At 71.4% G+C, this 43,965-nt stretch carries 49 protein-coding genes, 1 tRNA gene and 2 rRNA genes (1 of these 52 running past the window's edge); 26 read left to right on the forward strand and 26 right to left on the reverse strand.

From position 1 onward, the window contains the following. From ACGF0D_RS10780 to ACGF0D_RS10810, 7 genes are all read left to right on the forward strand, one after another. Window positions 1-106, forward strand: partial view of a phage tail tape measure protein gene (locus tag ACGF0D_RS10780; protein WP_392914732.1) — the final stretch only. The gene continues 2,702 nt to the left of window position 1, outside the view; 106 of the gene's 2,808 nt are visible here — the last part of the coding sequence; its start codon lies beyond the left edge, outside the window; it ends in the stop codon at window positions 104-106. A gap of 3 nt (window positions 107-109) precedes the next feature. Next, on the forward strand, window positions 110-616 hold the full coding sequence (locus ACGF0D_RS10785) for a hypothetical protein (RefSeq protein ID WP_392914733.1): 507 nt from the start codon (window positions 110-112) through the stop codon (window positions 614-616). A 3-nt stretch (window positions 617-619) separates the two neighbouring features. Beyond that, entirely contained in the window at window positions 620-2,830 is a 2,211-nt protein-coding gene (locus ACGF0D_RS10790; protein WP_392914734.1) for a hypothetical protein, read from the forward strand. An 8-nt stretch (window positions 2,831-2,838) separates the two neighbouring features. Then, the gene (locus tag ACGF0D_RS10795; RefSeq protein ID WP_392914735.1) at window positions 2,839-3,372 is read left to right on the forward strand and encodes a hypothetical protein; all 534 of its coding nucleotides are present in this window, start codon (window positions 2,839-2,841) and stop codon (window positions 3,370-3,372) included. Between the two features lie 482 nt (window positions 3,373-3,854). Then, on the forward strand, window positions 3,855-4,832 hold the full coding sequence (locus ACGF0D_RS10800) for an endolysin (protein WP_392914737.1): 978 nt from the start codon (window positions 3,855-3,857) through the stop codon (window positions 4,830-4,832). 2 nt (window positions 4,833-4,834) lie between these two features. Further along, on the forward strand, window positions 4,835-5,059 hold the full coding sequence (locus ACGF0D_RS10805; RefSeq protein ID WP_392914738.1) for a holin: 225 nt from the start codon (window positions 4,835-4,837) through the stop codon (window positions 5,057-5,059). Then, on the forward strand, window positions 5,056-5,316 hold the full coding sequence (locus ACGF0D_RS10810) for a hypothetical protein (protein WP_392914740.1): 261 nt from the start codon (window positions 5,056-5,058) through the stop codon (window positions 5,314-5,316). The genes ACGF0D_RS10805 and ACGF0D_RS10810 overlap by 4 nt, the downstream gene beginning before the upstream one ends. Before the next feature lie 83 nt (window positions 5,317-5,399). Here the strand turns inward: ACGF0D_RS10810 and ACGF0D_RS10815 are convergent, their stop codons facing one another. The 6 genes from ACGF0D_RS10815 to ACGF0D_RS10840 form a co-directional block, all read right to left on the reverse strand. Beyond that, entirely contained in the window at window positions 5,400-5,900 is a 501-nt protein-coding gene (locus ACGF0D_RS10815) for a hypothetical protein (RefSeq protein WP_392914742.1), read from the reverse strand. A gap of 188 nt (window positions 5,901-6,088) precedes the next feature. Continuing rightward, window positions 6,089-6,751 (reverse strand): hypothetical protein, encoded by a 663-nt coding sequence (locus tag ACGF0D_RS10820; RefSeq protein WP_392914744.1) that lies wholly within the window; start codon window positions 6,749-6,751, stop codon window positions 6,089-6,091. A gap of 389 nt (window positions 6,752-7,140) precedes the next feature. Further along, a complete protein-coding gene (locus tag ACGF0D_RS10825) occupies window positions 7,141-7,905 on the reverse strand; it encodes a hypothetical protein (RefSeq protein ID WP_392914746.1) in 765 nt (254 codons plus the stop codon). A 31-nt stretch (window positions 7,906-7,936) separates the two neighbouring features. Then, complete coding sequence (locus tag ACGF0D_RS10830; RefSeq protein ID WP_392914747.1) at window positions 7,937-8,476, reverse strand: hypothetical protein; 540 nt, start codon at window positions 8,474-8,476, stop codon at window positions 7,937-7,939. Between the two features lie 139 nt (window positions 8,477-8,615). Continuing rightward, entirely contained in the window at window positions 8,616-8,867 is a 252-nt protein-coding gene (locus ACGF0D_RS10835) for a hypothetical protein (protein WP_392914749.1), read from the reverse strand. 35 nt (window positions 8,868-8,902) lie between these two features. After that, entirely contained in the window at window positions 8,903-10,258 is a 1,356-nt protein-coding gene (locus tag ACGF0D_RS10840) for a transcriptional regulator (RefSeq protein ID WP_392914751.1), read from the reverse strand. Between the two features lie 133 nt (window positions 10,259-10,391). On the opposite strand from ACGF0D_RS10840, the gene ACGF0D_RS10845 reads away from it, so the two are divergent. Both ACGF0D_RS10845 and ACGF0D_RS10850 read left to right on the forward strand, forming a co-directional pair. Then, a complete protein-coding gene (locus ACGF0D_RS10845) occupies window positions 10,392-10,973 on the forward strand; it encodes a hypothetical protein (protein ID WP_392914752.1) in 582 nt (193 codons plus the stop codon). Further along, a complete protein-coding gene (locus ACGF0D_RS10850) occupies window positions 10,973-11,140 on the forward strand; it encodes a hypothetical protein (RefSeq protein ID WP_392914753.1) in 168 nt (55 codons plus the stop codon). The genes ACGF0D_RS10845 and ACGF0D_RS10850 overlap by 1 nt, the downstream gene beginning before the upstream one ends. Window positions 11,141-11,413: 273 nt before the next feature. Here ACGF0D_RS10850 and ACGF0D_RS10855 read toward each other — a convergent pair whose 3' ends face one another. Next, window positions 11,414-11,659: a helix-turn-helix domain-containing protein gene (locus ACGF0D_RS10855; protein WP_392914755.1), complete on the reverse strand. Its 246-nt coding sequence runs from the start codon at window positions 11,657-11,659 to the stop codon at window positions 11,414-11,416. Window positions 11,660-11,679: 20 nt separating this feature from the next. Here ACGF0D_RS10855 and ACGF0D_RS10860 point away from each other — a divergent pair, with 20 nt between their 5' ends. Beyond that, window positions 11,680-12,027, forward strand: coding sequence for a hypothetical protein (locus ACGF0D_RS10860; RefSeq protein ID WP_392914757.1), 348 nt, complete (start codon window positions 11,680-11,682; stop codon window positions 12,025-12,027). Here the strand turns inward: ACGF0D_RS10860 and ACGF0D_RS10865 are convergent. Together ACGF0D_RS10865 and ACGF0D_RS10870 are read right to left on the reverse strand one after the other, a co-directional pair. Continuing rightward, on the reverse strand, window positions 12,008-13,003 hold the full coding sequence (locus tag ACGF0D_RS10865; RefSeq protein WP_392914758.1) for a hypothetical protein: 996 nt from the start codon (window positions 13,001-13,003) through the stop codon (window positions 12,008-12,010). The two genes, ACGF0D_RS10860 and ACGF0D_RS10865, sit on opposite strands and share 20 nt — an antisense overlap. Window positions 13,004-13,800: 797 nt before the next feature. Beyond that, window positions 13,801-13,873, reverse strand: a tRNA-Arg gene (locus ACGF0D_RS10870). Between the two features lie 165 nt (window positions 13,874-14,038). Here ACGF0D_RS10870 and ACGF0D_RS10875 point away from each other — a divergent pair. Further along, complete coding sequence (locus tag ACGF0D_RS10875; protein WP_392914760.1) at window positions 14,039-15,577, forward strand: glycosyltransferase family 39 protein; 1,539 nt, start codon at window positions 14,039-14,041, stop codon at window positions 15,575-15,577. 110 nt (window positions 15,578-15,687) lie between these two features. On the opposite strand, the gene ACGF0D_RS10880 is transcribed toward ACGF0D_RS10875, so the two are convergent. After that, window positions 15,688-18,090: a D-alanyl-D-alanine carboxypeptidase gene (locus ACGF0D_RS10880; protein ID WP_392914761.1), complete on the reverse strand. Its 2,403-nt coding sequence runs from the start codon at window positions 18,088-18,090 to the stop codon at window positions 15,688-15,690. 298 nt (window positions 18,091-18,388) lie between these two features. Here ACGF0D_RS10880 and ACGF0D_RS10885 point away from each other — a divergent pair, with 298 nt between their 5' ends. The 3 genes from ACGF0D_RS10885 (at window position 18,389) to ACGF0D_RS10895 (ending at window position 20,859) form a co-directional block, all read left to right on the forward strand. Beyond that, entirely contained in the window at window positions 18,389-19,129 is a 741-nt protein-coding gene (locus ACGF0D_RS10885; protein WP_392914763.1) for a GPP34 family phosphoprotein, read from the forward strand. Window positions 19,130-19,783: 654 nt separating this feature from the next. After that, window positions 19,784-20,647: a helix-turn-helix domain-containing protein gene (locus ACGF0D_RS10890; protein WP_392874115.1), complete on the forward strand. Its 864-nt coding sequence runs from the start codon at window positions 19,784-19,786 to the stop codon at window positions 20,645-20,647. Beyond that, window positions 20,644-20,859: a DUF397 domain-containing protein gene (locus ACGF0D_RS10895; RefSeq protein ID WP_392874118.1), complete on the forward strand. Its 216-nt coding sequence runs from the start codon at window positions 20,644-20,646 to the stop codon at window positions 20,857-20,859. The genes ACGF0D_RS10890 and ACGF0D_RS10895 overlap by 4 nt, the downstream gene beginning before the upstream one ends. A gap of 118 nt (window positions 20,860-20,977) precedes the next feature. Here the strand turns inward: ACGF0D_RS10895 and ACGF0D_RS10900 are convergent, their stop codons facing one another. Together ACGF0D_RS10900 and ACGF0D_RS10905 are read right to left on the reverse strand one after the other, a co-directional pair. Then, a complete protein-coding gene (locus ACGF0D_RS10900; RefSeq protein WP_392874121.1) occupies window positions 20,978-22,093 on the reverse strand; it encodes an ADP-ribosylglycohydrolase family protein in 1,116 nt (371 codons plus the stop codon). A gap of 159 nt (window positions 22,094-22,252) precedes the next feature. Beyond that, a complete protein-coding gene (locus tag ACGF0D_RS10905) occupies window positions 22,253-24,841 on the reverse strand; it encodes a bifunctional FO biosynthesis protein CofGH (protein WP_392874124.1) in 2,589 nt (862 codons plus the stop codon). A 182-nt stretch (window positions 24,842-25,023) separates the two neighbouring features. Here ACGF0D_RS10905 and ACGF0D_RS10910 point away from each other — a divergent pair, with 182 nt between their 5' ends. Genes ACGF0D_RS10910 through ACGF0D_RS10920 form a run of 3 tightly spaced genes read left to right on the forward strand, consistent with a single transcriptional unit; the run spans window position 25,024 to window position 28,264 of the window. Beyond that, complete coding sequence (locus ACGF0D_RS10910; RefSeq protein WP_392914765.1) at window positions 25,024-26,286, forward strand: outer membrane lipoprotein carrier protein LolA; 1,263 nt, start codon at window positions 25,024-25,026, stop codon at window positions 26,284-26,286. A gap of 3 nt (window positions 26,287-26,289) precedes the next feature. Continuing rightward, window positions 26,290-27,369: an ABC transporter ATP-binding protein gene (locus tag ACGF0D_RS10915; protein ID WP_392914767.1), complete on the forward strand. Its 1,080-nt coding sequence runs from the start codon at window positions 26,290-26,292 to the stop codon at window positions 27,367-27,369. Continuing rightward, window positions 27,356-28,264: an ABC transporter permease gene (locus ACGF0D_RS10920; RefSeq protein WP_392874132.1), complete on the forward strand. Its 909-nt coding sequence runs from the start codon at window positions 27,356-27,358 to the stop codon at window positions 28,262-28,264. The genes ACGF0D_RS10915 and ACGF0D_RS10920 overlap by 14 nt, the downstream gene beginning before the upstream one ends. Here ACGF0D_RS10920 and rarD read toward each other — a convergent pair. Both rarD and ACGF0D_RS10930 read right to left on the reverse strand, forming a co-directional pair. Then, a complete protein-coding gene (gene rarD, locus ACGF0D_RS10925; protein ID WP_392914769.1) occupies window positions 28,254-29,246 on the reverse strand; it encodes an EamA family transporter RarD in 993 nt (330 codons plus the stop codon). The genes ACGF0D_RS10920 and rarD overlap by 11 nt on opposite strands. Before the next feature lie 144 nt (window positions 29,247-29,390). Then, window positions 29,391-30,239: an SDR family oxidoreductase gene (locus tag ACGF0D_RS10930; protein ID WP_392914771.1), complete on the reverse strand. Its 849-nt coding sequence runs from the start codon at window positions 30,237-30,239 to the stop codon at window positions 29,391-29,393. Window positions 30,240-30,365: 126 nt separating this feature from the next. Here ACGF0D_RS10930 and ACGF0D_RS10935 point away from each other — a divergent pair, with 126 nt between their 5' ends. After that, the gene (locus ACGF0D_RS10935) at window positions 30,366-30,764 is read left to right on the forward strand and encodes a winged helix-turn-helix transcriptional regulator (protein WP_392874141.1); all 399 of its coding nucleotides are present in this window, start codon (window positions 30,366-30,368) and stop codon (window positions 30,762-30,764) included. Between the two features lie 39 nt (window positions 30,765-30,803). On the opposite strand, the gene ACGF0D_RS10940 is transcribed toward ACGF0D_RS10935, so the two are convergent. Continuing rightward, entirely contained in the window at window positions 30,804-31,571 is a 768-nt protein-coding gene (locus ACGF0D_RS10940) for a TetR/AcrR family transcriptional regulator (RefSeq protein WP_392914772.1), read from the reverse strand. Window positions 31,572-31,631: 60 nt separating this feature from the next. On the opposite strand from ACGF0D_RS10940, the gene ACGF0D_RS10945 reads away from it, so the two are divergent. Next, window positions 31,632-31,868 (forward strand): DUF6011 domain-containing protein, encoded by a 237-nt coding sequence (locus ACGF0D_RS10945; protein ID WP_392914774.1) that lies wholly within the window; start codon window positions 31,632-31,634, stop codon window positions 31,866-31,868. A gap of 19 nt (window positions 31,869-31,887) precedes the next feature. Here the strand turns inward: ACGF0D_RS10945 and ACGF0D_RS10950 are convergent, their stop codons facing one another. Further along, window positions 31,888-33,837 carry a hypothetical protein gene (locus tag ACGF0D_RS10950; protein WP_392914776.1) on the reverse strand — a complete coding sequence of 650 codons (1,950 nt, stop codon included), beginning with the start codon at window positions 33,835-33,837 and terminating at the stop codon, window positions 31,888-31,890. Between the two features lie 239 nt (window positions 33,838-34,076). Here ACGF0D_RS10950 and ACGF0D_RS10955 point away from each other — a divergent pair, with 239 nt between their 5' ends. Both ACGF0D_RS10955 and ACGF0D_RS10960 read left to right on the forward strand, forming a co-directional pair. Then, on the forward strand, window positions 34,077-34,793 hold the full coding sequence (locus ACGF0D_RS10955) for a chitinase (RefSeq protein ID WP_392914778.1): 717 nt from the start codon (window positions 34,077-34,079) through the stop codon (window positions 34,791-34,793). A 111-nt stretch (window positions 34,794-34,904) separates the two neighbouring features. Continuing rightward, the gene (locus tag ACGF0D_RS10960) at window positions 34,905-35,399 is read left to right on the forward strand and encodes a hypothetical protein (protein ID WP_392914780.1); all 495 of its coding nucleotides are present in this window, start codon (window positions 34,905-34,907) and stop codon (window positions 35,397-35,399) included. 9 nt (window positions 35,400-35,408) lie between these two features. On the opposite strand, the gene ACGF0D_RS10965 is transcribed toward ACGF0D_RS10960, so the two are convergent. Then, window positions 35,409-36,404, reverse strand: a complete 996-nt coding sequence (locus ACGF0D_RS10965) for an oxidoreductase (protein ID WP_392914782.1) — start codon at window positions 36,402-36,404, stop codon at window positions 35,409-35,411. A gap of 74 nt (window positions 36,405-36,478) precedes the next feature. Between ACGF0D_RS10965 and ACGF0D_RS10970 the strand changes: the two genes are divergently transcribed. Next, complete coding sequence (locus ACGF0D_RS10970; protein WP_392914784.1) at window positions 36,479-36,901, forward strand: MerR family transcriptional regulator; 423 nt, start codon at window positions 36,479-36,481, stop codon at window positions 36,899-36,901. 84 nt (window positions 36,902-36,985) lie between these two features. Here ACGF0D_RS10970 and ACGF0D_RS10975 read toward each other — a convergent pair whose 3' ends face one another. Then, window positions 36,986-37,846 (reverse strand): hypothetical protein, encoded by an 861-nt coding sequence (locus tag ACGF0D_RS10975; protein WP_392914785.1) that lies wholly within the window; start codon window positions 37,844-37,846, stop codon window positions 36,986-36,988. 51 nt (window positions 37,847-37,897) lie between these two features. Between ACGF0D_RS10975 and ACGF0D_RS10980 the strand changes: the two genes are divergently transcribed. Both ACGF0D_RS10980 and ACGF0D_RS10985 read left to right on the forward strand, forming a co-directional pair. Further along, entirely contained in the window at window positions 37,898-39,244 is a 1,347-nt protein-coding gene (locus tag ACGF0D_RS10980; protein WP_392914787.1) for a hypothetical protein, read from the forward strand. A 122-nt stretch (window positions 39,245-39,366) separates the two neighbouring features. Then, complete coding sequence (locus ACGF0D_RS10985; RefSeq protein ID WP_392914789.1) at window positions 39,367-40,038, forward strand: DsbA family oxidoreductase; 672 nt, start codon at window positions 39,367-39,369, stop codon at window positions 40,036-40,038. Between the two features lie 85 nt (window positions 40,039-40,123). Here ACGF0D_RS10985 and ACGF0D_RS10990 read toward each other — a convergent pair whose 3' ends face one another. From ACGF0D_RS10990 to ACGF0D_RS11015, 6 genes are all read right to left on the reverse strand, one after another. Beyond that, window positions 40,124-40,417, reverse strand: coding sequence for a hypothetical protein (locus ACGF0D_RS10990; protein WP_392874165.1), 294 nt, complete (start codon window positions 40,415-40,417; stop codon window positions 40,124-40,126). A 128-nt stretch (window positions 40,418-40,545) separates the two neighbouring features. Beyond that, complete coding sequence (locus ACGF0D_RS10995; protein ID WP_392914791.1) at window positions 40,546-40,956, reverse strand: SRPBCC domain-containing protein; 411 nt, start codon at window positions 40,954-40,956, stop codon at window positions 40,546-40,548. Beyond that, window positions 40,953-41,267, reverse strand: a complete 315-nt coding sequence (locus ACGF0D_RS11000) for an ArsR/SmtB family transcription factor (protein ID WP_392874171.1) — start codon at window positions 41,265-41,267, stop codon at window positions 40,953-40,955. Before ACGF0D_RS11000 ends, ACGF0D_RS10995 begins: the two co-directional genes overlap by 4 nt. 58 nt (window positions 41,268-41,325) lie before the next feature. Then, window positions 41,326-41,634, reverse strand: coding sequence for a hypothetical protein (locus ACGF0D_RS11005; RefSeq protein WP_392914793.1), 309 nt, complete (start codon window positions 41,632-41,634; stop codon window positions 41,326-41,328). 46 nt (window positions 41,635-41,680) lie between these two features. Further along, window positions 41,681-41,935 carry a hypothetical protein gene (locus tag ACGF0D_RS11010; RefSeq protein ID WP_392914794.1) on the reverse strand — a complete coding sequence of 85 codons (255 nt, stop codon included), beginning with the start codon at window positions 41,933-41,935 and terminating at the stop codon, window positions 41,681-41,683. Next, the gene (locus tag ACGF0D_RS11015; protein WP_392874180.1) at window positions 41,932-42,303 is read right to left on the reverse strand and encodes an ATP-binding protein; all 372 of its coding nucleotides are present in this window, start codon (window positions 42,301-42,303) and stop codon (window positions 41,932-41,934) included. The genes ACGF0D_RS11010 and ACGF0D_RS11015 overlap by 4 nt, the downstream gene beginning before the upstream one ends. A 176-nt stretch (window positions 42,304-42,479) precedes the next feature. Here ACGF0D_RS11015 and ACGF0D_RS11020 point away from each other — a divergent pair, with 176 nt between their 5' ends. Both ACGF0D_RS11020 and ACGF0D_RS11025 read left to right on the forward strand, forming a co-directional pair. Then, on the forward strand, window positions 42,480-43,367 hold the full coding sequence (locus ACGF0D_RS11020) for a helix-turn-helix domain-containing protein (protein WP_392874183.1): 888 nt from the start codon (window positions 42,480-42,482) through the stop codon (window positions 43,365-43,367). A gap of 10 nt (window positions 43,368-43,377) precedes the next feature. After that, window positions 43,378-43,578 (forward strand): DUF397 domain-containing protein, encoded by a 201-nt coding sequence (locus tag ACGF0D_RS11025; protein WP_392874186.1) that lies wholly within the window; start codon window positions 43,378-43,380, stop codon window positions 43,576-43,578. A gap of 99 nt (window positions 43,579-43,677) precedes the next feature. On the opposite strand, the gene rrf is transcribed toward ACGF0D_RS11025, so the two are convergent. Continuing rightward, window positions 43,678-43,794: ribosomal RNA gene (rrf, locus tag ACGF0D_RS11030) — 5S ribosomal RNA — on the reverse strand. 78 nt (window positions 43,795-43,872) lie between these two features. Then, window positions 43,873-43,965: ribosomal RNA gene (locus ACGF0D_RS11035) — 23S ribosomal RNA — on the reverse strand; the annotation flags it as partial.

The following is a 43,965-nucleotide window of genomic DNA, read 5'->3' on the forward strand; positions in this document are numbered from 1 at the left end:
GCTCGAGTGGGTCGGCTCCAACGCCGGCGACGAGTTCATGTCCTGGCTGCGGAACAACATTCGGATCCGGGGCGGCGACGTCCAACGAGTCCTAGGGAGGGCATGACAGATGCACCGGTACAAGGTGTGGAACGGGCCGATGCCGACCACGGCCGCACAGGCCTCGGTCTCCACCGGCACATCCATTAAAACGATGCTGCAGCTGGCCACGCCCAGCTCGCGGCAGATCCAGCTGATCGCGTGGGGGTTCTCCCTCGACGACCCGCCGGGCGCCGACGGAGTGGTCGAGCTGCTGCAGACCGACGTTGCCGCGACCGTCACCGCCCACGCCGCGTCCGGTGTTCAGCCTCTCGACCCCAACGCACCGGCATCCCTAATGAGTCTGGGCACCACGGGGACCGGCTACTCGGCGACGGCCGAGGGGAGCATCACCTCGACCCGGGTGTTCGACGCGGTGGCGCTCTCATCAACGACCGGCGAGTCGTCGCTCACCTACGTGTACCAGTGGATGCCGGACGAGCGGCCGATCGTGGCCGTCGGCCGCTTCCTGCGGGTACGGGCCACCACGCCGACCACGGCAGTGGACCTGCGGTGCTGGCTGGTCTGGGACGAGTAGCCGATGCCGTCGATCGCACCACTCATTTCGGCCTGGCAGCGTCGGCTGGGCAGCCAGGCCGGACCGCTCGGCCCGGCGCCGTCGGCCGGGTCGGGTGACACGCCGAACGGGCTGCCTGTCCAGGTCGAGCTGCTTGTCGACGGCACGTGGACGGACATCACCGAGTACGTGATGGTCCGCAATGGGTCGGGGGCGATTCGCATCACGCGCGGCCAGCCGAATGAAGGTGCGCACACGGAACCTGGCATGTGCTCGTTCCAGCTCAACAACCGCGACGGCCGGTTCTCGCCGCGTAATCCGCTCTCGCCCCTGTACGGCAAGATCGGCAGGAACACTCGGCTGCGGGTGTCAGTGCCTCTTGGCGACAGAAAGGTGATTCGCAGCGCCGGTGTTGAGGTCGTGGCGTGGCCTCAGAGCTGGGACAGTACGGGCGCGGACGTGTGGGTCGACATGCAGGCCGCCGGCCCGTTGCGGCGTCTCGGCCAAGGGCAGACGCCGCTCAGATCGGTCCTGTATAGGGCCATGACATCTGCGACTGTGCCGGTTCCGCCGGTCGCCTACTGGCCGTGCGAGGACCAACGCGAGGCGACGACCATTGCGTCGGGTCTCAATGCTGGTATTCCGATGGTTGTAACCGGGCGCCCCAACCTGGCGGCATCCTCGATGTTCGTCGCATCGGACTCGCTGCCCACCATGACCGCTGGCGCCTCGCTCACCGGCGCCATCCCGGCCTACACGGATTCAGGGGCCGCACAGGTACGGTTCCTGCTGGGGGTTCCGTCTGCGGGATTTGCCAGCGGAGCCGTTGTCTGCCGGTTCACCACCACCGGTACGGCAGCGGCATGGGAGCTCTACGCCGATACAACATCCGGCAGTATAGGGCTACGAGCATTTGACTCGCCGGGCAATCTGATCCACGACACCGGGTTGATCATTTTTGCAATTAACAGTGCGCCGTTTCTGTGTTCCATTCAGCTGAGCCAGAACGGCAACAATATTGACACCAGTATCGTACTTTGGAAGCTTGGCGCGCCTGCCGCGGATTTCTGGAATTCCACGCTGGCGTCGCGCACAGTTGGTGTCGTTCAGACCGTCACTATCTCGCCGACGGGTGCTCTTACCGACGGCGCTGTTGGCCACATATCAGTGCAGCCTCAGCTCACGAGCATCTTCGACATGGGTGCCCAGCTGTCAGCGTATGCAGGTGAGAGTGCGGGGGCACGAATTACCCGGCTGGGCGCCGAGGAGGGGATCTTTACCAGCTCGGCTGGTGCTACCCCGGCGATGGGTCCGCAACGTCCAGCCTCATTTTTGGCGCTGATCCAGGAGTGCGTCGATGCGGACATGGGCACGCTGTACGAGACCGGCGGGGGTGTTTCTTACCGGTCAACGTCCTTCAACGGCAACCAGCCGCCGAACGTTGTGCTCTCCTATACGGCGTGCAACCTGTCTGAGGTTCCCAAGCCGGTCGATGACGACACCTACACCCGCAACGACATCACTGTCTCGCGGGTGAACGGGTCATCTGCGCGCGCAACCTTGGACACCGGGGCCTTGTCGACGAAGTCACCGCCTATGGGTGCTGGCCGGTACACGGAATCAGTGCAGGTGAACGTGCAGTCTGACGCCCAGCTGGCCGACCAGGCTGGCTGGCGGCTACACCTCGGCACGGTGGATGAGCCGCGGTACCCGGTGATCGCTGTAAACCTCGCCCACCCGTCGATCACGCCATCGCTGCGGGCGCAGATCCTTGCCCTCGACATCGGCTGGCGCATGACCATGACCGACCTACCACCGTGGCTCCCGCCGGGCGCCGCCTCGCAGATCATCCTGGGCATATCCGAGACGATCACCGGATTTGAGCACCGCATCACGTTCAACTGTGCGCCGGAGTCGCCCTACCAGGTGGCATTGCTGGATGACCCGGTGCGATGCGGCTTGGACACTGGCGGCAGCACGCTGGCAATGGACGTCGGCAACACCGACACCACGTTCCAGGTCGCGACCACCACCGGACCGTTGTGGAGTACGAGCGTCTCCGACGTCCCGTTCGACGCGGACATCGGCGGCGAGGTCGTCACCGTCACCAACATCTCCGGCGCCGTTTCCCCGCAGACCTTCGCCGTCCTGCGCTCCGTCAACGGCATCGTCAAGGGCCAGCCAACTGGCGCGTTGATCCGCATGCACCAGCCCGCCACCATCGCGTTCCTGTAGGAGCTTCCGTGACCGTTCCCATTCCCCCGCTCACAGACCGGCCGGCGGGCACGCGGCTGACCTCCGACATGTACCGGCAGGACGTCACCACCACGGCGACGTTCCTGACGAAGCCGCCGGTGTTCTTGTCGGTGCAGACTGCCGCCCAGTCGATCGGGAACACGACGGTGACGTCGATTGCCATGAACAGTACGGTGGTCGACTCGTACAACGGGCACTCGGATACGGTCAACAACACCCGGTACGCGCCGCCCATAGCTGGCTGGTATCTGTTGATCGGGTCGGTGTCGTTCGCGGTTAACGCAACCGGCAACCGGCTGTGTGAGTTCCGCAAGAACGGGTCCGGCGCGACCCTGGCACTCGGACAGGGGGCGATGCCGACTACGGACATCGGCAACAATCCGACGCCGCGGACTATGACGATTGCCCAGTTCAACGGGACCTCGGACTACGTCGAGCTCGTGGCGTTCCAGTCGTCTGGCGGTGCGCTCAACACGGTGCCGTCACAGTCCGGGTTCGCGGCGATCTGGATGCACGCGTGAGGAGCGACATGAACGGTGTGGAGGCGGTGAACCTGGATGTTGCCAGCGTGGTGGGGGCCCGGTGTTCGGCCCCGGGTTGTGGCCAGGGGGCAGTGGTCCAGTGGCAGCGGCGGCTGACGGCCGAGGAGGTGACCGCGGAGGGCCTGTCTGCAGTGGAGGCTGCTGCTGCGGTTCGGGCGGTGTTGGCGTGCGGTGCACACGCGCTGCGGCTGGATCTGGCGGCGCATGTCCACGAGGCGTCGTGCACGGCGCCGGATCCGGCGGTGCTTCCGAGGTGTGGGTGTGTGCCGGAGCCGTTGCCTGGGCCGCCTCCGGGTGAGGGGCCGACGGTGACGTTGCCGACTGGCTGGACGGTGCCGGCGTCTGGCTGATTCCGGCGGCGGGGTTGGGCAGTTGAGGGTGACTGGTGGGGTGCCGAGTGCCGTCACGGCCCCTGTGTTCACTGTCATCCGTGCCTCCACGTAGCTCTGAGAGGAGACCGGATGCCTGACCTCTGGATGCCTGGCGCCGAGGTCCACGACCTCGGCGACCACGCGCCGACCGATCAGCAGTACCCGCCGAAGGCGATCGCGCACATCACGTGGGACCGCAACGCCACTGCGGCCGCGCCGCAGGACTGGTGCGACTTCGACGACTTGGTGTCCTACTTCACCGGCAGCGGCAGCTCAGCGGCCCCGCACATCATCTGGGATCCGTTCACCGGTCGGATCGCCCAGCTCTTCCCCGCCAACTCCCGTTCCAAGAGCGTGCTGGACGGGCCTGGCGGGACGAGGACCAACCGGGCTGGCCGGGTGGTGATCCAGGTCGAGGCGGTGTTCTTCCCGTACTGCCGCTACCAGGGCCGGGTGTACCCGCGCCTGGTGGACACGCCGTGTGCGGGCTGGGACCGGCTGCACGCCTGGATCAGCAGCTGGGGCGTCCCGGACACATGGCCGATGGGCCGACCGACCGACTTCACCGCCCGCCGGGACGAGCGTACGTGGGAGGCCGCCGGCGGCTGGTATGCGCACGCGCACGTACCGGAGAACGACCACACCGACCCCGGCTCGTGGCCGGCCTTCACCACCACTACCAGCCCGGCGCCGAGCGCCGAGGAGGACGACATGACCCCTGAGCAGATGCTTGCGGCCCGGCTTGGGCCCCAGTACGCCGACGGCGGCTACGACATGAGCGTCGCGGACGCCCTGCACGGTGCCCAGCGGGCCGAGCAGGTGCTCGCTGTGGTGCAGCAGTTCCGCGCCGATCTGCCGGAGATCATCAAGACGGAGCTGAACACGGCGCTGAGCGCGCCAATCGACTGGGCAGCCTTGGCCAACGGGTACAAGCCCAGCCTGCGCGAGATGGCCAACGGTGCCAAGGAGTCGGACGACAAGCTCGACCAGCTCACCACCATGGTGCAGGCGTTGGCCGCCGCCGTCGACCAGCTCAAGTCCCAGTTCACCGCCTCGAAGGAGTCCTGATCATGCGGAAGTTCATCCTCGACCTGGTCGAGCGGACCGTCGCCACGTACGCGGTGGCGTTCCTCGGTCTGCTGCTGGCGGACCAGTTCGACCTGACGTCGATCGGTTCGCTCAAGGCGGCGGCGGTGGCCGCGTTGCCGGCCGCGTTGACCGTGCTGAAGTCGGCGGTCGGCACGCTGGTCGGTGACCCGACGACCGCGGCCCTGCTGCCGCGGAGCCGCCAGTGACCAGCCCCGTACCCGGCGCCGGGGTGTACATCAGTCCGGCCCAGACGCTGGAGGAGGTACGACGGATCGCTGACGGTCAGATCCGGATGGAGGGCAAGATCGACCGGATCATCGACGACCGGGCAGAGGACAGGGCGGCGACTGCCGATCACGAGCAGCGCATCCGCAGTCTGGAAGTTCGGGTATGGATGGCTGTGGGTGCAGCCGTGGTGCTTGGCACCGGCGGCGGCGCCCTGGCCCAAATACTTGCCCGGTAGTCACACACGAAGCCCCCGCTCGGTTCTCCCTCGGGAGGGCCGGGCGGGGGCGTCTTCGCGTCATTCACCTTGCGGTTGGCGCCTCAGGCCGTTTCCCTGCCCGGCCTCAGCTTCCTAAACTGCTGCGCGAATTCGCCGTCGTTTGCAAGGCGGTAATAGACGTTCTCTCGGGTGAGGCCCGCATTGCGAGCTGCCTCGATGATGCTTACCTTGGGGTCCTCAAGAAAGCCCAGAAGACGGTCATACTGGCCGGGGGTGGTCCGGCCGTGTGCTCGCCTTCGGATAGGCATGGCAGGGCGATGAGCGAGCCAGACCTTGAGCGCCTTCTCCGCAGCCTTGAACTGCCCGTTGCGGCGCCAGGCCGTGAGAACGCCTTCCGTCATCCCTGCAGCCTGAAGAGCATCTCTCACAACACCGTTGTGGTCGATCAGCGCCTTGAGGAAGTCGGCTTGACGGGCCTCTTTGGATGCGGGGAGGCCATCGGGGCGTTCCTCATTTCGGGCCATGGCCGCAGCAATTCGAGGGTGATCCTTTGCTAGCGCGAGGGCCGTCTTCGGGTGCATCCCGAGCTCGCGGGCTGCCACCGACGGATCTTCGCCGCGCTCAAGACGCCGCGCATAGGTATCGATGACTTCGGGGCTTGGAGCCTTCTGCGCCCTACGTCGAGCTGCGGTGTCCTCATTGTGGGCGGTGCGACAGTTTCGGCACCGGCCGCCAGCGCGCCAACCCCAGGTACTGCCGCATCCTCGACCTTCGGCCGCACACCGCTCGCTCATTCGTTGTCACCCTTGAGGTCGGGGCGGGTGTTCATGGCAGCGACGACGTCTTCGGCGCGGGAGAGGCACCGGGATCGCCGTTCAGTGATCAGAGCAGCCTTCCGGTTTCTGGGAAGGCCTAGCTTCGCGGCTCGATTCCGAACCTGCGCGTCGCTCAATCCCACGGCGTCTGCAATCTCTTTCGTCGTCATGTAGGCATCCTCGCTGGGCCTGAGCAGCCAAACGTTTTTGAGCCATTGCTCGTTGATCGCTTTCGGTTCATACCCGCCTCGACGCAGCTTCCCTGCAGCTCGCAGGCTTTCGACCAGGTTGGTCAGCTCCCTGTCCGACCTGACGAGGTGCTTGGCTACGCTATTCGTGACGCCGATCTGTTCAGCGGCCTGCCTGATCGATGCGCCTTGCTCGATCGCAAGTCTCAGTAGGGATTGGTGCTGTGTGGTGGTGCTGCGAGGATGTTGGCGTTGCCCGGCTTCGCCGACCGGCCTGAGCGCGTCCAGCTTCTCTCGGAAGGCAGCATCCTGGGTTGCCCGGTACTCAACCTGTTCCCGACTGAGGCCTGCCTCTCTGGCCGCGTTCTCGATGCCTACCCACGGGTCCTGGAGGATCTCAAGGACCAGTTGCAGCTGGAACCTTGACGCTTGTCCGTAGGTCGGGATCACTGGCCTACCGGAGATCCAGGTCCGGAGCGAGGACTCTGCGGCCGAGAAGTCCGGATTGTTCCTCCAATTGTCGAGCGTTGCAGAGTGTAGGTCTACCGCTTCGCAAGCCGCCGACACCATGCCGTCGTAGTCGACCAGCGCCTTTAGGTAGGCGCCTTGCCGGACGGCCCTTGTCGCTGGATCAACACCAACGTGTTCGCAGACTCGGGGGCCAACGCCGGCTAGCGGTGCTGTGCCGACAGGCTCGGCGCTGGCCGCGCTGTGGGCGGATTCGTTGACGACTTCCCTCCCTGGGGCGTCGCAAGCCGTGCGACACCTGGTGCAACGGCCGCCCTGGAGCCATCCGGTTGGGCTCCCGCAGGACTTCTCCGTCGCCTGGCAGTTTCGCGTCATTCGGCATCGTGGAGGTCGGTACGGGCGCCGCGGCCGGGGCGGGTGGCGTGGGCGTACATGACCTCGGCGGTGCTGTAGATGGACTGGCCGGCGCGGCCGGGTGCGCGGCTGGCGGCCTCGACGCCGAGGCGGGACAGCGTCTTGCGGGCGGATCCGGTGCTTCCAGCGCCGATGTGCGTGGTGACCTCGTCGATCGTCCAGGTCTCGTCGGGGTCGGCGCGTTCGACGGTGACGACGTAGCCGGTGTCGACGGCCTCCCAGAATCCGTCGGTGGACCAGCCGGCCTCGGCGAGGAGCTCCTCGGCGCGGTCGATGGCCTCCTCGTCGTCGCCGTCGCTGGCGGTGATGCCGGTGAGCGCGTGGAACAGCGGGTTGCCGGTGGAACTCCAGTCGGGCTTGCCCTTCTTCCAGCCCGCGACCTGGTCGGCGAGGACCGCGATGTCGCAGTCGTCGCCGTCCAGGCAGCTGCGGTCGTTGACGAGCCAGGCGGTGAAGTGCGGGGCGGGAGCGGGGGCGATGCCGTCGGCGGTCTCCTGCAGCTTGGGCAGGTACTCGGTGATGTCGTCGTCGGTCCAGTCGTCGCCGAGCCAGTCCTCGAGGGCGGCGCGGGTGATCACGACGTGGTCGTTGTCGACGTAGGCGCCGGCCCACACGTCCAGCTCGGGTTCCTCGTCGACGTCGAAGTTGACGTACAGGACGGGGTCTTCGGCGCCGCTGTCGAGGAGGTTGCGCAGGTCATTGGGGGTGACGGTGACGGGCATGGTGGTACTCCTGTGGCTGGGGGTGGGTGGGTCAGAGGGTGGCGGCGGCGGTCTTGATGCCAGCGAAGGTGCGGGCGAGGAGGTTGATGGTGTCGCGCACGCCGTCGAGGTAGCGGACCTCCAGAGCATCGGCGTCGTAGTGGCGGGCGTGGAGCTTACTGTCGGCGGTGTCGAACCAGACCTTGTCGATGGCGTTGAGGAGGCGGGCGGCGCGGCTGTTGGCGATGGCTCGTCCGCCGAGGGTGACGCCGCTGACGTTGCCAGTGCCGTAGTAGGCGACGTCGAGGCCGGCGAACTGGGCCCAGTCGTTCAGGTAGATCCGGTCCATGCCGTTCTTCTGCCAGCGGCGGCCGCCGAGCGCGACGATCATCTCGGCGGTGAGCTTGACCGGCTTGGGGGTCTTGCGGAGGAGGGTGGGGAGCTTGACGCGGTAGGCGAGGGAGGCCGCGTCGATGGCCCAGCGGCCGGCCTGCTTGACGGCGGCGACGGCGCCGGTGCGGCACCAGGTGCGGATGGTGTCGACCGTAACTCCGGCCTGGATGGCGGCGTTGGTGGTGGTGACGGTGGTCATGTCGGCCTCCTTGGCTACATCGCAAACAATGCCTCACGGTGAGGCAAAGTTCAAGCGGTTTCACCCAACTGGCCTAAGAGGAAAGCAAAACGCCCCCGCCCTCCCGAAAAGGAGCGGGGGCGATTCGTCGTGTGCGGGCTCAGGCAGCGGCGCTGTCGAGTGCGGCCTTCGCGGCGTCGAAGCTGGCCTGCCAGAAGGCATGGCGGTCCCCGGCGCGACGCCGCTCCTCCCAGAAGGAGTGAGCCTCGAGGGCCGCGGCAGCCGCAAGGTACTCCTCGCGCGCCGCCTCGACGTCGCCGCCGGCCTCCCGCGCCGTCGTCATCGCCCGGTCAGCGCGCACGGCAGCGACGTGGAGGGGCAGCAGGTCAGCAGGGAGTTCAACATCGGCCATGCCGACATCGTACGACCGGCATTGGATGCCGCAGGTCAGGCGGCAGTCAGGGTGCGCGCCCGCTCAGCAAAGTCGGCCACCAACCGGTTCTTCCCGAACGGCTCCATCCGCCGCTGCAGGTCGGCAACTGCTTCGACGGCGCGGGACGACTTGACCTTGCCGGCGAGGGAGAGCGTCCGCAGGCCGGCAGCGTGAGCCTGTTCAAGGTCGCGGCGTTGGAGGTGGGTGGTGGCGAGTGCGGCTTGGGAAAGGGCACCGCGGCGGGCGCGGTTTTGCTGGCGGGCGTGGTCGATGGAGCGCTTGGCGTGCTCGGCCGCTCCGGCGTGGTCGCCAACGTCCCGCAGGGTCATGGCGTGCTCGCCATGCAGGTAGGCCGGGTCGATGAACAGGGCCCACTCGGGCTCGCCATCGTGACGGATGTGCTCGGCGGCGGCCTCGGACTGGGCGACGGCGCGGGTTGCGGCCGTCTTGTCGCCCATGGCGGCAAGTGCGCGGCCTTCGAGGGCCCACAGGTCGGCGAGGGCGGCGGCGGAGGCCCCGCGGAGACCGTGGCGGCCGGACTGGGCGAGTCGCAGCCCCTCGTCGGGGTGCCCGAGGAGGGTGGCCTGGTCGGCCATCCCGGCCAGGACGTGCGCGCCGAGCGCGACGTGCTCAGACTCCTGGGCAAGCCGAAGGGACTGGATGAGGTAGCGCTGGGCGGTGCCGTGCTCGCCGTTGTCGTAGGCCATCCACCCGAGCAGGTAGGTCTGCTCGGCTGCGGCCTCGCACAGGGCCCGCCGGACATCGTCAGCCTGCGGTCGTCGCAGGAGCGGGTAGACGTGGACGTTCATGTACGCCGCCAGGATCAGCCGGCCGCTGCCTCCGCCCTGGAAAATGTCGATCTTCTGGAACTCCGAGAACATGTTCTTGACGGCCGTGACGTCCTCGAGGCGGACGCGCGGGCCGGGTTCGGGCTGCTGGTCGAGGGTGGCGAGGAGCCAGTCTCGGCTCGGTCCGGTGGCGGCGACGGCGGTGAACGGTGCGGCGGCAAGGAATCGGCGACGATCCACGTCTGCTCTCCCCAGGTCAGAGACGGTTTCCACCGTAACCTCGTAGCTGCGGGAGTAAAGGAGCGAGCGGTCCTCGGCGGGGCTTTCTCCGAGCCCGAGTTCATGCGATGTGACCCGGTATCCGAGTGCGTCGGAGATGACGTCCGCAATGATTCCCGGGAGCGGCCGGCGCGGCTGGTTGCCCTCGCGCCAGCGCCGCACGGCAGTTGCGTCAGGCGCGATCTGCTGATGTCCGGCGTGCTGAGCTGCGGATTTGACGCGGCGGGCCAGGTCGGCATTGCTCAGACCCGCACGAGCCTGCCACTCAACCAGCTTGCCGTTCGGCGTCTTTGTCGTCGTCATGTCCTCGTCCTACCCCTAGCTGCCACCCCGTGCAGAAGTGCCACCCTGTGCCACCCCCTCAGCCCTTACGGTCAGGTGATCACGGGTCGACTCTTGGTGGTGATGGTAGTCCCAGCACTTAAGGAGGGGGCCCGTGTTGACGGCCACTGAACGCCCGCCGTTGTCGTTAGCGGCCTGGACGTGGATCGATTCGACGCCCGACGGGCTGGTCAGTTTCATGCTGATCGCCCCGGCGCGTGCCAACGCCCCGGGGCTGCAGCCCATCGCCTCGCGCGCCGGCCTGGCTACGCCGGACCTGCCGCTGCCGTCGCCCGGGATCCGCATCGTCCTCGCCGGCCCGGACGCACTCGTGCTCCTGCCACGGATGGAGGGTGCCCTCCGGGTCGGCGCTGACGAGGGGTGGGCCGACTTCGCCCGCCGCGGCGGAACCATCGTCCTCCTCATGGGACAGCGCTACCTCACCCCTGCCGCCCGCAGGATGGACGTTGAGGAGTACCTGAAGGACTCGACGTTGTCCCGTCAGCTCTGGCTCGGGAAGACCACCCTCGGGGCTGACTACACCGACCAGCAGCGTCAGGGCGAGGCCTGCGTCGTGTGCAGCCGGAGCGAGCCGCCGCTGAACTTCTCCGGCCACGCGTACACCGCGACCTCCGGCGCCCCGCTTGGCTGGGCCGTGGTTGCGCACCCCGACTGTATCTCCAAGGAGAGCGCCTGATGGATCCCACCGACGCCGACGCTGGCATTCCGGTCTACGAGACGATTGACCCGCAGCGGTTGGAGGCCATCGAGGCCAGTTTCGCCGAGCTCGGTGCCCACGCCCACGGCCGACCCCTCCAGAAGAGCACCAGGTCGGCAGCGGCGGAGCCGGAGGCGGAGCGGTGAGCGCCGCTCGTCTCGACCCCGTATCCGCCCTGTTCCCTCGGCATGCTCTGCGGACACCTCACGCCGGCTGCCCCGTGTGTGCCGAGTTGGCCGCAAAGCATGCCCGGGCCGAGCGGACGTTCGACCGGTCGGCTGCGGTCGACGTTCGTGTCCGGATGCGCCGGCACCAGGCCGCCGCGCACCGGTGACCGGCAGACGTTGCCCGCCATGCCCAGCCCACGGGCCCGCACGTACAACGGCCGACCAGGCCGGTCGCACCTCAGCGCGGCCGGCCTACCCGTAGAACAGCCTCCACGTCTCGATGCCGAGCACACGGGCCATGGCGACGAGGTCGTCGAGGCCGGGGGGCGTGCGGCCGATCTCGTAGTTGCTGATCGTCTGCCGGTCGCGGCCGATCATCTGGCCGAGGCGCTCTTGGCTGATGCCTTGCTGGCGCCGCAGGAAGCGCACTCGGTCGCCGACCTCGCGACGTTCCCGCAGTTGGCGGGCATCGGGTGAGCGCTGGGACGGGGTCGGCACCCCTTGACGCTCGCCCGACCATGATCAAAAGTCTGCATACCAAAGTCCCCACTTGTTCGATTTTGCGTTCGCCTATGATTGGTGCATGCAACCGGGGGGACCTGAACCGGGAGCACACACTGAGCACCGCCTGCATCCTCACCATCGAGGGGCGCCGCACTGAGCACACCGACCTGCAATCGGCTATCGCCGAGTTGTGCAGGAACCTGTGCGAAATGGCACTCGACCCCGCTCAGCGCGATGCGTACCTCTGGTTTCTGGAGGACACCGCAAGGGTTCAAGACTTCATTCTGGCGGACGGCGAGTACCGGCTGACCGTTGTCGCTGACCGGCGCGAGTGCGTGGCGGTCATCCGCCAGTCGGGGTGATCCCCGCGTAGTGCGCCTCGTGGCGGCCGTACCAGTACGTCAGCTGCGGCAGCGATTCAACCCCCGCCGCCTCGCGGAGGGGGTCGAGGTGCGTCGAGACCGTACGGCGGCTCACCCCGAGGGACCGGCCGATGACTTCCAGGCCATCGCCGCGAACCAGGCCTTCGAGGATGGCCTTCTGCATGGGCGTGATCTCAACGAAGGCACCCCCGCTCCACGGCATCGCGCTGCCCCAGAGCAGATCCATCGTGGTAGCCAGCCACTGCACCACAGCCGCGTCAGTGATGAGGAGCGCGCGTTCGTCCGGCGGCGGCCCCTGTCCTTCCCATGGGGTCAGTACGGCCGTGACCGCCACTCGCCGGTCGATGATCACGGTTCGAGGGAACCGCTGCGTCACGGTTCGTACCTGGGCGCCGTGCAGCGAAACGGTCCCCGCCCAACGCGCCGTTGGCTCGTCGGCTCGCGCCGTGTAGTGGTAGATCGTCCTCATTTTCACGCCCCGGCTCAGCGCGTCTATGTCGCGCTGGTAGCTGAGGGCAAGCTGGGCCGCGGGGCGGGGTCCATTCGGCTGGGCAGTAAACAGCTCCTTCTCGCAGCCAGCCAGAAGAGGGGTAAGTCGGTCCTGGATGACGCCCAGGCCTGCTAGGTACTCAATGGCACCGCCGGTGGCCGGCTGGGCCAGCTGGTAGGCGCCGACTAGATCGTTCATCTCCTCGGTCACGGAGGCGGCCCTGGACAGGAAGCGGTCGGCGAGGTTCTGAAAGTGGGTCTGCCAGTGCAGTGCTGAGCTTGTCGCGTTGAGGGCTATGTAGTGTCCGGGGCGGTGCGGGTCCGGTGCTGCCAGCCGCAGGACGAGGAGTTCGTCGAGTGGGTTGCCCGGCCGCGGGGCGGTTGAGCCACCCAGCAGTTCGCGGTACAGCTCCCTGGCTTCACAACTGAGAAGGTTTTGACCAACCTCGACGTCCGAAGTGTCCACTTTCACCCCAACGTTGGACTTCCACTGTGGGAAGTTTATCTGCCTGGCCGCCGTGGACGCTTGAACTGACAACTACCCCTGGAACACTGGTCGTGCGCGATCGCCGCGCACTTCCCCGAGCACTGAAAGGGGTGTTCCATGCCCTCTAGCCGAATCGCTTGCCGCGCTGCCGCAGCGCTGGCAGGAGCCGCCCTCATCGCTGGCGCAGTCCTGGTTGGTGGCGCCGCATCCGGCGGTACGCGGCCGGCCGTGGCGGACTCCAGCTGGGGCGGCATCATCGCCCCCGACCCGTCGCCCACCCCGACGGTGTCGGCGTCGGCCATGACCGTCAACGACTCCTCGTGGGGCGGCTGAGCATCATCTAGGCCCGGCCGGCGGCTGCTCTCCGACCGGCCGGGCCCCTGAACCCCCACCTCGGAGTGCCCGACGGAAACGGGCGCTACGAGAGGGGAACCGCGAGGTCGGGGAAATCCTACTGACCTCGCTGCTGCCGGGGATCCGCCACATGGCGGGGGCTGGCAGCTGTGTGCCGGGGCAGGACGAACTGACCCCCCTCCTCCCCGGCACGAAAGCGCCCCCAGCCGTCGAGTGCGGCGTGGGGGCGCTTCTTTGCGTATGGCTGTCTGACCTGCTGGTTCCCCATGATCGTTTGGGGGAAATTTAGGAGGACAACCCATGTGCCGAGACTGTAGTGAGACCGTCTGAGACTGTGCCGAGATTGCAGGAATGACCGCGGCCCAGGTCGGGATCACGCTCCCGACCTGGGCCGCAGCCCGCATTCCACCTGTTCAGCGTTGTGCCCCAGGCAGGATTCGAACCTGCGACACCGGCTTTAGGAGAGCCGTGCTCTATCCCCTGAGCTACTGAGGCGCGGCCCGGATGCCACCAGGCCGCTCACAGCGTACCGGATCAGGGGTCGGTCGCGGGTTGACGGAGGGGGTACGGGGGGCCGACGGGGCGTCAGGGCTGGTCCAGTAGCCTGCCCGGCATGGTGGGACGCGCCCGCGCACCACGTTGAAGGAGACGAACGACTCGATGAGACCTGCTGTGCACCCGGTCGGTCGGCTGTTGGGGCAGGTGTGGGTGTGGCCCGCGCTCGTCATGCTGGCGGTGGGCGGGTACCGGCTGGGGACGCCGGACCTGTGGCGGGACGAGATCGCGACCTGGACGGTGGCCACCCGCTCGCCGGGCGACCTGTTCCGGCTGCTGCAGCACATCGACGCCAGCAACGGCGCGTACTACGTGCTGATGCACGGCTGGACGGCGGTGTTCGGCGACTCGACGATCGCGCTGCGAACACCCTCCGTGCTGGCGATGGCCGGGGCGGCGGCCCTGGTGTCGCTCACCGCCCAGCGGCTGTTCGGCAACCGGGTGGCGGCGGTCGGTGCCGGGCTGCTGCTCGCGGTGCCCTCGGAGATCTCCCGGTACGCCCAGGAGGCGCGCTCCTACGCCCTGGTGACCTGCGCGATCGCGGCGGCCTCGCTCTTCCTGCTGCGGGCGCTGGACCGGCCGTCCTGGCGGCGCTGGGCGCCGTACTGCCTGGCCATGGCGCTGGGCGGCGCCGGGCACCTGATCTCCTTCAGCACGGTCGCCGGGCAGGTGGCGCTGGTGGCGCTGCACCTGTGGCGGACCCGTTCGGCGGTGGAGTGGCGGCTGCTGTGGCAGTACCCGCTGGCGGTCGTGGTGGCGGCGCTGCCGGTGCTGCCGGTGGTACTGCTGGGAAGCCGGCAGTCGGACCGGCAGCTGGGCTGGATACCGACCCCCTCCCCGGAGGACCTCACCTACTTCGGCGAGGTGCTGTTCGGCTCGGAGGACGTGTTCCACGCCTTCCTCCCGCTGGCGCTGCTGGCGCTGCTGCTGCCCGGCCGGCGGATCCAGGCCTGGCAGCTGCTGCTGCTCGCGGTGCTGCCGGTGGTGGCCGTCTGGCTGGTGTCCTGGTCCGGCGAGACCTCGTACTTCCTCGGGCGGTACCTGCTGTTCACGGTGCCCGCCTGGGCGGCGCTGGCCGGCGGCGGCGCCGGGGCGGTGTACGGCGCGGTGACGGGCCTGGCCCGCCGGCTCGGCCGGGCGCCCCGGGGGGCCGCCGCGGTGGCCGGGCTGCTGGCCGCCGGGCTGCTCGCGGTGCCGGCCGTGAAGGCCCTGCCGGAGCAGCAGTCGGTGCGGTACGTGGGGTCGCACAACCGCTCGGTGGAGCCGTTCAAGGCGGCGGCCCGGGAGATCACGGCCGGCTACCGCGCCGGGGACGGGATGGCGGCCCCGCTGGGTGTCCAGGCCTGGGCGATGGCCTGGCCGGGCGTCAGCTACTACCTGCCCTCGGACGTGCGCCCCTACCCGGTCTTCGTCGCGCGGAGCGCCGAGGACGCCGAGGACCTCTCGCCGGCGCCCTGCCCGCAGCCGGAGGCCTGCCTGGGTGAGGTGTCCCGGATCTGGCTGATCGTCCTCGGCGACACCGAGGACCCGCTCGGCACGATGCCGCCGGACCAGGCGCAGGTGCTCCGCACCCGGTACGGCGTCCCGGACCGGGTGACCCCGCTCGGCGGGCTCACGCTCGCGCTGCTCGACCGGGACGTCTAGGACACGAAAGGGGAGAAGGGGAGCCGGTGGACCGGCTCCCCTTCTCCCCTTTCCTCGTCTTGCCGCGTTCGACGGCTCGGCGGGCTCAGCGGCTCGCCGGGCTCAGCGCCTCACAGCGCGCGCAGCAGCCGGGACTGGATGGACGGCGGGTTGAGGTCGCTCTGGAGGGCCACCGGGACCTCCGAGCCGTCGTCGCCGGTGCCGACCCGCAGCACGCCGACCTCCTTGCCGGCCGGCTCGCTGTGGCCGATCTTCAGGGTGTCCAGGGTGATCGTGCCGGAGATGCCGGGGAAGCCCGCCACCACCAGGTCCTTGGTCGCGACGACCGCGACCTTGTGGCCGAGCCCGTCCTCCACCGAGCCGACGACGTCGCCCTTCTTCACCACGGTCTGCCCGGTGACGCCGTTCTGGGCGGCCTGGATCTGCTTGCCGCTGACCTTCAGCACGGTCGGCAGGATCCCGCCGTCCGGGCCGGAGGAGGTGGCCTGCTGGCCCAGCGTGACGCCGAGGATCAGCCGCTTCACGCCGCCGATCTCCTTGTAGGCGGCCCACATCAGGCAGCCGCCGGCCGGGGTGCTGGAGCCGGTCTTGACGCCGATGACGCCGGTCTTCGGGTTGATCAGGTTGTTGGTGTTGGGGATCTTCGCGTTGTTGAAGTTGGTCTCCGGGGTGGAGACGATCTGCCGGAAGATCTCGTCCTGCATGACCTGCTCGGCCAGCTTCAGCTGGTCCTTGGCCGTGGACTTGGTGTCCGCGTTGAAGCCCGCCGGGTCGGCGTAGATGGTGTTGGCCATGCCGAACTTGGCCGCGGTGTCGTTCATCAGCTTGACGAACTCGGCCTCGGAGCCGGAGTGGAAGCGGGCGAGCAGCCGGGCCACGTTGTTGGCGGAGGGCAGCATCAGCAGTTCCAGCGCCTGGTACTCGGTGAGCACCTGGCCCTCGGTGAGCGTCACCTTGGACTCGTCGACGTTGCCGGACTCCTGCGCGGCCTGCTTGTCGACGGTGATCTTCGGCCCGCTCTCCCCCTTCTTCAGCGGGAACTTCTGCAGGATCAGGTAGGCGTTCATCACCTTGGTGACGCTGGCGATCGAGGACGGCGTCTCCGGGCCCGAGCTGCCGAGGCTGCCGATGCCGACCACCTCGGCGGCGGACTGACCCTTGGCCGGCCAGGCGAGGTCGAGCGCGTCGCCGGAGAAGCTGTAGCCGCCCGCGGCGGTCATCTTCAGCTTGGGGTCCGGCAGCGGGCGCAGCAGCTGGGCGACCGCGAGCGCGCCGAGCACCACGGCGAGGAAGACCGTCCAGATGGTCACCCGCTTGAGGGCGCGCCGCAGCGGCGAGACCGGGCGGGCGTTGAGGGAGGCCAGGACCTCCATCGCCTCGGCGGTGTTCTCCGGCGACGGCAGCGGCTCCGGTGCGGGCAGCGGCTCGGGCTTGGGCAGCGGCGGGACCGGCGGCACCGGCCGCGGGTCGGGCTGCGGCAGCGGCTTCGGGGCCGGCCCGGGGACGGGCACGGGGGTCGGCTTCGGCAGCGGCGCCGGAGCGGGGGTCGGCTCGGGCTCGGGGGCGGGCCTGGGCTCCGGACGCGGCTCGGGCTTGGGCGCGGGCTCGGGCTTCGGCTCCGGGACGGTGCCGGCCGCGGAGGCGCGCAGCGGCGCGGGCTTCTCCAGCTTCTCGGCCGGACCCGACGGCTGACCAGGCTGCCCGGTCTTGGTCAGCGCGAGGGTCACGTCGCCGTTGGTGGGGGTGTCCTCGGCGTCGGTGTCCTCGGCCTCGCCGGTACCCTCCGGGTCGTCCTCGGTCCCGGCACCGTCGGCCTTCTCCGACTTCTCCGACTTCTCCGTCTCGTCGGCCTTGTCGGCCTTGTCGGACTTGTCGGCCGCTCCGTCAGCGGCCCCATCCGGTACGGCCGTCGGCTCGGCACCGCCCTCGGCGCCGGTCTCGGCACCGGTCTCCCCCGACGACTCGGCCGCCTTCCCCGTGGCCCTCCCCGCCGCCGCGGCACCCGTCCGCATGGTGAGACGCGGGTCGGCGGTGACCGGACGCCCGGCGGGCTCGGCCGCCTCCGCGACCTCCGGCGAGGACTCCCCCTTCTCCCCCTCACCTTCGGAACTCGCCTTGCCGGCGGCCTTCACCAGCTCCTCGGGCAGCCGCAGCGCGGTGGTCTTGTTGTCCACCGGCAGCCGCAGCATCGTCGTCTCGCTGTCCACATCGTGGACGCGGAGCTGTACGGTCGAGCCGCCCTTGGGGGCCGTCGCCGGAGCGTCGGCGGACGCCTTCGGGGCCGTCTCGCCGGAGGTCTCCGCGGGGCCGTCCGAGGAGGTGTCCGAGGAGGCCTCGGCAGAGGTCTCGGCGGTCGCCTCGGCGGCGGCCGTGCCTGACGCACCGTCGGCCGCCGGGCCGGAGCCGCCCGCGGCCGGCTCGGCGCCGCCCGCCGCCGCACCGGCCCGTTCGCGCTCGCGGTCCCGCTGCCGCTCGTCGCCGTCCCTCAGCACCCTGTCGGGGGACTCGCCCACGTATCCCAGCCTCCTCAACGCCCGGCGGGGCACCGGCGAACCCGATTTCGGGAAGCCGACGCCCCGCCCCGTGTACCTGTACAGTCTCCGCCACCGGCGGCCGTTCCGGCCGTGCACACCCCGCCCGACCGGCGCTTATTGTCGTCGCCCGGTCGCGCCACGGCCTGTTCACCGGTCAGACGCCAGGCCCGCCGCCGCCGGTTCCGCGCCTTCACCGCAAGGTCACGATTCGGAGGCGTACTCGACAAGCCCGTGTGAGAGGCGTCACCCTGTCTCTCATCCACGCGGGGAGGCTTGGATGGGCAAGAGCCGCAGAACTGTTCCCGAGGAACTCTTGCTGCTCGCTTTGGACCCGACCACGGGTACCACGGCGCAGCCGCAGACCCTCGACCTCGGACTCGCCGGGGCGCAGCTCGTCGAGCTGTCCCTGGCCGGACGGATCGTACCGGAGGGAGACCGGATCGCCGTCGTGCTCGCACGGCCGACCGGCGACCCGACCCTTGACCACGCACTGGAACTGCTGCGCCGACGCGGCAGTCCGGTCCGCGCGGCGCACTGGATCGGCGGGCCCCGGCTGGGGCTGCGGCAGACCTATCTGGCGCACCTGGAGCGCTGCGGCATGGTCACGGCCGTGCCGGGCCAGGTGTGCGGGGTGCTGCCGACGACCCGGTACCAGGCGTCCGACGACTGCACCAACGCCGCGATCAAGCAGCGGTTGGACACCGCGATCCGCACCGGTGTCCCGCCGGACCCGAGGACGGCCGCGCTGGCCGCGCTGGCCCACTCGGTCGGGCTGGGCAAGCACCTGTACCCGGGCAACGAGGGACGGTCCTCGCGGTCGCGGCTGCGCGACCTGATCCGGTACGACCCGCTGGGCGGGATGGTCGCGCACGCCGTCATGGACGTGCAGAACGGCCTTCCGGCACAGCAGAACCGTTCTTCCCAGGGTTCCGGGGCCGCCGCCGGCCGCCCCGGTGCCCGTGCGGCGGGCCGGGGTTCGGGCGGGCGGGTTCCCGCCTCCCGGGTCGGCGCACGCTGAGCACCACGATCCGCTGAGCACGGCGGTCGACCGAGCACCACGATCCACTGAGCACCACGGTCGATCGAGCAGCACGATCCACTGAGCACGACGGTCCACCGAGCACCACGGTCCGCGCGGCCCGGCGGGCAGCCCTCACGGCGCCCGACACCACCGACCGCGCACCCGGCGGCGCGGGCCGCTCGGCTCGCACCGCCCGAGGGCCCCGAGCGACCCGACGCACGACCGGTGCCACCGGCGCCAGGAGTACGACGAGCGCCGGACGCACCGCACGCACCACCGGCACCACCACCAGCACCGAGGGGCGGTCGCCCCGCGACGCAAGTCGCCCGGCGACCGCCCCTTCGCCGTCCCCGGACGCCCGGCAAGCCGCCCGCCCCGCACGTGCCGTGGGCCGGGGCAGGTGCCGGCCGGTCCGGGGGCGGTCTGCGCAGCATCTGTCCGAGCCACCGAGCCGCACTACCACCTGGGGGCTTTCGCTGTCTCGCGGAAGCGCTTTTCCGATGATCTGTTCTACCGCGCTGCGGTGAATCCCCGGCGCCGACCTGGCCCAAGGTGACATGCTGCTCCGAGTCAGGGGGGTTGGTCCCAATGTCCGAAGTGTTCCGAGGACTGCCGTTCCAACGAGCACCAGAGGTCCGGCCGGAGGTCGAAGTGTCCGCCAACGTCAATCCCACCGTGCGCCGTCGGCGCCTCGGTTCGGAGCTGCGCAAGCTCCGCGAGGGCCTGGGCATGACGGCGGAGGAGGTCGCAGGCCGCCTGATGGTCTCCCAGTCGAAGATCAGCCGACTGGAGAACGGCCGCCGCAGCATCAGCCAGCGCGACGTGCGCGACCTCTGCGACGTCTACAAGGTGCCCGACGACCAGTTGCGCGCCAGCCTGATGGAGATGGCCAAGGAGTCCCGCCAGCGCGGCTGGTGGCACGACTTCAACGACATGCCGACCCCGTACAGCGTCTACATCGGGCTGGAGGCCGAGGCCTCCTCGATCCGCGCGTACGAGTCCTCCTTCGTCCCCGGGCTGCTGCAGACCGAGCACTACGCCCAGGCCGTGGTCGAGGGCACCCAGCCGGACACCGACGCGGTCGCCGTGCAGCGCCGGGTGCAGGTCCGGATGAAGCGCCAGGAGCGCATCCACGGCGAGAACCAGCTGGGCAGCCTGTGGACCGTCATAGACGAGGCGGTGCTGCGCCGCGAGGTCGGCAGCAAGCAGGTGATGGCCCAGCAGCTGCGGCAGATGCTGGAGCTCAGCCAGCGCCCGAACATCACCATCCAGGTGATTCCGTTCTCGCACGGCGCCCATCCCGGCATGACCGGGACATTCTCGCTGCTGGAGTTCCCCGAGTCAGCCGATTCCACGGTTGTCTACTTCGAAGGTGTGACGAGCGATCTCTACCTGGAGAAGGAGGCGGACGTGCGCCGCTATACCGGTCTGTACGACTACCTGAGAGCGGCCGCGCTCGGTGTCGCGGAGAGCCGGTCGCTGATAGCCGACATCGAGAAGGAATTCCACGAATGATCACCCCGTCCGAGTACGGAGCCGGTTGGCGCAAGAGCAGTCACAGCGGAGGCCAGGGCGCCTGCGTGGAGATCGCCGTCCCAGGAGCGGGGGAGGTGGCCGTCCGGGACTCGAAGGACCCCCGGGGCCCCCAGCTGCGCTTCTCGGCCGAGGCCTGGAACGCCTTCGCCTCGGCCGCCGCGGGCGGCCTCTTCGGTGAGCTCCCGGGCTGACCCGCCCACCCGGTTCCGCACTCGGACCAGTTGCCCGTAGCGGTGTCCGTCGCCCCTCGGCGGCGGCGGCGCCACGGGCAACTCCCGTTTCGGGGGCCCGGTTTCCGGAAGTCCCGGTTCAACTCACCACCGGGTAGCGGCTGGTCCAGTTGACCCCCTCCGGGGTCCGCCGGTCGTGCAGTTCGGTGCCGTGCACCAGCTCCAGCACGAAGTCGTCGGCGAGTTCGAGGATCGCCCCGCGCCCTTCGAGCCCGGCCAGCAGGCCCGGCGGCAGCGCGGTGTCCCCGTGCAGTGCCCCGAGCAGGTTGCCGCAGACGGCGCCGGTGGAGTCGCTGTCCCCGGAGTGGTTGACGGCGAGCAGCAGGCCCGAGCGCACGTCGTGCGCGACCAGGGCGCAGTAGACCCCGATCGCCAGCGCCTCCTCGGCCACCCAGCCCTCCCCGAGCGCCTCGACCCGCTCGGCGGACGGCTCGCCGGCCCGCACCGCGTCCAGGGCGGCCCGCAGCGCGGCGGTGGTCTCCTCGTGCGCCGGCCGCTCGGAGAGCAGCGCGAGGGCGAGGTGCACGCCCTCCTCCAGGGTGCCGCCGCGGGCGACGGACTGGACGATCACCGCGAGCGCGCCCGCCGCGAGGTAGCCGGTGGGGTGGCCGTGGGTGAGCACCGAGCACTCCACCGCGAGCTGGAACACCAGGCCCGGCTCCCAGGTGGTGAGCAGCCCGAAGGGCGCCGCCCGCACCACCGTGCCGCAGCCCTTGGAGTGCGGGTTCTTGGGGGCCGCCAGGGTGCCGAGCCGCTCCGCCTCGGCCCCGCTGAGGCCGGACAGGCAGCCCTGGCCGGGGGCGCGCTGGGCGTACAGCCACTCCTCGCGGCCGAGCCAGCCGAGGTCGGGGCGGCGCTCGTCCGGGCCCCAGTCGCGCTGGGTGGCGGCCCAGCGCAGGTAGGCCAGGTGCAGGTCGGTGGGCGGGTGCCAGCTGCCGGTGTCGCGCCGGATGTGGGCGCGGATCAGGCCGTCGACGGTGAACAGGCTGAGCTGGGTGTCGTCGGTGACGGCGCCCGTGCGGCCGTACGCGGGGAGGTAGCCGGTGACGCCCTGCGGGCCGTGCTGGGCCCGGATCTTCTCCAGCGACTCGAACTCGACGCCGGCTCCGAGCGCGTCGCCGATGGCACCGCCGAGCAGACAGCCCCGCACCCGGCTGCGGTAGTCCTGCTGCTGGGCGCGTGACCACAGTGGCATCACGACGGGGCGCCTTTCCTCGGGTGTGGGGGCCGCGCGACGGTCGGCCGGCCGCGCGCCCTGGCACTGTATTCGAAGAGCCGATCGGATCGGCCCCTCCCCCGGCGTCCGGTGCCCCGTCCCGGCCGCCCGTGCGGGGCGGCCGGGACGGCACGGGTCTCAGTCCACCACCGGCAGCAGCTGCGGCAGGTGCCCGTCCGAGGCCAGCGCCGCGGCCCGCCGCTCGGCCGGCACCTCGCCGTAGGTGGTGGTGCGCTGGCGGTGCGGGCGGCCCGCCGCCTCGGCGATCGCCTGGAGGTCGCGCACCGACTTGTAGCTCCCGTACGCCGAGCCGGCCATCCGCGAGATGGTCTCCTCCATCAGCGTGCCGCCGAGGTCGTTGGCGCCGGAGCGGAGCATCTCGGCCGCGCCCTCGGCGCCCAGCTTGACCCAGCTGGTCTGGATGTTGGGGATGTGCGGGTGCAGCAGCAGCCGGGCCATGGCGACCACGGCGCGGTTGTCCCGGGCGGTCGGGCCGGGCCGGGCGATGCCGGCCAGGTAGACCGGGGCGTTGGTGTGGATGAACGGCAGGGTCACGAACTCGGTGAAGCCGCCCGTCCGTTGCTGGATCCGGGCGAGCAGCCGCAGGTGGCCCAGCCAGTGCGCCGGGGTGTCCACGTGCCCGTACATCATCGTGGACGAGGAACGCAGGCCCAGCTCGTGCGCGGTGGTGACCACCTCGACCCAGGTGGCGGCCGGCAGCTTGCCCTTGGTGAGCACCCAGCGGACCTCGTCGTCCAGGATCTCGGCGGCGGTGCCCGGGATGCTGTCCAGGCCCGACTCCTTGGCCCGCTGCAGCCAGTCCCGGATCGACAGCCCGGTGCGGGTCGCGCCGTTGACCACCTCCATCGGGGAGAAGGCGTGCACGTGGATGCCGGGCACCCGCTCCTTCACCGCGCGGGCGATGTCGAAGTAGGCGGTGCCGGGCAGGTCCGGGTGGATGCCGCCCTGCATGCAGACCTCGGTGGCGCCCACCTCCCAGGCCTGCGCGGCCCGGTCGGCGACCTGCTCCAGGGAGAGGGTGTAGGCGTCCGCGTCGGTGCGGCGCTGGGCGAAGGCGCAGAAGCGGCAGCCGGTGTAGCAGACGTTGGTGAAGTTGATGTTCCGGGTGACGCAGTAGGTGACGTCCTCCCCGACCGCGTCGCGGCGCACGTCGTCGGCGATCCGGCAGAGCGCGTCCAGGGCCGGGCCGTCCGCGTGGAACAGGGCCAGCGCCTGGTCGTCGGTCAGCCGCGTCGGGTCGTCCGCGGCCACCGCCAGGGCCTCCCGCAGGTCCCCGGCGAGGCGCTCGGGGGCGCCCTTCGCGAGCACCTGCTCGCGCAGCACCTCCCAGTCGCCGTACACGTCCTCGAAGTCGGCCCGGCGGTCGCCGGTGCGGCCCTCGGTGTCGATGGTGGCGTGCAGGTCGGTGCGGCCGTACGACTCCGGCAGGTCCTCGGGCTCCTGCCAGGGCAGGCCGCGGACCACCGCGTCCGGGTCCGCCAGGCCGGTGGCCGGGTCGGCGAGGGCGCGGACGTGCGGCAGCACCCGCGGGTCCAGCCAGGGCTCGCCGCGGCGCACGTACTCGGGGTAGACGGCGAGGCGCTCGCGCAGCTCGAAGCCGGCCGCCGCGGACCGCTCGGCCAGCCGCTCGATCTGCGGCCAGGGGCGCTCGGGGTTGACGTGGTCCGGGGTCAGCGGGGAGACCCCGCCCCAGTCGTCGATGCCGGCCGCGATCAGCCGCTCGTACTCGCCGTCCACGAGGTTCGGCGGGGCCTGGAGGCAGGCCGCGGGGCCCATCAGGTGCCGGGCCACGGCCACCGTGGCCACCAGTTCGTCCAGTTCGGCGTCCGGCATGCCGCGCATCGCGGTGTCCGGCTTGGCCCGGAAGTTCTGCAGGATCAGCTCCTGGACGCCGTGGTACGCCCGGGAGACCCTGCGCAGCGCGAACAGCGACTCGGCGCGCTCCTGGTACGTCTCGCCGATGCCGATCAGCAGGCCGCTGGTGAACGGGACGGAGCTGCGCCCGGCGTCCTCCAGCACCCGCAGCCGGACGGCCGGCTCCTTGTCCGGGGAGCCGAAGTGCGGGCCGCCGGGCTCGCTCCACAGCCGGGTGGCGGTGGTCTCCAGCATCATGCCCATGGAGGCGGAGACCGGCTTGAGGCGCTGGAAGTCCGTCCAGCCCAGCACCCCGGGGTTGAGGTGCGGCAGCAGGCCGGTCTCCTCCAGGATCCGGATCGACATCGCGCGCACGTAGGCGATGGTGTCGTCGTAGCCGTGCGCGTCCAGCCACTCGCGGGCCTCGGGCCAGCGGTCCTCGGGCTTGTCGCCGAGCGTGATCAGGGCTTCCTTGCAGCCGAGTTCGGCGCCCCGGCGGGCCACCTCCAGCACCTCGTCCGGGGACATGAACATCCCGTGCCCCTCCCGGCGCAGCTTGCCGGGGACGGTGGCGAAGGTGCAGTAGTGGCACTTGTCGCGGCAGAGCCGGGTGAGCGGGATGAAGACGCTCTTGGAGTAGGTGATGACGCCGGGGCGGCCGGCCGCTTCGAGGCCCGCGTCCCGGACCCGGGCGGCACTCGTACAGAGGTCCAGCAGGTCGTCGCCTCTGGCCTGGAGCAGCACGGCGGCCTCGGTCACGTCGAGGGCGACGCCGTCCCTGGCGCGGCGCAGGGCGCGGCGCATCGCGTTCTCGGTCGGCGGGGTGCTGGAGTCCGTGGCGGTTCCGTCCATGGCGCGAGCCTATGTCAGGGGTGGTACCGCGGATGGAGCGAACCCTGAGGCCGTCTCAGGGTCGGCGTACCCAAGAAGGCCACCCCGATCTGGCCCCACAGGGCGATGACGGCGGCGGCGCGGCGGCCTCTAATGGGAGGGCAGGGCCAATCACACGTGTTCGCGGAGGAGTTGAGGACGCCATGACCATTGAGAAGGCGGCGGGGGCCGATCCGGACGGCGGTGTGCCGTACCGCTCCCGGCGGCGCGTACTGATGCGCGCCGGGGTGCCGGCGGCAGTCGTCGCGGTGATCGCCGCAGGGGTGGGGCTGGTCCCGGCGCTGGCCGCCGACGGCGCGCCCGACCTGCCGGCGGTGTCGGCGGAGCAGCTGGTCGCCAAGGTGCTCGGCTCGGAGGCGCAGACGCTCTCCGGGACGGTCTCGATCTCCACCGACCTCGGGGTGCCCGGCCAGCTGCTGGGCGCGGCCGGCGGTCTCGGCGGGGCGGTCGGCGGGCACGGCGGCGGCAGCGGCCAGGGCTCCGCCGCGGACCCGCAGGCCAAGCTGATGGGCCTGCTCGGCGGGGACCAGACGCTGCGGGTCGCGGTGGACGGTCCGGAGCGCCAGCGGGTGGACCTGCTGGAGAAGATGTCCGGCTACACCCTGGTCCACAACGGCGACCAGACCTGGGCCTGGGACAGCTCCTCCAACAGCGCGGTGCACACGACCGGGCGGGCCGCCGAGGGGCGGCACGCCGAGGCGCCGCTGTCCGAGCTGCCGACCACCCCGCAGGAGGCCGCCAGGCAGTTCCTGGCCGCGAGCGCCGGCACCACCTCGGTGACGGTCGCCGGGACGGCCAAGGTGGCCGGGCAGAACGCCTACCAGCTGAGCGTGAAGCCCACCCAGTCCGGCTCGACGCTGTCCGAGGTCCGGATCGCGGTGGACGCCGACAACGGGGTGCCGCTGGCGGTGACGGTGACGTCCATCGACGGCAGCACCGTGCTGAAGGTCCGCTTCACCGAGGTGTCCTTCGCCAAGCCGGACGCCAAGACCTTCGAGTTCACCGCCCCCAAGGGCGCCAAGGTGACGGACCGGAAGGCGGACGCGGCGGCCGAGGGCGCACCGGGCGGCGCCGGGGCGCACCCGGGCGCCGAGGGGCACCAGGGCGTGAACGTGATCGGCGAGGGCTGGACGACGGTCGTCTCCGCCCAGGTGCCCGGCACCGTGGACGCGGCGCCCAGCGGAGACGGCAAGGGCGACGGCAAGGGCGGCAAGCACGGCGGCCGCGGAGGCGAAGCGGCCCGGTCGATGAACCCGCAGGCGCTGGTGAAGTCGCTCGGCAAGCCGGTCGACGGCGGCACCCTGGTGAGCACCAAGGTGCTCAACGTCCTGCTCACCGACGACGGCCGGGTCTTCGCCGGCGCGGTGACCCTGCCGGTCCTCCAGCATGCCGCCGGGGTGAACTGACGGATGACCAAGGCTCCCGTAACGGGGGACGTTACGGAGTCGGCCGGGGGTCCGGGCGCCGCGCCGCGCCCGGCCCCCGTTCCCGTCCCATCCGCTTCCCCCGCCGCCCCCGACGCCTCCCCCGACGCCTCCTCGGCCGGCTCCGACGACGTCATCCGGACCCGCGGCCTGACCAAGCGCTTCCGCGGCGGCCAGCTCGCCGTGGACGGCCTGGACCTCGCCGTGCCGCGCGGCTCCGTCTTCGGCTTCCTGGGCCCCAACGGCTCCGGCAAGACCACCACCATCCGCATGCTGATGGGCCTGATCGCCCCCACCTCGGGCGTGGCCGCCGTCCTCGGCGAGCCGATGCCGCAGTCCGTCGCCACCGTGCTGCCCCGGGTGGGCGCGCTGATCGAGGGCCCTGCCCTGTACGGCTTCCTCTCCGGACGGGACAACCTGGTGCGCTTCGACGCCGCCGACCCGACCGCCGACCCGCGCACCCGCCGGCGGCGGGTGGACGCGGCGCTGGAGCGGGTGGGCCTGGGCGCCGCGGCGGGCAAGAAGGCCCGCGCGTACTCGCTGGGCATGAAGCAGCGCCTGGGCCTGGCCTCCGCCCTGCTGCAGCCGCGCGAGCTGCTGGTGCTGGACGAGCCGACCAACGGGCTGGACCCGCAGGGCATGCGGGAGATCCGGACGCTGGTCCGGGAGGTCGCGGCGGAGGGCACCACGGTGTTCCTCTCCTCGCACCTGCTGGACGAGATCGAGCAGGTCTGCACCCATGCCGCGGTGATGTCCCGGGGCCGGCTGGTGGTGCAGGGCACCGTCGCCGAGCTGGCCGCCCGGGCCCAGGGCCGGCTGGTGGTCCGCACCCCGGACGTGGCGCGGGCCGCCGAGGTGCTGGCGGCCCACCGGGTCACCGCGCTGGTGCCCGGCGAGGACCGGGTGGACGGCGAGCCGGGCGTCCTGGACGAGGAGGCGCTGCCCAGGCTGTGCGCGGCGCTGGTCGGGGCCGGGGTGCGGGTGCAGGGTTTCGGGCTGGAGCGGGGCACGTTGGAGGACGCCTTCGTGGCGCTGACCGGGGAGGGTTTCGATGTCGCGGGCTGAGTCGCTGCCGGCCGAGTCGCTGCCGCCGGCCGAGGCGCTCGCGCCGGTGGCGGGTCGGCGGCCGCGGACGGCGGCCGGGTTCCTGGCGCTGTTCCGCAGCGAGCTGCACCTGACCTTCCGCCGGCTGCGCACCAAGGTGCTGCTGGCCATCCTGGCGGTGCTGCCGATCCTGATCGGGGTGGTGGTCAAGCTCAACACGGACGGTCCGCACGAGGGCGGCGGCGGTCCGAGCTTCATCGCGCAGACCACGCAGAACGGGCTGTTCCTGGTCTTCACGGCGCTCGCGGTGGCGCTGCCGGTCTTCCTGCCGATGACGGTCGGCGTGGTCGCCGGGGACGCGGTGGCGGGTGAGGCGGCCGCCGGGACGCTGCGCTACCTGCTGGTCGCCCCGGCCGGGCGGACCAGGCTGCTGGCCGCCAAGTTCACCGCCGGGCTGGTGTTCTGCGCGGCCGCCACGGCGGCGGTGGCGGTGACGGCGCTCGCCGCGGGCGCCGCGCTGTTCCCGCTGGGCCCGGTCACGCTGATCTCCGGGGACACCATCGGCCTCGGCGACGCGCTGCTGCGCGCGCTGCTGGTGGCCCTGGTGGTCGCGGCCTCGCTGGCCGGGTTGGTGGCGATCGGGCTGTTCGTCTCCACCCTCACCGGCAGCGGCATCGCGGCGATGGCGGCCACCGTCGGGCTGGTGGTCACCGTCCAGATCCTGGACGCCTTCCCGCAGCTGGACGCCGTCAGCCCGTTCCTGTTCTCCCACTACTGGCTGAGCTTCGCGGACCTGCTGCGGGCGCCGATGTACTGGGACGGCGTGCTGAAGGACCTCGGTCTCCAGGCCGCCTACGTCGCCGTGTTCGGCTCGGCGGCCTGGTCCCGCTTCACCAGCCGGGACATCAGCGCGTGACGGCCTCGGTGGCGGCTTCCGGGGCGGCCGCCGCCACCGGTGCGGGCTGCGGCACGGCCGCGGCCCGCGCCGCGCGGTCGGCCCGCACCTGGCGCAGCGCGTCCCAAGTGAGCAGCGCGAGCGCGGCCCAGACCAGGCCGAAGCCGGCCCAGCGGGCGGGCGGCATGGACTCGTGGAACACCGCGACGCCGATCAGGAACTGGAACACCGGCGCCAGGTACTGCAGCAGGCCGAGCACGGTCAGCGGCACCCGGACGGCGGCCGCGCCGAAGAACAGCAGCGGGACGGCCGTGATCACCCCGCTGAGCATCAGCAGCCCGGAGTGCCCCCAGCCGTACGAGCCGGCCACCGTGTGCCCGAAGGTGCCGCGCCCGCTGACCTCCAGGTAGACCAGGTAGCCGAGGGCGAACGGGAACATGAAGGCGCTCTCGGCCGCCAGGCTCTCCAGCCCGCTCAGCCCGACCTGCTTCTTCAGCAGGCCGTAGGTGGCGAAGGAGAGCGCCAGGGTGAGCGCGATCCAGGGCAGCTGCCCGTACGCGACGGTCAGCACCACGACGGCGGCGGCGCCGATGCCCACCGCCGTCCACTGCGCGGTGCGCAGCCGCTCCTTGAGCACCAGGACGCCGAAGCCGATGGTGACCAGGGGGTTGATGAAGTAGCCGAGGCTGGTCTCGACCACGTGCCCGGCGTTGACGGCCCAGATGTAGACGCCCCAGTTGACCGAGATCACGGTGGCGGCGCCGGCCAGCATGGCGAGCCGGCGGGGTTGGCGCAGCAGCGGGCGTATCCAGCCCCAGTGCCGCTGGGCTATCAGCAGCAGGACGACCGCGACCAGGGACCAGACCATCCGGTTGGCCAGGATGTCGTCGGCGGCGCCCGGTTCCAGCAGCGGCCAGAACAGCGGGAACAGGCCCCAGATGCCGTATGCGGCGACGCCGTACCAGAGGCCCCGGCCGTTGTCCTGCTGGTCTGTTCCCGCCATGGCCTGGTGCCCTCCCGCGCGCGTGTGTCGAGGCGACGGTAGCGGGCGGGAGGGGCGACTGTCATCTCCGTTTCCGGATTTTGGTCATGACATTGCCTGGATGCCGGACGGTCCCGCCGTTCCGGGGTCCTGAGCTGCGGTGTTTCAGGCGCCCAGGGCCGCGCGGACGGAGTCGGCGAGCGGGGCGGTCGGACGGCCGATCAGCCGGGCCAGGTCGCCGGTGGTGCCGGCCAGCTCGCCGCGCGCGATGCCCGCGTCCACGTCCACCAGGGCCTCGGCGAAGCCCTGCGGCAGGCCGGCGCCGACCAGCGCGTCCAGGTGCTCGGCCGGGGTCACGTCCCGGTACTCGACCGGCTCGCCGGAGGCCTTCGCCAGCTCGGCGGCCAGCTCGGGCAGGCTCCAGGCGGCGTCGCCGCTCAGCTCGTACACCCCGCCCTCGTGACCCTCGCCGACCAGGACGGCGACCGCCGCGTCCGCGTAGTCCCGGCGCGGGGCGGTGGCGATCCGGCCCTCCCCGGCGCTGCCGAGCACCACGCCGCGGGCCACCGTGCCGGCCGCGTCGCCCAGGTAGTTCTCGGTGTACCAGCCGTTGCGCAGGAACGCGTACGGCAGCCCGGAGGCGAGGATCAGCTCCTCGGTCGCCTTGTGCTCGTCGGCCAGCCGGAAGGTGGCCGCCCCCAGGATGCCGGTGTAGGCGAGCAGCGCGACCCCGGCGGCCTTGGCGGCCTCCACCACGGCCCGGTGCTGCGGGATCCGGCGGCCGACCTCGCTGCCCGAGATCAGCAGCACCCGGTCGCCCTCGGCGAAGGCGCCGGCCAGGGTCTGCGGCTCGTCGTAGTCGACGACGCGGACGGTCACGCCGCGCTCGGCCAGGTCGGCGGCCTTCTCGGCGGAGCGGACGGCGACGGCCACCTCGCTCGCGGGGACCTCGGCCAGCAGGCGCTCGACGACGAGACGGCCGAGCTGGCCGGTGGCACCGGTGACGACGTACATGGTGTGCTCCTCAGGGTTGCTACGCGGGGACCGCCAGGGGGATTGCCGTGCGGGTCCGACCTCGAAGCTCACCCTAGGCCTGGCACTAACCTTTCGAAAGTACGCACTTCAAAGTACGGTACTGACATGAAGGTGAGCGAGATAAAGGCCGGCGGGTTGCCCCCCGCCGACGTCTTCGACCGGATGTGTCCCTCCCGGGGCGTGCTGGAGCACGTCACCAGCCGCTGGGGCGTGCTGGTGCTGGGCGCGCTGCACGAGCGCGGCTACCGGTTCAGCGAACTGCGCCGCAGGGTCTCCGGGGTCAGCGAGAAGATGCTCGCCCAGACCCTCCAGACCCTGGAACGGGACGGCTTCGTGCTGCGCGAGGCGCACCCGGTGATCCCGCCGCGGGTCGACTACAGCCTCACCCCGCTGGGGCGGGAGGCGGCGGAGCTGGTCGCGGCCCTGGCCCACTGGTCGGAGCGGCGGGTGCCGGAGGTCGAGGCGGCGCGCGGGGAGTACGACGGGCGGGCCGCCGCGCGGTGAGCCTGCGCCCCGCGCGCCGAGGAGGGCGCGTCGGCCCGGCTACCGCCCCGCGATGAGGGCGTCGAGCCCGTCGAGCAGCCGGGCCAGGCCGAAGTCGTAGGCGTGGTCCGGGCTGTACGCGCCGCCGTGCGCCTCACCGGCCGCGGCCCCGACCCGGGCGGCGACCGGGTAGCGCTCGGGGTCGAAGACCCGGGCCAGCAGCTCGGCGTTGGTGGCCCACCACTGCTCGTCGGTCATCGCGCTGTCCTGCCGGGCGGCGCGCTCGTCGGCGGCCATCCGGGCGCAGGTCTGGACGAAGCCGAGCAGGTGGGTCAGCGCCGCGTCCAGGTCGACGTCGGGCAGCCCGGTGCCCTCCAGGGCGCGCAGCTCGTACTCGTACTTGGCCATCAGGCCGGGACCGAGCGGCGGACGGCTGGTGGAGACGGCGGCGACCCACGGGTGGGCGCGGTGCAGGGCCCGGTTGTCGTCCGCGACGGCGGTGACCCGGGCGCGCCAGCCCTCGTCGGCGGGGGCGCTGCGGGGCATCGTGGCGTAGACGGTGTCCAGCATCAGGTCGAGCAGCTCGGCCTTGCCCGGCACGTAGGTGTAGAGCGCCATCGGGGAGAGGCCCAGCTCCTGGGCGACCCGGCGCATGGTGACGGCGTCCACGCCCTCGGCGTCGGCGAGGGCGATCGCGGCGGCGGCGATCTCACCGGTCGAACGCGCCTGGCGTGGCCCGCGCCGGCCGGGCTTCTCCTCGGCGGTGAGCCCCCAGAGCAGGGCGAGGGTGCGTGCCGGGTCTCCTGCGCTGCTGCGGTCGGTGGCCATGGGGCCATCGTTTCACGCACCGGCGGCGGCCCGGACGGAGCGGGCGGCTACCGTCTCAGCATGACCAGCCCGACCAATCCCCCCGGCGCGATCGGCGCGGCCGGCCCGACCGGCCCCGAACCGCTGCCCGGGACGGACACCGCGCAGACCCTCCGCCCGCGGGTGACCTGCCGCCGCTGCCACCGGCCGCTGCACGACCCGGAGTCGCGGATGCTGCGGCTGGGCCCGGAGTGCCGGGACCCGGCGGAGCGGGTCGCCCGGTTCGACGTCGACCAGGAGCCGCTGCCCGGGGTCTAGGACGGGTCCGGGACGGGGTCTAGGACCTGCCCTGCCCCCGGCCGAAGAGGCGGCGCAGCCGGCTGGGGCGGGGCTCCTCCTGCGGGGCCCGCGCCGTCTCCTTCGGCTGCTCCCGCGCCTGCTCCCGTTCCGCCGCCTGTTCCGGTTCGGCCCCCGCGTCGGCGGCGTCCTCCCGGGCCGTCAGGTGCCGGGCGAGCGCCCGGTCCTCGTCGGACGTCCAGGGCGCGGCGAGCACCAGCGCGCAGAGCGAGCGCAGGATCGTCACCACCCGGGTGCGGCGGGCCCGGGCACCGTGGTGCAGCCGCTGCCGGAGCAGCTCGGCGACGTCGGCCCGGGTCTGCGGTTCGGTCCAGCCGATCGCGACCAGCGCGAAGCCGGCCGCCTCGACCACCCAGTCCTCCGGCCCGAGCAGCAGGTCGCGCAGCACCCGGCGGCGCTCGGAGCCCTCCCAGGGCTGGTCGGTGCGGTGGTGGGCGATGCCCAGGCAGGCGAAGACCTGGACGGCCCGCACCCAGAGTTCGGGCTGGTGGGCGAGCAGGGCGCGGCCGAGTTCGTCCTCGCGCGGCATCGGCGGGTGGACCAGGACGCCGAGCAGGTCGTCCAGCGGCAGGCCGGCGAGCCGGACGGCGTGGTCGTAGGCGGCGGGGACGGTCGGCCAGAAGATCTCGGCGGTGGCGCGGACGAGTTCGGCGCTCTGCGGCGCGGGCGGGGCGACGGCCGGGCGCGGGTCGGTGCCGTCCCAGGCCCAGATCCGGGTGGTCGGCTCGGTCAGCGGCAGCCGGGGGTCGGGCTCGCCCACGGCCTGGTAGCCGACGGTGGAGCGCGGCAGCGCGAGCCGGACGGCCAGCACCGAGCTGGGCGGCTCCAGGGTGGAGGCGGTGCAGTCGATCTCGGTGTCGCGGCCGGTGTCGGGGGCGGAGAGCACCTGGTGCAGCACGTTGACGGTGGCCTCGGTGGCGCCGGAGACCAGGCCGAGCCAGGGCTGCCGGTGGCTCAGCCGCTCCAGCAGCTCCAGGGCGTACTCGTGCTCGGGGTGGGCGCGGTGGTGGTCGGCCAGGGCGAGCAGGTGGGCCGGGTCGCCGTCGAGGGCGTGGCGCAGCCCGTGCCGGGCCGGGCCCGCCTTGGGGTGGTCGGGCTCGGCGGCGAGCACCTTGTCCAGCCAGGCCAGGCCCTCGGCGGGGCGGCCGAGGGCGCCGTACAGTTCGGCGACGTCGACGGCGAGGTAGCTGCTGGAGTCGTCGCGGCCGGGTGCCGTCCTCGCCAGCTCGGCCTCCCAGACGGCGAGCGCCTGCTCCGGGCGGCCGGCCGAGCGCAGGGCGTTGCCGAGCATCACGGCGGGCAGGTAGCCGGGAGCCAACCGGTGGGCGCGGTCGGCGAGTTCGACGGCGCGGGCGGTGTCGCCGAGCCGACGGGTCAGGCCGGAGGCCATCGCCAGCAGCAGCACGTGGTCGGGGTGGCGGGCCAGCACGGCCTGCACGAAGTCGTGGAACGGCTTTACGGCGTCCGCCGGTTCGGCCGGAAGCGGGTCGGGCAGCGCGCCGGCGGCGCGGGCCACCGCCTGGGCGACGGCGTCCGGGTCGACCAGGCCGGGCAGGTCCTCGCGGGCGAGCCAGGCGGCGTGCGCCCAGGGCCGGGCCGGTTCGTACTGGACGGCGGAGGCGAGCAGGCCGATGGCGGTGTCCCAGTCCCCGGCGGCGGCCTCCACGTGGGCCCGGCAGACCACGGTGCCGAGGTACACCTGGCCCTCCAGCGGGAACAGCTCGCGGGCCGCCGCCGGGCCGCCCGCCGCGGCGCACAACTCGGCGAGGGCCTCGTGCAGTTCGGGCAGCTGGGGGTCGGCGAGGATCGCGTCGCCGAGGTGCTCGGCGGCGTGCGTCAGGTCTCCGGAGTCGATCGCCAGCCGGGCGACCGCGACCTCGCCCTCGGCAGCCAGGCGCTCGGCACCCTCGTCGTCGGTGTGACCGCTCATTCGCCCCTGCTCCCCCGCCGGCCTCGCCCTGTCCCGTCCCGCTCCGAACGAGGCTATCCGGTGCCACCGACAGCGCGATGATCACCCCGGCGGCGGCGCCGTCCACCCTTCGGATCGGATACGACTCGTACGGGTGGTTTAGACCTCCGAGGGCTTCAGCCGACGGCCGGCGCGCACCACGATGGCCGGGGTTCTTCGCAAGCGAAGTGCCAATCCTGCCAATCAGATCGAGGAGACCAATGAAGCTCTCTCGCACCCTGTCCCTGGCCGCCTCCGCCGCCGTGCTGAGCACCCTCGCCATCGCCGGCCAGAGCGCCCCGGCCTCCGCCGCCGGCTCCTTCGTGGTCAGCGAGGCCCAGTTCAACAAGATGTTCCCGAGCCGCAACCCCTTCTACAGCTACAAGGGCCTCACCGACGCCCTGAGCGCCTTCCCGAAGTTCGCCACCACCGGCAACGACGCCACCCGCAGGCGCGAGGCGGCGGCCTTCCTCGCCAACGTCAGCCACGAGACCGGCGGCCTGCGGTACGTGGTCGAGCAGAACACCGCCAACTACCCGCACTACTGCGACACCTCGCAGGCGTACGGGTGCCCGGCCGGGAAGTCCGCCTACTACGGGCGCGGACCGCTCCAGCTGAGCTGGAACTTCAACTACAAGGCGGCCGGCGACGCCCTGCACATCGACCTGCTGCACGACCCGTACCAGGTCGAGAAGAACCCGGCGACCTCCTGGAAGACGGCCCTCTGGTTCTGGAACACCCAGAGCGGCGCCGGGAGGACGACCCCGCACGACGCCATCGTCAACAACAAGGGCTTCGGCGAGACCATCCGCAGCATCAACGGCGCGCTGGAGTGCGACGGCAAGAACCCCGACCAGCGCAACAGCCGCATCAACCTCTACAAGCAGTTCGTCCGCGTCCTGGGCACCGACGTGGGCGGCGGCAACATCTCCTGCTGACCGGTTCCCCGGCGAGGAGTGGGAAGTCGGCCGGTCCGACTGCCCACTCCCCGTCAGTGCCGCCTGCTTCACTGCCGACCGACGGCGAACGCGGACGAAGGGGTGGCGGCGATGGGCGTACTGACCGACTACTTCCGGGCGGCCGACGCGGCGACGGTCGTCCGGGCGCTGGAGCCCACGGACGGCGGGCTGCCACCGCTCGGCGCGGACGGCTCCTTCGACGGGGTGGCGGCCAAGGGCGTCGACCCGGACGTCGTGCTCGGGCAGCTGCTCGCGGCCGTCCTCGGGGAGCCCTGGCACGTCGACCTGGTGACCGAGACGGCGGTCTGGCCGACGACGACGCCGCCCGGCCCGTCCGGGCTCGCGGACGAGGACGACCCGTGGGCGACCGGCCCCTGGGTCACCGAGCTCGGCGGTGCCACCCGGGACGCGCTCGCCGGGGTGCCCGACGACCGGATACCGGAGGTCGTCGCGCGGTGGGCCGAGGCCGAGGAGTGGGACGGCGCCGACCCGGCCGATCTGCTGCCGTTGGCCGAGGAGTTGATCGCCCTCGCCCGGCGCGCGCGAGCCGCCGGGGAGCAGCTGTACTGCTGGATCTGCCTGTAGCGGGCCCGCTCAGCGGAGCACCGGGGCGGCGCCGGTCGCGGCGAGGGACAGCTCCCACAGCCGGGCCGCCGCTTCGGGGTCGACGGCGTACGGGCGGACGCCGCCGTCGTCCATCGGGGTGTCCGGGCCGCAGACCGGGGCCACCTCGCAGTTCTCCAGGTAGAGCCCGCCGAGGCCGTCGAGCAGCGGCGAGGTGGCCGCCCACAGTCCGGTTGCGGCGCCCTGGGAGGCGGTCTTGAAGCCCACCCCGACCACCCGGCCCTGCGCGTCCACCCAGCCGCGGTCGACCTGCTCCTGCCGGGTCATCTCCCGCTGCAGCCCGGTGATGATCCTGCCCGGGTGGAGCGAGAACGCCCGGACGCCGTCACCCCGCCCGAGCACGTCGAGGTGCACGGCGAACAGCGCGTTGGCGGTCTTGGACTGGCCGTACGCCAGCCACTTGTCGTAGCCGGTGCGGAAGTGCGGGTCGTTTCGGCGGATGTCGGTCAGGGCGTGCCCGGCGGAGCTGTTGACGACGACGCGGGCGCCGGCGGGGGCGGCAGCCAGCAGCGGGTACAGCTCGCAGGCGAGGAGGAAGTGCCCGAGGTGGTTGGTGGCCAACTGCCCCTCCCAGCCGGGACCGACCCGCCGCTCCGGGGTGGCCATGACGCCGGCGACGGCCAGCAGCAGGTCGAGGCGGTCCGTGGCCTCGCGGATCAGCCCGGCGGCGGCGCGCACGCTCCCGGGGTCGGCGAGGTCCATGGGGAGGACCCGGCACCCGGTTCCATGGAGCGCGGCGCGGGCGACGTCCGGGCGGCGGGCCGGGACGATCACGCCGGCGCCGGCGGCGGTCAGTGCCAGGGTGGTCGCCAGGCCGAGGCCCGAGTAGCCGCCGGTCACGACGGCGGTGCGGCCGGAGAGGTCGAGGCCCACCAGGACCTCCTCGGCGGTGCTGGCGGCGGAAAAGGGCGAGTCGGTCGGCCGCTGCCGGTCGGCGACGGCGTCGCAGCTTGTGGTGGTGGTCATGGCGACGACGGTAGGAAGTGGAGCGCGGTCTAGATCAAGCCCCGACCCGCCGTGAACTCCTAGGCTCTGACGCCATGACGGAACTCAGCATCGGCGAGGTGGCCGAGCGCACCGGGCTCAGCGTGCACGCCCTGCGCTTCTACGAGCGCGAGGACCTGCTGGTCGGCCCGGTGCGGCGCACGGCGGGCGGGCGGCGCCGGTACGCCGTGCTCGACGTGCAGTGGCTGGAGATCTGCGTCAGGCTGCGCGAGTCCGGCATGCCGCTCGCCGACCTCCGCCGGTTCGCCGCACTGGTGCGACAGGGCCCGGGCAACGAGGCCGAACGGCTGCGGCTGCTCGACGCCCACCAGCGGCGCGTCGACGAGCGGATCAGGGAACTGGAGGAGTGCCGCTCGCTGATCGCCTGGAAGGCCGCCGTCTACGCCGACCACCTGGCGCGCGGCGAGGCCGGCGGGCTCTGGGACCCGACGGCGGAAATCCGTTCGCCCGGGGCCTGATCCGCCTGACACCATGTCCGGCGCTACCACCGGCCCAGCTCAGGGGGCTCGGGGCTCGGCCGCCCGGCCTCGTAGCCCAGCGCCTCAGGCCTCCTCCACGTCCTGGTCGTGGGGCGGGATGGTCCAGCGCAGCACCGTACCGCCCGCCCCGTCGGCTTCGAGGGTGACCGCGAAGGCCTGCCCCCAGTCCCGCCCACCGTGGTGCCGGAGCGAGTGGTCACCCTGGCACCAGTCGATCCCGAGCACCCGGCAGCCACCCACCTCGATCACGCCGGCCTTCAGCGGGTGGTGCACGCCGGCCCGCCGGAAGCGGAGGTAGTCGACGTGCTTCTCCACCATGACGGCCACTCCCTTGCGCGGCAGGCCGCCTCGCCAGGTGCTGAGCTCGGCCTCCAGCGCGACCGCCTCCGCCACCGGAAGGTCGAGCCACCCGTACGGTCCCTGGACTCCGCCGTGCTGGGGGATCCGCTCACCGCCGAACCGCGCGTGGGCGTCGTCCTCGTACCGACCCCAGTAGGAGAGGTCTGCCAGCCCGTCGGCCGGCTCGTCCTCCAGCCCCGTCCACGCGTCCAGCCCCACGGCGTCGCCGACCACCATGCCGGACCGGTCGACCGGCAGGTCCCCGAGCAGCACCGGACCGTCCACGCCCTCGGGCCACGGCAGGCCGAGCTCGATCTCCAGGGTCGCGACGGTCGGCTCCTCGTCGAACACCGACGGCTCGGTGGTGGCCCGCACCGCCAGCGGCCGGTCGGCGGCGGCCGGGACGGCGACCGCCTCGCACTCCCCCTCCCGCAGGTGCCCGCCACCCGCCTTCGCCGCCGCCGCGGCCCGCACCGACAACGGCTCGCGCAGCTCCCGCCAGTAGTCGGTCCAGCCGGCCAGGCCGAGCACCACCACCCCGGACGGCGCGGTGACGAATCCCAGGTCAACGAAGGTTTCGGACATCCGCCGATTATCTCCGGGCAGGACGTCGACCCCATCACATAGCCTGGCGCGGTGAATCTCGACGATCTCGCGTGGCAGCGGCAGTTCGACGGCGGAATCGACCCTCCCATGGCGGAGTACCTGCTCGAGCAGGGGCAGTTGGAGCTGCTGATCGAGACCGCCCGGGACCGCGGCGAGTGGTTCTGCGCCCAGGCGGCGGTCCGCGAGCTGTGCGCGGCCGGGGAGTTCGAGCGGGCCCTGGCGGTCCTGGAGCCGTTCGTCGCGGTCGGCTGGCCGTTCGCCGTACGGGAGTCCGCCGCGATCCTGGTCCGGCAGGGCCGGACCGAGGAGGGGCTGGCGCTGGTGCGCCCGGACACGGCCGGCCTGGAGTCGGCGTTCGACTGCCGGTGGTTCGCCGAACCGCTGATGGAGGCCGGGAGGGTGGACGAGGCCGTCGAGGTGCTCACGCCCCACCTCGGGGAACCGTGGATCCTGGAGTCACTGGTCGATCTGACCAGGGGGCAGCACCGCGACGCCCGCGCCCTGGAGCTGCTCGCCCCGTGCGCCGAGCGGGCCCTGGGCGGCACGGCGGACTGCCGGTGCCCGGCGGCCGGGGGTGAGCGCGGGTGCCGGCACCAGCCGTCGGCGGTGCTGGTGCTGTACGCCATGGTCCTGGAACGCATGGGCCGGGCGGACGAGGCGATCCGGGTGCTGGGCCCGGTCGTCTCCGAGCTGCCCCGCATAGCCTGGCTGTACGCGGAACTCCTCGCCCGCCAGGGCCGGTTCGAGCAGCTGCGCGAGCTGGCCACCGGCGAGCACGCGGAGGCCGCCCTCACCGCGTACGCGGACGGGCTGGAGGAAAGCGGGCGGATCCGGGAAGCCGAAGCCGTCCTGCGCGAGGCCCTCGAAGCGGAGCACGGGCGCGCTCGCCCGCACCTCATGAAGTTCCTGGGCCGCCAGGGGCGCCTCGACGAGGCCGTCGACGTCGGACGGCCCACGTACGAGGACGACGAAGGGAACCTCCTCCACGAGGCGATCGACCTGCTGGTCCGCGGCGACCGCCCGGACCAGGCGCTGGAGCTCCTGGACGGCCTCGGCGCCGCGTACGTCGACGGGCATCCCGACGTCGTGCACCTCACGCGGTTCTACCTGCTCGGGAAGGCGGGGCGCTACGCCGAGGGCGCCGCGGAGGCGAAGGCCCTGAGCGAGCGGGAGCCCGGTCTCTGGGACAGCACGCTGGCCTGGATGCTGGCCCGGGACGGCCGGGAGGACGAGGCCCTCGACGTGCTCCGGTCGTCCACCGAACACGAGGCTTTCCGAACCGTGGCCATGATCCTGGGCTGGCAGGGCCGCTTCGCCGAGGCGGTCGCCGCCATCCCCACGGTGTCCGCGCAACGCGAGGCGTGGGAGCGGCGCTGAGGCGGGAGGCCGCCGACCGGCTCGCCTGAATATTTCAGTGCGAGAAATATCCAGGTGCCCGAAGGCGTTCCGGTGGGCGTTGGCGCGGGAGGTCCGCGCGAGGCTGGAAGGAGTGCGGCGCCGTGCGCGTGGAGATCTGGAGCGACATCAACTGTCCGTGGTGCTACGTCGGCAAGGCCCGGTTCGAGCAGGCGCTGGCGGCATTCCCGCACCGCGAGGAGGTGGAGGTCGTCCACCGCTCCTTCGAGCTGGACCCCCGGGCGCCGCACGAGGCCCGTCCGGTCGTGCCGCTGCTCGCCGCCAAGTACGGGATGAGCCTGGAGCAGGCCGAGGCGGCGGAGGCCCGGATCGCCGAGAACGCGCACGCCGAGGGCCTGCCGTACCTGCGCGAGGGCCGCGACGCCGCGAACTCCTTCGACATGCACCGCCTGCTGCACTTCGCCAAGGAGCACGGCCGCCAGGCGCAGTTGCTGGACGCGCTGTACCGGGCGAACTTCGCCGAGGAGCGCTCGGCCTTCGAGGCGGGCCGGCTGGTCGAGCTGGCCGTCGGGGCCGGACTGGACGGCGAGGCGGCCGCGGCCGTCCTGGCCGATCCGGAGGCCTACGCGGAGGCGGTGCGCGAGGACGAGGCCACGGCGAGCGCCATGGGCGCGACGGGCGTGCCGTTCTTCGTCCTGGACCGGCGGCTGGGCGTCTCGGGCGCCCAGCCCGCGGAGACGTTCACCCGGGCACTGGAGCAGGCCTGGGAGAGCCGGGTCGCCCTGCCGCTGACGCCGCTCGCACCGAAGGAGTAAGGGACCGCCGCGCAGGAAGTCGGGCGGGCCGACTTCCTGCTCTAACGGTCGAGGGTGTTGAGGAACTCCGGCCGCAGCGCGCTCATCACCCGGGAACGCCGCAGATCACGGACTCCGGGGTTTCCGCGAAGCCTTCGGCACAGAAGAAGCTCATGGGGATGGGCCCGAGCCGCGAGGAGATGAGGGCGTTGCTGAACGGCCCCTGCGCGGGAGCACCGTCCGAGGCGACGCAGTGGCCGAGGCCGGCGATCGGTTCCTGGACCACGTCGCACGTGTAGGCCGGGGTGCCCTGGGCGTGGGCGGCGGGTGCCGCGAGCGCCACCGGGACGAGCGCCAGTGCAGCGGTGGCCGCGGAGGCGATGAGGCGTCGGACGGACATGAGGGTCTCCCTTGCTGTCAGTGCGGGGTCGCACACCAGCAGGTTCGACGGGCCGTGCCCGGCCGACAACCGTACGCGCCCGAACGAGGGTTGCGGCCGAACGGCCCGCCGGGCTTCCTGTGCTCTCCCTAGGCGGTCTCGCCCAGGACGGAGTCGAGGCGGTCGAGGACGTGGGGCCAGCCCCTGCCCATGCCGTCGTACGCCTGCCGGCCCATCGGGGAGTCGAGGTCGAAGCCCGCGTGGACGAGGACGAGGCGGGTGCCCGTTCCCTCCGGGTGGAGCGTCCAGGTGATGGTGGTGTCGAGCGAGCCCTCGGCGAACCGGTAGGCCAGCAGCCGCTGGTCGTCCACCTCGGTCACCTCGCAGGACTGGCTGCCGAAGTTGCCCATGTCGAGGGTGAAGCGGTGCCCGACGACGGGCTTGATGTCCCCGGCGGCCCACCAGCGGGCGTGCAGTTCGGGATCGGTGAGGGCCTTCCACACCGCCGCCGGCGGGTGGGGCAGGAACTTCTCGCAGATGATCGTGTTGTTCTCGGTCATGTCCCCTTGTCCTCGTCCAGGAGGTCGGACAGCGCGTCCAGGCGCTGCTTCCAGTAGTGCTCGAACGGATGCAGCCACTCGCTCACCTCGGCCAGGCGAGCCGGTTCGAGGTGGTGGAAGCGGTGCCGGCCACGCGGTTCCTCGCGCACCAGCCCGACGGAACGGAGCACTGCCAGGTGCTCGGAGACCGCAGGCCTTCCGAGCTCGAACATCGAGGCCAGTTCGCCTGTGGAGCGGGGGCCGTCCCGCAGGCTTTCGAGCAGTCTGCGCCGCACCGGGTTGGCCAGCGCGCCGAACACATCCGTTGGCATGAGACCAGTATGCGTCGGAAATTTCCGACGCGTCAAGAATCTCCGACGCGTCTGGGGGCTACTGGGGGCGCGGGTTGAGGCGGGTGGCGGACCAGGGGGAGTTACGGCCGGCGGCCTCGCGGTAGGCGATGCGCTGGACGGCGAAGAGCAGGCGGTAGAGGTTGAGGGCGGTGTCGGAGTCGTCGGCGGCGAAGCCCAGGTGGTGGACGAAGGCGTCCAGCTTCGGCCAGTCGAAGTCGTCGGGGACGGGCGGGGCGACGGCGACGCCGAAGAGGGCGTTGAAGGCGGCGGCGACGGCGTAGTTGGCCGCGGCAAGGGCGTTGCTGACGTCGGGGTCGTCGGTCGGGTCGGGGGTGGGGGTGCTCACGGGAAGGGCTCCTCTTCGTCGGGATTTGCAAGGTTGAGCGCGACGGTCACCGGCGCTCGGGGTTGTGACCGGCGTCGAAGAGGAGGGTGAGGAGGTTGAAGAGGGTCGAGGCCGGCGCCGTGTTGAAGCGGACGAGGACTCGGCCGTCGAGGGTCTTGTCCGTGGTGGCGGACGGGAAGATCAGGCCGAACTCACGGCCGCGCTCGTGGAGTTCGCCGAGGAGGCTGCGGACCTGGGCGTCGGTGTAGGCCCGGATCCGCGGGTCGGTGGGCTGCATGGGGTAGCGACGGCGGGGCTTCACGCGGCGGACTCCTTGATCAGCTCGAACCAGACGACCTTGCCCTGCTTGCGGGGCTCGGCGCCGAAGCGGTGGGTGAGGGCGCGGACGAGGAAGAGGCCCCGGCCGGAGAGGGCGAGCAGGTCGGTGGGGAGGGAGGCCTCGGGGAGGACCGGGCTGTTGTCCGAGACCGAGACCCGGAGGAGGCGGTCGGCGAGGGCGAAGACGACCAGGGGTGCAACGGTGTCACCGTGCCGCCAGGCGTTGAAGAAGACTTCGTGGAGGGCGAGTTCGGCATCGGAGATGACAGAGGGTCGCCACCCGGCGGAGGTGAGGAGGCCGGAGAGCTCGGCACGAGCCGTGGACCAGTCAGGAGGGTTGCAAGCACGCATGAGACCCCCGAAGGAGGGAGAAGGGGAATCACTGACGTCCCGTCATGTGATCGGTGCAACACTGAGAGTAGGGCCGTAGGTGTTACGCGTGCAACCTGCTCGCGGAGAAACCCCACCCAGTTTGGCTAAGCTCACTCGTGTGGGTGGAGACTGGCCCGACACGGAAGGAATCCGCCTTGGCACTCAGGACCCAAATCAGCGAGCGGCAGCGGCGGTTCGGCGCTGAGCTGAGAAGGTTGCGCGAGGCCGCGAGCTTGTCGGTCAAGGATGCCGGTGCTCTCATCGGCATGCTCGGCCCGCAGCTCAGCCACATCGAGGCCGCTCGAACGGCGCTCGACCCGGAACGGCTCACGACGTTGCTTGCCGCCTACGGGTGCACGGATGAGACCTATACCAAGCTCCTGCATGATCTCGGCGCGAGCAACGGCAAAGGCTGGTGGAGCGAGTTCAAGGGCAAAGTCCCCATGCTCGCCCTGGACTTGGCCGAAGCAGAGGACCGCGCAGAGTCCTTCGCCGTCTTCGATGCCCTATACATCCCTGGAACGCTCCAGGTTCCAGGCTACGTTGAGGCCATCTACAAAAACGCTTACAAGGACGGCCGTTGGGACACCGCCACGGCCATTGAGTTCCGTCTGCAGCGCCAACGCATCATGACCGACCGCAAGCAGCGGCAGTTTCGGTATGTCATCCACGAGGCAGCGCTTCGAATGCAGTTCGCCGGCAAGCACGTGATGCGCGACCAGCTCCACCACCTCGTAGACATGGCAGAACTCCCCAATGTCACGATCGAGATCTTGCCGTTCGATGCTCCAGGAAGGGCCCCATACGCTGGCGCATTCCTGATCTGCGACCCGGGATGCGCGGATCTCTCAACCATCATCCTGGACGGACCGAAACGGGCGATTCACCTCGGCGACCCGGATGACATCGCGGCCTACCATCAGAAGTTTCAGGAGGCCCGGGATCTCGCGTTGCCCGCTGTCGACACCAGCAAGCCCCGGCGTGACAGCTCTCGCGACTCCTGGGGGCTACTTCAACACCTTCTTTACGAGCTCCAGCACTGAAAGGCATCCCATGTCCCACCTGGCCTGGCAGAAGTCTTCCTTCAGCGATGCCGACGGCGGCAGCACCTGCGTTGAGCTGGCCACCGGAGGCGCCGACGATCGCCACCTCCGCGAATCCGATGATCCCTCCGTCGTCATCACCACTAGCGCTGCCAAGCTCCGCGCCTTCCTCCGCGGCGCCAAGGCCGGCGAGTTCGACCACCTCACCTGAGCCTCGCCCGCTCGCCAGCACGGCGAGCGGGCGAGGGGGCTATGCCCAAACGCAAAGAACCCCCATCCGGAATCCGGATGGGGGTTCTTCAGAAGAATTGTTCGGCGGCGTCCTACTCTCCCACAGGGTCCCCCCTGCAGTACCATCGGCGCTGTGAGGCTTAGCTTCCGGGTTCGGAATGTAACCGGGCGTTTCCCTCACGCTATGACCACCGAAACACTATGAAACTATCAAACCGACACCCGGAATCGGGCGGGTCGTTGTTTCAGAACAACACAGTGGACGCGAGCAACTGAGGACAAGCCCTCGGCCTATTAGTACCGGTCAACTCCACCCCTTACAGGGCTTCCATATCCGGCCTATCAACCCAGTCGTCTACTGGGAGCC

The organism is Kitasatospora sp. NPDC048298, assembly GCF_043201465.1.
In the GTDB taxonomy this organism is placed as follows: Bacteria; Actinomycetota; Actinomycetes; order Streptomycetales; family Streptomycetaceae; genus Kitasatospora.

Bases quoted from the DNA above. Each gene is read 5' to 3' on its own strand.
- ACGF0D_RS10840 (WP_392914751.1), bottom strand. From the start codon at position 10,258: ATGACGACGACAAAGACGCCGAACGGCAAGCTGGTTGAGTGGCAGGCT.
- ACGF0D_RS10950 (WP_392914776.1), bottom strand. From the start codon at position 33,837: ATGAGCGGTCACACCGACGACGAGGGTGCCGAGCGCCTGGCTGCCGAG.
- ACGF0D_RS10975 (WP_392914785.1), bottom strand. From the start codon at position 37,846: ATGTCCGAAACCTTCGTTGACCTGGGATTCGTCACCGCGCCGTCCGGG.
- ACGF0D_RS10860 (WP_392914757.1), top strand. From the start codon at position 11,680: ATGATCAAAAGTCTGCATACCAAAGTCCCCACTTGTTCGATTTTGCGT.
- ACGF0D_RS10960 (WP_392914780.1), top strand. From the start codon at position 34,905: ATGGGCGTACTGACCGACTACTTCCGGGCGGCCGACGCGGCGACGGTC.
- ACGF0D_RS10800 (WP_392914737.1), top strand. From the start codon at position 3,855: ATGCCTGACCTCTGGATGCCTGGCGCCGAGGTCCACGACCTCGGCGAC.
- ACGF0D_RS10785 (WP_392914733.1), top strand. From the start codon at position 110: ATGCACCGGTACAAGGTGTGGAACGGGCCGATGCCGACCACGGCCGCA.
- ACGF0D_RS10930 (WP_392914771.1), bottom strand. From the start codon at position 30,239: ATGTACGTCGTCACCGGTGCCACCGGCCAGCTCGGCCGTCTCGTCGTC.
- ACGF0D_RS10990 (WP_392874165.1), bottom strand. From the start codon at position 40,417: ATGTCCGTCCGACGCCTCATCGCCTCCGCGGCCACCGCTGCACTGGCG.
- ACGF0D_RS11025 (WP_392874186.1), top strand. From the start codon at position 43,378: ATGTCCCACCTGGCCTGGCAGAAGTCTTCCTTCAGCGATGCCGACGGC.
- ACGF0D_RS10995 (WP_392914791.1), bottom strand. From the start codon at position 40,956: ATGACCGAGAACAACACGATCATCTGCGAGAAGTTCCTGCCCCACCCG.
- ACGF0D_RS10830 (WP_392914747.1), bottom strand. From the start codon at position 8,476: ATGACCACCGTCACCACCACCAACGCCGCCATCCAGGCCGGAGTTACG.
- ACGF0D_RS10850 (WP_392914753.1), top strand. From the start codon at position 10,973: ATGGATCCCACCGACGCCGACGCTGGCATTCCGGTCTACGAGACGATT.
- ACGF0D_RS10955 (WP_392914778.1), top strand. From the start codon at position 34,077: ATGAAGCTCTCTCGCACCCTGTCCCTGGCCGCCTCCGCCGCCGTGCTG.
- ACGF0D_RS10825 (WP_392914746.1), bottom strand. From the start codon at position 7,905: ATGCCCGTCACCGTCACCCCCAATGACCTGCGCAACCTCCTCGACAGC.
- ACGF0D_RS10920 (WP_392874132.1), top strand. From the start codon at position 27,356: ATGTCGCGGGCTGAGTCGCTGCCGGCCGAGTCGCTGCCGCCGGCCGAG.
- ACGF0D_RS10910 (WP_392914765.1), top strand. From the start codon at position 25,024: ATGACCATTGAGAAGGCGGCGGGGGCCGATCCGGACGGCGGTGTGCCG.
- rarD (WP_392914769.1), bottom strand. From the start codon at position 29,246: ATGGCGGGAACAGACCAGCAGGACAACGGCCGGGGCCTCTGGTACGGC.
- ACGF0D_RS10875 (WP_392914760.1), top strand. From the start codon at position 14,039: ATGAGACCTGCTGTGCACCCGGTCGGTCGGCTGTTGGGGCAGGTGTGG.
- ACGF0D_RS10970 (WP_392914784.1), top strand. From the start codon at position 36,479: ATGACGGAACTCAGCATCGGCGAGGTGGCCGAGCGCACCGGGCTCAGC.
- ACGF0D_RS10940 (WP_392914772.1), bottom strand. From the start codon at position 31,571: ATGGCCACCGACCGCAGCAGCGCAGGAGACCCGGCACGCACCCTCGCC.
- ACGF0D_RS10915 (WP_392914767.1), top strand. From the start codon at position 26,290: ATGACCAAGGCTCCCGTAACGGGGGACGTTACGGAGTCGGCCGGGGGT.
- ACGF0D_RS10900 (WP_392874121.1), bottom strand. From the start codon at position 22,093: ATGCCACTGTGGTCACGCGCCCAGCAGCAGGACTACCGCAGCCGGGTG.
- ACGF0D_RS11000 (WP_392874171.1), bottom strand. From the start codon at position 41,267: ATGCCAACGGATGTGTTCGGCGCGCTGGCCAACCCGGTGCGGCGCAGA.
- ACGF0D_RS10935 (WP_392874141.1), top strand. From the start codon at position 30,366: ATGAAGGTGAGCGAGATAAAGGCCGGCGGGTTGCCCCCCGCCGACGTC.
- ACGF0D_RS10835 (WP_392914749.1), bottom strand. From the start codon at position 8,867: ATGGCCGATGTTGAACTCCCTGCTGACCTGCTGCCCCTCCACGTCGCT.
- ACGF0D_RS11015 (WP_392874180.1), bottom strand. From the start codon at position 42,303: ATGCGTGCTTGCAACCCTCCTGACTGGTCCACGGCTCGTGCCGAGCTC.
- ACGF0D_RS10945 (WP_392914774.1), top strand. From the start codon at position 31,632: ATGACCAGCCCGACCAATCCCCCCGGCGCGATCGGCGCGGCCGGCCCG.
- ACGF0D_RS10805 (WP_392914738.1), top strand. From the start codon at position 4,835: ATGCGGAAGTTCATCCTCGACCTGGTCGAGCGGACCGTCGCCACGTAC.
- ACGF0D_RS10885 (WP_392914763.1), top strand. From the start codon at position 18,389: ATGGGCAAGAGCCGCAGAACTGTTCCCGAGGAACTCTTGCTGCTCGCT.
- ACGF0D_RS10790 (WP_392914734.1), top strand. From the start codon at position 620: ATGCCGTCGATCGCACCACTCATTTCGGCCTGGCAGCGTCGGCTGGGC.
- ACGF0D_RS10895 (WP_392874118.1), top strand. From the start codon at position 20,644: ATGATCACCCCGTCCGAGTACGGAGCCGGTTGGCGCAAGAGCAGTCAC.
- ACGF0D_RS10965 (WP_392914782.1), bottom strand. From the start codon at position 36,404: ATGACCACCACCACAAGCTGCGACGCCGTCGCCGACCGGCAGCGGCCG.
- ACGF0D_RS10905 (WP_392874124.1), bottom strand. From the start codon at position 24,841: ATGGACGGAACCGCCACGGACTCCAGCACCCCGCCGACCGAGAACGCG.